This window comes from Nocardia sp. NPDC058519 (genome assembly GCF_042719755.1).
In the GTDB taxonomy this organism is placed as follows: Bacteria; Actinomycetota; Actinomycetes; order Mycobacteriales; family Mycobacteriaceae; genus Nocardia.
In genome coordinates this window covers 1-57671 of sequence record NZ_JBHXNK010000038.1, presented here as the reverse complement: position 1 = coordinate 57671, position 57671 = coordinate 1, and the positions used below count along the sequence as shown (strand labels likewise).

51 protein-coding genes (1 of these 51 running past the window's edge) are annotated in these 57671 nt (G+C 67.5%); 18 read left to right on the top strand and 33 right to left on the bottom strand.

All coding sequences use genetic code 11. The annotated features are described in order from the left end of the window. The 7 genes from ACFWPK_RS30310 to ACFWPK_RS30280 form a co-directional block, all read left to right on the top strand. On the top strand, nt 1-327 hold the 3' end of the coding sequence (locus ACFWPK_RS30310; protein ID WP_378921579.1) for a LytR/AlgR family response regulator transcription factor. Its footprint begins 471 nt before the window's first position; only the last 327 of its 798 coding nucleotides appear in the window; its start codon lies off the left edge, out of view; its stop codon occupies nt 325-327. Next, nucleotides 324-689 carry a hypothetical protein gene (locus tag ACFWPK_RS30305; protein ID WP_378921577.1) on the top strand — a complete coding sequence of 122 codons (366 nt, stop codon included), beginning with the start codon at nt 324-326 and terminating at the stop codon, nt 687-689. The genes ACFWPK_RS30310 and ACFWPK_RS30305 overlap by 4 nt, the downstream gene beginning before the upstream one ends. 3 nt (nt 690-692) lie before the next feature. Further along, nucleotides 693-2447, top strand: coding sequence for a cation acetate symporter (locus ACFWPK_RS30300; RefSeq protein WP_378921575.1), 1755 nt, complete (start codon nt 693-695; stop codon nt 2445-2447). A 151-nt stretch (nt 2448-2598) separates the two neighbouring features. After that, nucleotides 2599-2952: a DUF485 domain-containing protein gene (locus ACFWPK_RS30295; RefSeq protein ID WP_378921573.1), complete on the top strand. Its 354-nt coding sequence runs from the start codon at nt 2599-2601 to the stop codon at nt 2950-2952. Continuing rightward, nucleotides 2949-4586: a cation acetate symporter gene (locus tag ACFWPK_RS30290; protein ID WP_378921571.1), complete on the top strand. Its 1638-nt coding sequence runs from the start codon at nt 2949-2951 to the stop codon at nt 4584-4586. The genes ACFWPK_RS30295 and ACFWPK_RS30290 overlap by 4 nt, the downstream gene beginning before the upstream one ends. Before the next feature lie 76 nt (nt 4587-4662). Then, nucleotides 4663-6567 (top strand): acetate--CoA ligase, encoded by a 1905-nt coding sequence (gene acs, locus ACFWPK_RS30285; RefSeq protein ID WP_378921569.1) that lies wholly within the window; start codon nt 4663-4665, stop codon nt 6565-6567. Between the two features lie 47 nt (nt 6568-6614). Beyond that, a complete protein-coding gene (locus ACFWPK_RS30280) occupies nt 6615-7247 on the top strand; it encodes an LON peptidase substrate-binding domain-containing protein (protein WP_378921567.1) in 633 nt (210 codons plus the stop codon). Nucleotides 7248-7249: 2 nt separating this feature from the next. On the opposite strand, the gene ACFWPK_RS30275 is transcribed toward ACFWPK_RS30280, so the two are convergent. Then, nucleotides 7250-8233, bottom strand: a complete 984-nt coding sequence (locus ACFWPK_RS30275) for an NAD(P)-dependent alcohol dehydrogenase (RefSeq protein WP_378921566.1) — start codon at nt 8231-8233, stop codon at nt 7250-7252. 205 nt (nt 8234-8438) lie between these two features. Between ACFWPK_RS30275 and ACFWPK_RS30270 the strand changes: the two genes are divergently transcribed. Further along, nucleotides 8439-8861: a ubiquinol-cytochrome c reductase iron-sulfur subunit gene (locus ACFWPK_RS30270; RefSeq protein WP_378921564.1), complete on the top strand. Its 423-nt coding sequence runs from the start codon at nt 8439-8441 to the stop codon at nt 8859-8861. 60 nt (nt 8862-8921) lie between these two features. Here ACFWPK_RS30270 and ACFWPK_RS30265 read toward each other — a convergent pair whose 3' ends face one another. Beyond that, complete coding sequence (locus ACFWPK_RS30265; protein ID WP_378921562.1) at nt 8922-9392, bottom strand: VOC family protein; 471 nt, start codon at nt 9390-9392, stop codon at nt 8922-8924. Between the two features lie 193 nt (nt 9393-9585). Here ACFWPK_RS30265 and ACFWPK_RS30260 point away from each other — a divergent pair, with 193 nt between their 5' ends. Next, complete coding sequence (locus ACFWPK_RS30260; protein WP_378921560.1) at nt 9586-10434, top strand: TIGR03619 family F420-dependent LLM class oxidoreductase; 849 nt, start codon at nt 9586-9588, stop codon at nt 10432-10434. A gap of 13 nt (nt 10435-10447) precedes the next feature. Here the strand turns inward: ACFWPK_RS30260 and ACFWPK_RS30255 are convergent, their stop codons facing one another. Together ACFWPK_RS30255 and ACFWPK_RS30250 are read right to left on the bottom strand one after the other, a co-directional pair. Next, nucleotides 10448-11164, bottom strand: coding sequence for a hypothetical protein (locus ACFWPK_RS30255; RefSeq protein ID WP_378921558.1), 717 nt, complete (start codon nt 11162-11164; stop codon nt 10448-10450). Then, on the bottom strand, nt 11161-12114 hold the full coding sequence (locus ACFWPK_RS30250) for a hypothetical protein (RefSeq protein ID WP_378921556.1): 954 nt from the start codon (nt 12112-12114) through the stop codon (nt 11161-11163). The genes ACFWPK_RS30255 and ACFWPK_RS30250 overlap by 4 nt, the downstream gene beginning before the upstream one ends. A gap of 85 nt (nt 12115-12199) precedes the next feature. On the opposite strand from ACFWPK_RS30250, the gene lspA reads away from it, so the two are divergent. From lspA to ACFWPK_RS30235, 3 genes are all read left to right on the top strand, one after another. Further along, a complete protein-coding gene (gene lspA / locus ACFWPK_RS30245; RefSeq protein ID WP_378921554.1) occupies nt 12200-12817 on the top strand; it encodes a signal peptidase II in 618 nt (205 codons plus the stop codon). After that, nucleotides 12814-13740, top strand: a complete 927-nt coding sequence (locus tag ACFWPK_RS30240; protein ID WP_378921552.1) for an RluA family pseudouridine synthase — start codon at nt 12814-12816, stop codon at nt 13738-13740. Before lspA ends, ACFWPK_RS30240 begins: the two co-directional genes overlap by 4 nt. A gap of 124 nt (nt 13741-13864) precedes the next feature. After that, nucleotides 13865-14560 carry a hypothetical protein gene (locus ACFWPK_RS30235; protein WP_378921551.1) on the top strand — a complete coding sequence of 232 codons (696 nt, stop codon included), beginning with the start codon at nt 13865-13867 and terminating at the stop codon, nt 14558-14560. A 62-nt stretch (nt 14561-14622) separates the two neighbouring features. On the opposite strand, the gene ACFWPK_RS30230 is transcribed toward ACFWPK_RS30235, so the two are convergent. Together ACFWPK_RS30230 and ACFWPK_RS30225 are read right to left on the bottom strand one after the other, a co-directional pair. After that, nucleotides 14623-14796, bottom strand: a complete 174-nt coding sequence (locus tag ACFWPK_RS30230) for a hypothetical protein (RefSeq protein ID WP_378921549.1) — start codon at nt 14794-14796, stop codon at nt 14623-14625. Nucleotides 14797-14914: 118 nt separating this feature from the next. Next, a complete protein-coding gene (locus ACFWPK_RS30225) occupies nt 14915-17338 on the bottom strand; it encodes a cation-translocating P-type ATPase (RefSeq protein ID WP_378921547.1) in 2424 nt (807 codons plus the stop codon). A gap of 34 nt (nt 17339-17372) precedes the next feature. Between ACFWPK_RS30225 and rarD the strand changes: the two genes are divergently transcribed. Next, nucleotides 17373-18290, top strand: coding sequence for an EamA family transporter RarD (rarD, locus tag ACFWPK_RS30220; protein WP_378921545.1), 918 nt, complete (start codon nt 17373-17375; stop codon nt 18288-18290). A gap of 97 nt (nt 18291-18387) precedes the next feature. Then, a complete protein-coding gene (locus ACFWPK_RS30215; RefSeq protein ID WP_378921543.1) occupies nt 18388-19317 on the top strand; it encodes an ADP-ribosylglycohydrolase family protein in 930 nt (309 codons plus the stop codon). Between the two features lie 46 nt (nt 19318-19363). On the opposite strand, the gene ACFWPK_RS30210 is transcribed toward ACFWPK_RS30215, so the two are convergent. The 3 genes from ACFWPK_RS30210 to ACFWPK_RS30200 form a co-directional block, all read right to left on the bottom strand. After that, entirely contained in the window at nt 19364-22606 is a 3243-nt protein-coding gene (locus ACFWPK_RS30210; protein WP_378921541.1) for an arabinosyltransferase domain-containing protein, read from the bottom strand. Nucleotides 22607-22711: 105 nt separating this feature from the next. Next, nucleotides 22712-23209, bottom strand: a complete 498-nt coding sequence (locus ACFWPK_RS30205) for a hypothetical protein (protein WP_378921539.1) — start codon at nt 23207-23209, stop codon at nt 22712-22714. 59 nt (nt 23210-23268) lie between these two features. Further along, on the bottom strand, nt 23269-24567 hold the full coding sequence (locus tag ACFWPK_RS30200) for a DNA polymerase IV (RefSeq protein ID WP_378921585.1): 1299 nt from the start codon (nt 24565-24567) through the stop codon (nt 23269-23271). Nucleotides 24568-24745: 178 nt separating this feature from the next. Between ACFWPK_RS30200 and ACFWPK_RS30195 the strand changes: the two genes are divergently transcribed. Continuing rightward, nucleotides 24746-25621 carry a UTP--glucose-1-phosphate uridylyltransferase gene (locus tag ACFWPK_RS30195; RefSeq protein WP_378921537.1) on the top strand — a complete coding sequence of 292 codons (876 nt, stop codon included), beginning with the start codon at nt 24746-24748 and terminating at the stop codon, nt 25619-25621. 66 nt (nt 25622-25687) lie between these two features. On the opposite strand, the gene ACFWPK_RS30190 is transcribed toward ACFWPK_RS30195, so the two are convergent. Further along, the gene (locus ACFWPK_RS30190; protein ID WP_378921535.1) at nt 25688-25987 is read right to left on the bottom strand and encodes an amphi-Trp domain-containing protein; all 300 of its coding nucleotides are present in this window, start codon (nt 25985-25987) and stop codon (nt 25688-25690) included. Between the two features lie 187 nt (nt 25988-26174). On the opposite strand from ACFWPK_RS30190, the gene ACFWPK_RS30185 reads away from it, so the two are divergent. Beyond that, the gene (locus ACFWPK_RS30185) at nt 26175-27752 is read left to right on the top strand and encodes an MFS transporter (RefSeq protein ID WP_378921533.1); all 1578 of its coding nucleotides are present in this window, start codon (nt 26175-26177) and stop codon (nt 27750-27752) included. A gap of 1 nt (nt 27753) precedes the next feature. Here ACFWPK_RS30185 and ACFWPK_RS30180 read toward each other — a convergent pair whose 3' ends face one another. Both ACFWPK_RS30180 and ACFWPK_RS30175 read right to left on the bottom strand, forming a co-directional pair. After that, nucleotides 27754-29172 (bottom strand): DUF2252 domain-containing protein, encoded by a 1419-nt coding sequence (locus tag ACFWPK_RS30180; RefSeq protein WP_378921531.1) that lies wholly within the window; start codon nt 29170-29172, stop codon nt 27754-27756. After that, nucleotides 29172-29618, bottom strand: a complete 447-nt coding sequence (locus ACFWPK_RS30175; RefSeq protein WP_378921530.1) for an acetyltransferase — start codon at nt 29616-29618, stop codon at nt 29172-29174. The genes ACFWPK_RS30180 and ACFWPK_RS30175 overlap by 1 nt, the downstream gene beginning before the upstream one ends. 371 nt (nt 29619-29989) lie before the next feature. Between ACFWPK_RS30175 and ACFWPK_RS30170 the strand changes: the two genes are divergently transcribed. Then, entirely contained in the window at nt 29990-30811 is an 822-nt protein-coding gene (locus tag ACFWPK_RS30170; RefSeq protein WP_378921528.1) for a class II glutamine amidotransferase, read from the top strand. A gap of 8 nt (nt 30812-30819) precedes the next feature. On the opposite strand, the gene ACFWPK_RS30165 is transcribed toward ACFWPK_RS30170, so the two are convergent. After that, the gene (locus ACFWPK_RS30165; protein WP_378921526.1) at nt 30820-31353 is read right to left on the bottom strand and encodes a TetR/AcrR family transcriptional regulator; all 534 of its coding nucleotides are present in this window, start codon (nt 31351-31353) and stop codon (nt 30820-30822) included. A 111-nt stretch (nt 31354-31464) separates the two neighbouring features. Between ACFWPK_RS30165 and ACFWPK_RS30160 the strand changes: the two genes are divergently transcribed. Next, a complete protein-coding gene (locus ACFWPK_RS30160; protein ID WP_378921524.1) occupies nt 31465-31878 on the top strand; it encodes an organic hydroperoxide resistance protein in 414 nt (137 codons plus the stop codon). Nucleotides 31879-31939: 61 nt separating this feature from the next. Here ACFWPK_RS30160 and ileS read toward each other — a convergent pair whose 3' ends face one another. The 20 genes from ileS to mraZ all read right to left on the bottom strand — a co-directional run bounded on the left by ileS (nt 31940) and on the right by mraZ (nt 57228). Next, nucleotides 31940-35071, bottom strand: coding sequence for an isoleucine--tRNA ligase (gene ileS / locus ACFWPK_RS30155; protein ID WP_378921522.1), 3132 nt, complete (start codon nt 35069-35071; stop codon nt 31940-31942). Nucleotides 35072-35353: 282 nt separating this feature from the next. Beyond that, nucleotides 35354-35554: a hypothetical protein gene (locus ACFWPK_RS30150; RefSeq protein WP_378921520.1), complete on the bottom strand. Its 201-nt coding sequence runs from the start codon at nt 35552-35554 to the stop codon at nt 35354-35356. Between the two features lie 89 nt (nt 35555-35643). Beyond that, complete coding sequence (locus ACFWPK_RS30145) at nt 35644-36501, bottom strand: DivIVA domain-containing protein (protein WP_378921518.1); 858 nt, start codon at nt 36499-36501, stop codon at nt 35644-35646. A 60-nt stretch (nt 36502-36561) separates the two neighbouring features. Further along, complete coding sequence (locus ACFWPK_RS30140) at nt 36562-36864, bottom strand: YggT family protein (protein WP_056816435.1); 303 nt, start codon at nt 36862-36864, stop codon at nt 36562-36564. 89 nt (nt 36865-36953) lie between these two features. Beyond that, a complete protein-coding gene (locus ACFWPK_RS30135; RefSeq protein WP_378921516.1) occupies nt 36954-37709 on the bottom strand; it encodes a cell division protein SepF in 756 nt (251 codons plus the stop codon). A 107-nt stretch (nt 37710-37816) separates the two neighbouring features. After that, complete coding sequence (locus ACFWPK_RS30130; protein WP_378921514.1) at nt 37817-38542, bottom strand: YggS family pyridoxal phosphate-dependent enzyme; 726 nt, start codon at nt 38540-38542, stop codon at nt 37817-37819. Then, on the bottom strand, nt 38539-39270 hold the full coding sequence (pgeF, locus tag ACFWPK_RS30125) for a peptidoglycan editing factor PgeF (RefSeq protein ID WP_378921512.1): 732 nt from the start codon (nt 39268-39270) through the stop codon (nt 38539-38541). The genes ACFWPK_RS30130 and pgeF overlap by 4 nt, the downstream gene beginning before the upstream one ends. Before the next feature lie 173 nt (nt 39271-39443). Further along, nucleotides 39444-40703, bottom strand: coding sequence for a cell division protein FtsZ (gene ftsZ / locus ACFWPK_RS30120; protein ID WP_378921510.1), 1260 nt, complete (start codon nt 40701-40703; stop codon nt 39444-39446). A gap of 160 nt (nt 40704-40863) precedes the next feature. Then, entirely contained in the window at nt 40864-41541 is a 678-nt protein-coding gene (locus tag ACFWPK_RS30115; RefSeq protein WP_378921508.1) for a cell division protein FtsQ/DivIB, read from the bottom strand. Between the two features lie 8 nt (nt 41542-41549). Next, complete coding sequence (murC, locus tag ACFWPK_RS30110; protein WP_378921506.1) at nt 41550-43064, bottom strand: UDP-N-acetylmuramate--L-alanine ligase; 1515 nt, start codon at nt 43062-43064, stop codon at nt 41550-41552. Beyond that, nucleotides 43061-44176: an undecaprenyldiphospho-muramoylpentapeptide beta-N-acetylglucosaminyltransferase gene (murG, locus tag ACFWPK_RS30105; protein WP_378921504.1), complete on the bottom strand. Its 1116-nt coding sequence runs from the start codon at nt 44174-44176 to the stop codon at nt 43061-43063. Before murG ends, murC begins: the two co-directional genes overlap by 4 nt. Before the next feature lie 55 nt (nt 44177-44231). After that, complete coding sequence (gene ftsW / locus ACFWPK_RS30100) at nt 44232-45605, bottom strand: putative lipid II flippase FtsW (RefSeq protein WP_378921584.1); 1374 nt, start codon at nt 45603-45605, stop codon at nt 44232-44234. Nucleotides 45606-45767: 162 nt separating this feature from the next. Continuing rightward, a complete protein-coding gene (murD, locus tag ACFWPK_RS30095; protein WP_378921582.1) occupies nt 45768-47204 on the bottom strand; it encodes a UDP-N-acetylmuramoyl-L-alanine--D-glutamate ligase in 1437 nt (478 codons plus the stop codon). 50 nt (nt 47205-47254) lie between these two features. Further along, nucleotides 47255-48331, bottom strand: a complete 1077-nt coding sequence (gene mraY / locus ACFWPK_RS30090) for a phospho-N-acetylmuramoyl-pentapeptide-transferase (RefSeq protein WP_378921502.1) — start codon at nt 48329-48331, stop codon at nt 47255-47257. Continuing rightward, entirely contained in the window at nt 48328-49824 is a 1497-nt protein-coding gene (murF, locus tag ACFWPK_RS30085) for a UDP-N-acetylmuramoyl-tripeptide--D-alanyl-D-alanine ligase (RefSeq protein ID WP_378921500.1), read from the bottom strand. Before murF ends, mraY begins: the two co-directional genes overlap by 4 nt. After that, the gene (locus tag ACFWPK_RS30080; RefSeq protein WP_378921498.1) at nt 49821-51425 is read right to left on the bottom strand and encodes a UDP-N-acetylmuramoyl-L-alanyl-D-glutamate--2,6-diaminopimelate ligase; all 1605 of its coding nucleotides are present in this window, start codon (nt 51423-51425) and stop codon (nt 49821-49823) included. The genes murF and ACFWPK_RS30080 overlap by 4 nt, the downstream gene beginning before the upstream one ends. Nucleotides 51426-52790: 1365 nt before the next feature. Beyond that, a complete protein-coding gene (locus ACFWPK_RS30075; RefSeq protein ID WP_378921496.1) occupies nt 52791-54680 on the bottom strand; it encodes a peptidoglycan D,D-transpeptidase FtsI family protein in 1890 nt (629 codons plus the stop codon). Continuing rightward, nucleotides 54677-55606, bottom strand: a complete 930-nt coding sequence (locus ACFWPK_RS30070) for a hypothetical protein (protein ID WP_378921494.1) — start codon at nt 55604-55606, stop codon at nt 54677-54679. Before ACFWPK_RS30070 ends, ACFWPK_RS30075 begins: the two co-directional genes overlap by 4 nt. Further along, nucleotides 55603-56601 (bottom strand): 16S rRNA (cytosine(1402)-N(4))-methyltransferase RsmH, encoded by a 999-nt coding sequence (rsmH, locus tag ACFWPK_RS30065; protein WP_378921492.1) that lies wholly within the window; start codon nt 56599-56601, stop codon nt 55603-55605. Before rsmH ends, ACFWPK_RS30070 begins: the two co-directional genes overlap by 4 nt. Nucleotides 56602-56796: 195 nt before the next feature. Further along, nucleotides 56797-57228 (bottom strand): division/cell wall cluster transcriptional repressor MraZ, encoded by a 432-nt coding sequence (mraZ, locus tag ACFWPK_RS30060; RefSeq protein ID WP_056816815.1) that lies wholly within the window; start codon nt 57226-57228, stop codon nt 56797-56799. Nucleotides 57229-57671 lie beyond the last annotated feature (443 nt).

The window sequence follows — 57671 nt, the reverse complement described above, 5'->3', positions numbered from 1 at the left end:
TTGGTGAATCGGGCGGATGTGGCGTGGGTCGAGGCCGATGGGGACTACGCGCGGTTGCATACCGGGAGCGGGTCGCATCTGGTGCGGATTCCGTTGTCGGCGCTGGAATCACGGTGGGCGGACGCCGGTTTTCTGCGGGTGCATCGGTCCTATCTGGTGGCGTTGCGATTGGTGACCGGGTTGCGGAGTGCGGGGAACGCGACGGTGGTGTGTTTGCGGGCCGAGGGGGCGGCGGGCGCGGTGGAGTTGCCGGTGAGCAGGCGGCAGGTGCGTGAACTCAAGCAGCGGCTCGTGCACGGGCCTCGGCAGAACTGGTCGCAACGATGACGGGTCCGCAGCGACCCCCGCGCGAACGGGTGGTGCTGGCGCAGCGGCGGGGTGCCCGTCAGGTGCGCACTCGCACGGAGATGGTCGAGCAGACCGATCTGGGTGCGGCGTTGATCGGTGGGTTGATCCGGGCGCAGCTGGGCCTGGCATTGCGCCTGGGATTGGTGGTGGCGGTCGGGTTCGGCGCACTACCGGTGCTGTTCCGCGTCGACGCGATCGCCGAGGCCACCGTTGTCGGCATTCGCTTGCCGTGGCTGGTTCTCGGCCTCCTGGCGTTCCCGACTCTGTACGCGGTGGGCTGGTTGTATGTTCGCCTCGCCCAACGCAACGAAGACGATTTCCTGGAACTGGCCGGGGACTGACACATGAGCCCCGACAATCCGGCACTGACGGTCGCCGCACTGCTGCTGGCGGCCCTTGCCACTGTCGGCATCGGCGTTTACGGAGTGCGCCTGTCCCGCACGACTTCCGACTTCCTGGTCGCCTCACGCACCGTGGGTTCGCGATGGAACGCGGCGGCGATCTCCGGTGAATATCTGTCCGCGGCTTCCTTTCTCGGCGTCGCCGGATTGATCGCCAAATACGGCGCCGACGCCCTCTGGTACCCGGTGGGATTCACCGCGGGCTATCTGGGCCTGCTGATGTTCGTGGCCGCGCCGCTGCGCCGATCCGGTGCGTACACCGTGCCGGACTTCGCCGAATTCCGGCTCGGGTCGATTCGGTTGCGGCGCATGGCCGCCGGTCTCGTCGTGCTGGTCTGCGCGGTGTATCTGATCCCGCAGTTCCAGGGCGCCGGACTCACTCTGCACATTCTGCTCGGGGTGCCCGCCTGGGTGGGCGCGGTCGCGGTGGGCGCGATCGTCCTGGTGAATGTGATCGGCGGCGGAATGCGGTCGGTGACCTTGGTACAGGCCTTCCAATACTGGCTGAAATTGACGGCCGTGGCGGTGCCGGCACTGGTGCTCGGCATGCACTTCCTCGCCGATGAACGACCGGTCGCAACGCCCGTGCCACCGACCGTCGACGAGCGCACCACCGTCGACATCTCCACCGATGTCGTAGTGCACCTGGATGTTTCGCAGCGGGTCACGATCACCGGGACGCTCGACGGGCAACCCATCGCAGGTCCGGTCGTGCTGACACCGGGCGATCACACCCTCGCCGAAGGTAGCGAGTTGATCCTCGCGTCGGGTTCGGCCGTTCCGGTGGTGGCCGGAGCACCGGCCGACGGCGCGAGCTGGGTGGCGGCCGGCGGCGGCTTCGGCGGACAACATCCGCAGTACCAGGTGTTCTCGCTGATCGTGGCGACCTTCCTCGGCACCATGGGACTGCCACACGTGCTCGTCCGCTTCTACACCAACCGCGACGGCCCGTCCGCTCGCCGGACCGCGCTGACGGTGATCGGGCTGGTCGGCGTGTTCTATCTGTTCCCGATCCTGCTCGGCGTCTTCGCCCGCCTCTACGTGCCACAGCTGCTGATCACCGGCGCCTCCGACGCGGCGGTCGTGCTGCTGCCCGGCGCGGTACTCGGCGGACTCGGCGGACAGTTGCTGGCCGCGTTGGCGGCGGCCGGGGCGATCGCGGCGTTCCTGTCCACCTCGTCGGGGCTGCTGGTCAGCCTGGCGGGCGTGCTCAGTACCGATGTGCTGCGCGGGCGCATCCGGGACTTCCGGCTGGCCGCTCTGGTCGCGGGCCTTGTCCCGCTGACGCTCGCGGTGACCGTGGCGTCCCTCGATCTGTCGCGCACCGTCGCCCTCGCCTTCTCGGTCGCCGCGTCGACTCTGTGCCCGCTGCTCGTCCTCGGTATCTGGTGGCGCGGACTCACCGCGACCGGCGCGGCCGCCGGCATGCTCACCGGCGGCATCACCGCGGGTGGAGCGACCGTGCTGGCGGTGCTCGGTGGCGTCTCCCCCGACCTGGCGAACGGCTGGGCCGCCGCGATCGTCGACTATCCGGGAGCGGTCAGCGTGCCACTGGCCTTCGCGGTGACCATCCTGGTAAGCCTGGCCACCACGGGCCAGGATCCCCGGACGGTAGCCGGAGTCTTCCTGCGCATGCACGCCCCCGAACGGCTCGGGATGAGCGCCGACCGCGACCCCGAAACCACCGCCCACCGGTGATCTTGCGACGACCGTTCGTCGCACCACACCGACCGCTCACCGCACGGTCGGCCACCTTCACCGAGTGACCCACGACACACCATCATGCGGGCACGTCCGGCCCCTTACCGTCATCTCCACGCACGACCCCCTTCACGCTAGGACGACCGGCATGACCCAAACCGACACCGAGGCGCCAGATCCGCGCACGCCGAGTGCCGACGAATGGCTCGCGGTACAAGCGAGTCCGCAGTTCCAAGATCTGCGAAACCGGCTGCGCCGCTTCATCTTCCCGATGACCGCGCTGTTTCTGGTGTGGTACCTGAGCTATGTGCTGCTCGGCGCGTACGCGCACGACTTCATGGCGCGGCCGGTCTTCGGCAACATCAATGTGGGCCTGCTGCTGGGCCTCGGGCAGTTCGCCTCCACGTTCCTCATCACCGGGCTCTACGTCCGTTTCGCCAACCGTGAGCTGGATCCGCGCGCCGCGGCCATTCGCGAAGAACTCGAGGGGGGCCGGGCATGAGCGTCACCCTTGCCGCGTCCGAGACGGTGGGCAACCCCATCGCCAATATCGCTATCTTCCTGCTGTTCGTCGCGGTCACCATGGTCGTGGTGATCCGGGCCAGCCGCAACAATGCCAGTGCCGCGGACTATTTCACCGGTGGGCGCGGCTTCTCCGGCCCGCAGAACGGCGTCGCGATCGCCGGTGACTACCTGTCGGCCGCGAGCTTCCTCGGCATCGCGGGCGCGATCGCCGTCTATGGCTACGACGGGTTCCTGTATTCGATCGGGTTCCTCGTCGCCTGGCTCGTCGCGCTGCTGCTGGTGGCCGAAATGCTGCGCAACACCGGCAAATTCACCATGGCCGACGTGCTCAGCTTCCGGCTGAAGGAAGGCCCGGTGCGCACCGCGGCCGCGCTGACCACCCTCACCGTCTCGCTGTTCTATCTGCTCGCGCAGATGGCGGGGGCCGGTGGCCTGGTCGCGCTGCTGCTCGATATCTCCAGTCGCGCGGGACAATCGGTCGTCATCGCGGCAGTCGGCGTGCTGATGATCGTGTACGTGCTGGTCGGCGGCATGAAGGGCACCACCTGGGTACAGATCATCAAGGCGGTGCTGCTGATCGCGGGCGCCGCGCTGATGACGGTGATGGTGCTGGCCAAGTTCGGCTTCAATTTCTCCGACATCCTCGGTGCCGCACAGGAATCGGTGAGCGATTCCACCAGCAAGGCGGTCGCCGCCCGCGATGTGCTCGCGCCCGGCGCGCAATACGGCGGCAGCGAGATGTCCAAGCTGAACTTCCTGTCGCTCGGCCTTGCCCTGGTACTCGGCACCGCGGGTCTGCCGCACGTGCTGATGCGCTTCTACACGGTCCCGACCGCGAAAGAGGCTCGGCGCTCGGTGGTCTGGGCGATCGGCCTGATCGGCGCCTTCTACCTGTTCACCCTGGTGCTCGGTTACGGCGCGGCGGCCATCGTCGGCCCGGACAAGATCCTCGCCGCGGCGGGTGGCCAGAACTCGGCGGCGCCGCTGCTGGCGTTCGAACTCGGCGGGGTGATCCTGCTCGGGGTGATCTCGGCGGTCGCGTTCGCGACGATCCTCGCGGTCGTGGCCGGACTCACCATCACCGCGTCGGCCTCGTTCGCCCACGACATCTACGCCAGCGTGCTCAAGAAGGGCGAGGTCGACGAGGTCAAGCAGGTGCGGGTCTCGCGGATCACCGCGGTGGTGATCGGTGTGCTCGCGATCGGTCTCGGCATCCTCGCCAACGGCCAGAACATCGCGTTCCTGGTGGCGCTGGCGTTCGCGGTGGCGGCGGCGGCGAACCTGCCGACGATCCTGTACTCGCTGTTCTGGAAGCGCTTCAACACCACCGGCGCGCTGTGGTCGATGTACGGCGGTCTGATCTCGACCATCGTGCTCATCGTGTTCTCGCCCGCGGTGTCGGGCAGCAAGACCGCGATGATCAGTGGTGCCGATTTCGACTACTTCCCGCTGTCCAACCCGGGCATCGTGTCCATTCCGCTGGCGTTCGCGCTCGGCGTGCTCGGCACCTTCCTCGGTGGCCGTGGCGAGCAGGTCGATCAAGCCAAGGCCGCGGAGATGGAAGTCCGGTCCATGACCGGCGTCGGTGCGGAGAAGGCGATCTCGCACTGACGCCAACCCTGCCCGTGCCGGTGGTTCGCCCCACCGGCACGGGCTGTACCCCCACGCTTTCGAAGGAGAATTTCTTGTGACCAGTTACCCGCCTGCCCCGGAGTTCGCAGCGTCGGCCAATGCCGATGCCTCGCTGTACGAGCGGGCGCGCGCCGATCGCGACGGTTTCTGGGCCGAGCAGGCCAACCGGCTGCACTGGCACAAGCCCTTCACCGAGGTACTCGACTGGACCGACGCGCCGGTCGCGCGCTGGTTCGGCGACGGCGAGCTCAACGTCGCCTACAACTGCCTCGACCGCCACGTCATCGACGGGCACGGCGACCAGGTCGCCATCCACTGGGAGGGCGAACCGGGCGACTCCCGCGCGATCACCTACGCCGAGCTGCTCGACGAAGTGTGCAGGGCGGCGAACACTTTCACCGCGCTGGGTCTCGAGGCCGGTGATCGGGTCGCGATCTACATGCCGATGGTGCCCGAAGCCATCGTGACGATGCTGGCGTGCGCGCGACTCGGGCTCACCCACTCGGTGGTCTTCGCCGGGTTCTCCCCCACCGCCTTGCGGCAGCGGGTCGACGACGCCGAAGCCAAATTGATCGTGACCACCGACGGACAGTGGCGACGCGGCAAGCCCGCCGCGCTGAAGTACGCCGTCGACGAGGCGCTGGGCTCGGACCCGTCGACCGTCGAGCATGTGCTGGTGGTGCGCCGGGTCGGCCTGGACGTGCCGTGGACCGAGGTTCGCGACCTGTGGTGGGACGAAACCGTCGCCGTCGCTTCACCTTCCCACGAAGCGCAAGCCTTCCCCGCCGAACACCCGCTGTTCATCCTCTACACCTCCGGCACCACCGGAAAACCCAAGGGAATCCTCCACACCACCGGCGGATACCTCACCCAGACCGCCTACACCCACCACAACGTCTTCGACCACAAAGCCGGACAAGACGTCTACTGGTGCACCGCCGACATCGGCTGGGTCACCGGACACAGCTACATCGTCTACGGACCACTCGCCAACCGCGCCACCCAGGTCGTCTACGAAGGCACCCCCAACTCCCCCGACGAACACCGCCACTTCCAGATCATCGAAAAATACGGCGTCACCATCTACTACACCGCGCCCACGCTGATCCGCACGTTCATGAAATGGGGCCGCGAGATCCCCGACGCCCACGACCTGAGCACCCTACGACTGCTCGGCTCCGTCGGCGAACCCATCAACCCCGAAGCATGGCGCTGGTACCGGGAAGTGATCGGCGCCAACAAGACTCCGATCGTCGATACCTGGTGGCAGACCGAGACCGGCGCCATCATGATCTCGCCCCTGCCGGGCGTCACCGCGACCAAACCCGGCGCCGCGATGGGCCCGCTACCGGGGATCTCCGCCGAGGTCGTCGACGACGAGGGCACGCCGCTCGGTCTCGACGAATCCGGTCTGCTCGTCCTGGATCAGCCGTGGCCGTCGATGCTGCGCGGCATCTGGAACGACATGGACCGCTACCGCGAAACCTATTGGCAGCGTTTCGCTTCCGAAGGCTGGTACTTCGCCGGGGACGGCGCCAAGCTCGACGCCGACGGCGATCTGTGGATCCTGGGGCGCGTCGACGACGTGATGAATGTGTCCGGTCACCGCATCTCCACCGCCGAGGTGGAATCCGCGCTGGTCGGGCACCCGGCCGTCGCCGAGGCCGCCGTGGTCGGTGCGGCCGACGAGACCACCGGTCAAGGGATCGTCGCCTTCGTCATCCTCACCGGTTCGGCCGGTGTGGCCGAGGCGCTCGTCGCCGAGCTCGAGGCGGCGGTCTCGCTGGAGATCAGCCCGATCGCGCGGCCGCGCGAGATCCACATCGTGCCGGAGCTGCCCAAAACGCGCAGCGGCAAGATCATGCGCCGATTGCTGCGCGATGTCGCCGAAGGGCGCGAACTCGGCGACACCTCGACACTGGTCGACCCGACGGTGTTCGAATCGATCGCCACCGCGTGAGCGCGCCGGATGGGCCGGGACTTCGCGACACCGGGCATGCTGGGACGGTGGAGATACCTATGTTCCCGCTGGGCGCGGTGCTGCTACCCGGTGAGTCGCTGTCGTTGCAGATCTTCGAGCCGCGGTACGTGGCGCTGGTCGAGGACTGCACGGACGGGCGGCGGGAGCCGGAATTCGGCGTCGTGCTGATCGCGCGCGGGCACGAGGTGGGCGGTGGTGAGGTGCGCACGGAGGTGGGCACCGTCGCCCGGATCACCGAGGTCATCGAGCTGCCCGGTGCGCGATACCGCTTGCGTTGCAAGGGTACCGACCGCATCCGCATCGACAAGTGGCTCGTCGACGCCCCGTACCCCCAGGCCGAAGCCGCGCACTGGCCCGACGGCCCCGGCGCCGACGACAGCGCGCTGCTGGCGGGTCTGCGTGAACGCGCGGACCGCCTGCACACCCTGACGGCCCAGTTCGCGCGCCGCAACGGCATCCGCCGCCCGCCGCCCTCGGCCTCGCTGGAGGACCTGTCCGACGATCCGACCACCCGCTCCTACGAGCTCGCCGCTCGCCTGCCGATCGGCCCGACCGACCGCCAGTCGGCCCTGTCCGCCCCGGATCCGCACAGTCGGCTCGCGGCGCTGTCCACCTCCGTCGACGACGCGATCGCGATGATGGAGTTCCGCCTGCTGTGAGGTCAGCCCGCCGACGCGATGGTGATCACGATCTTCGCGCGAGCGTGCTCGGTCTCCATGTACTCGATGGCGGCCGGCGTTTCGGCCAGCGGATAGGTCCGGTCGACGGCCGGGCGGAGCAGACCCGACTCGATCAGTTCGCGGAGCTCGGTGAGTGACTGCGACGTCTGTTCCGCCATGGGAACACGGATAGCCGGTTTCACGAACGGTCGAGCCAGCTGACCGCGCGCGAGCAGGCCGACCGGACCGAACCAGCTGCCGCCGTCGAAGTCGCCGCCACCGGACAGGACCAGTGTGCCGGTGGATTCGACCAGGCGGAGCAGTGCACGCAGGGTCCGGGTTCCGGCCAGGTCGAGGACGGTGTCGTAGCGGCCGGTCACGGTGTCGCGGGTGTAGTCGAAGACCTGCTCCGCGCCGAGCGACCGCGCCGCCTCCACATTGCGGGTGCTACACACCGCGGTGACCCGCGCGCCCCGAGCTCGGGCGATCTGGACCGCGAAGGTGCCGACCCCACCGGACGCGCCGATGATCAGCACCCGCTCACCGTCGCCGACATGACGCAGGCAGGTCAGGGCGGTATTGGCGGCCAACGGCACCGCCGCCGCTTCCTCGAAGCTCAGATTCGCCGGTTTCCGGTCGAGCAACTTCCGCGGCACCGCGAGGTACTCCGCGAACGAACCGCTGACCGCCTCGCCGAATACCTCCTCGCCCACGGCCAGGTCCGAGACACCGTCGCCCACTGCCTCGACCGTCCCCGAGAAGTCCCCGCCCTGCACCGGGTTCGCCGGTCCCCGGCGACCGAACACCGACCGGTCCATCCATCGCGCGATCTTCGGGTCTCCCCGCATCACATGCCAATCCCGCGCATTCACCGACGCGGCGCGCACCCGAACCAGCACCTCCCCCGCGCCCGCCGACGGCCGCTCGACCTCGGCCACCGCCAACATCGCCGATGAACCGTATACCTGCTGCGTAATCGCCCTCACACCGAGAACGCTAGGCGCCCCGACCACCCGCCCACATCAGGGAATCCCCTGATGTGGGCGGAGATTTCACGCCATGTCCGGAACTGACCCGCGTGACTTCGGAATCGGTCGAACCGGGAGGGGGTGTGGGCCGTTGACAGGGAAGGAGCCGGTCGGCGTGCGTCGCGGACCGGGCGGCCGCACCAACTGAATCGGAGAACGACCGATGACCATCAACGACTACTCGCCGAACCGCCGCACCGTCTTCGTGGGTGCGGGCGTACTGGCCGCCGCGGCGACGCTGACCGCGTGCGGTACCTACGAGAAGAACGAGGCGGCGCCCGCCAGGGCCGCCGAACCAGGGGCACCCGCCGGTGCGCTGATCAAGGCGGCCGATGTTCCGGTGGGCGGCGGGGTGATCGTCGGCGACACCGTTGTCACCCAGCCGACCGCGGGCACTTTCGTCGGGCTGTCATCGACCTGCACGCACGCTGGGTGCAAGGTCGCCACGGTGGCGAACGGCACCATCAACTGCCCGTGCCACGGCAGCCGATTCGGGCTCGACGGAGCCGTGCGCGGCGGCCCCGCGAACCAGCCGCTGCCAGCCAAACCCGTTCGCGTCGAGGGGGACTCGATCGTTGCCGGGTAACCCGACCGCGCACCACACCCGCACCGCGGCAAAGCGGGCGGTGCGGGTGTGGCGATGCGATCAGCCGGCGGCGTCCATCATCTCGGACATGCGCCGTTCCATCTCTTCCGGCGAGACGTCTTCGATGTGGGTGGCCACGGTCCAGCGGTGACCCCACGGGTCTTCGAAGGCGCCGCTGCGGTCGCCGTAGAACTGGTCGGTCATGGGGGTGATCGCGGTGGCGCCCGCGGTGAGCGCCGCGGCGAAGGCGGCGTCGGCGTCGGCGACGTAGACCATCAGGTTCACCGGGGACCCGCCGACGGACTTCGGGTCGCTGAAGCCGATCTCGGGCACCGGGTCGCCGACCATCAGTACCGAGTCGCCGACCAGCAACTCGCTGTGGACGATGGTGCCGCCGGGGCCGTCCATCTTCATGCGCACGGTCGCGCCGAAGATCGCGGTGTAGAAGTCGATCGCCGCGCCGGCTCCCGCGCACGCCAGCCCGGGACAGATCCGCGGATAGCCGTCGGGGAAGGGGGAAACATCAGACATCGGATACCTCCGTGTCGAGAGTGATGCTCGGACGACCACCAGCGTATTCCCCTCGCCTGATCGGGGAAAGGCTGCCGGACTCTTCGGCAGGTCGGTGAGATCAGGACTAGTAGAACTCGTTTTACTCCTGTAGAACTTGTTGCAGGTTATAGAACCTGTTTCAGTTTTGCTGTCGAAGTCGGAGGGCCGGGACGTGCGCTACGGGGTTGTCTTGTTCACCAGTGACCGGGGCATCACGCCCGCCGATGCGGCGAAGGCCGCCGAGGACGCCGGATTCGACGCGTTCTACGTCCCCGAGCACACCCATATTCCGGTGGTGCGGGCCGCAGCCCATCCCCAGACCGGGGATTCCTCGCTGCCCGACGACCGGTACCTGCGCACGCTCGACCCGTGGGTCGCGCTGGCCACCGCCGCCGCGGTCACCGAGCGGATCACCTTGTCGACGGCGGTGGCGCTGCCCGCCGAGCACCACCCGATCACCCTCGCCAAGACCATCGCCTCCCTCGATCACCTGTCCGGCGGGCGGGTGGAACTGGGTGTCGGATTCGGCTGGAACACCGATGAACTCGCCCATCACGGCGTTCCCGCGAACAAGCGGCGCACGGTATTGCGCGAGAACCTCGACGCGATGCGGGCACTGTGGTCGCAGGAGGAAGCCGAATTCGCCGGTGACTTCGTGAAATTCGGACCGAGCTGGTCCTGGCCGAAGCCGGTGCGCGCCGGGGTCCCGGTGTTGCTCGGAGCGGGCGGTACCGAGAAGTCGTTCGGCTGGCTGGCGGCCAATGCGGACGGCTGGATCACCACCCCGACCGAAGGCGACCTCGGCGCCAAAGTCGAACTCCTGCACCGGGTCTGGAAGGACGCGGGCCGCGACGGCACCCCTCGGGTGATCGCGCTGGCGGGTCGTCACGATGCCGAGCAACTCGCTCGCTGGGCCGACCTCGGCGTCACCGAGGTGGTCTTCGGTCTTCCTGATAAGAGTGCCGAGGACGTCCGTGGTTATCTCGGCCACCTCGGCGGGAAACTCGCTGTCGCGGCGTGAATCCGAACGGGTGTCAGCCGCGGAGTTTGCGCACCTGAGCCGCGGTGAGATCGGCGAGCACGCCGGGGTCGACGACCTCCGGCGCGGTGACGACCACCTGAACCAGCGTGTTCCCCACCTGGACAAGTGATGTCGCCGAGGTGAGCGTGAGCCCCTCACTCGTGGCGGTCAGGGTGAACGCCGAGCCCGCGTCGCCCGCGGGCGGCTGCGCGAGCGCGCTGGTTCGATACTCGATCCGCACCCCGGCGTCGTCACCCGAGTAGCTGGTACAGCGCCGGGGCTGGGCCTGGAGCGCGTCGAACGCCGGGGCCAGCGCCGCGTCCGGATAGCTCGCGGCATCGATGTCGATGGTGGCGAAGCTGGGCCCGGCGAACTGTACCGACGCGGCGGCGGCCGACCCCGGCCACTGCTGCGCGATCGGCAAGAGCAGACGCCCACAGTCCGGCGGATCCGTCAGCGCCGCGGGCGGCACCGCGGGCTCGCCGGACTCATCGCGCGGCGGCACCACCGCGAATTCACCGGGCAGATCCGTCGCGGCGAGCAGACCGGCCGACAACTGCGCCGCATCACGAACAACGGCGCCGGTTCCGGGTGCGGCCGTGACCGCCGCGGAGAACGGACCCGATCCCGGCGAGGCCACCGTGTCGTCGGATCCGCAGCCAACGATCCCGGCCAACCCGACGCACGCCGAAACAGCCGCGCCGACGCGCAGCGAAACCACCCGCATCATTCCGTCCAGGTCACCCGTGTCGACTGCGTCTGCACCAACGTGCTCACACTGCGCGCGTCCCGATAGGTCTGCTGTCCACCGATCTCGATGGAGCCCGAAACCGGCAGCGGCATACCGAGATCGATGGTGATCGAGCCGACGCCTTCCATCACGTAACCGTCGATGTCGAGCTCACCCGCGTCGTTGGGCAACTCCCACACATTGTCGGTGGGCGTCTGATTCACCTGCAGATCGATGGTGAGCCGGTCGCCCTCCCGGCTGGTGAGCGTGGCCGTGGTGATCTGGTCCAGGGTGACCCCGCCGGTGATCTTCTGGTGCACCGTCCACACCGCACCGATCCCGACGGGCTGGTCCGGGAACGCGATCGACTGATACACAGCCTGGTAGAAGGCCTGCTCGAGCGCGGCCCGTGCCGTATTCGGGGTGTCCGGTGACGGTGCCATGCGCAGTTCGGTGATCGCGCCGAGGTCGCTCATCCCCAGACCGGCGTGTGAACCGTCGGCGGAGGTGAACGCCTTGTTGAGCGCGGGGTCGGGGGTGGTGACCGCGCCGACGGTGAGGTCGACGCCGTCGGTGCCCGTGCGCGCGACCATCGGGATGGTCAGCGCGGCGGGCGAGAAGTCGCGGACAGGCTGATCGTTGACCTGCTGCTGGATCCGGTAGTCGGTGCGCAGCGTCACTTCCTGGGTGGTGCCCGCGGCATAGCGCGGTCGCAATAGATCTCGCGGCTCTTCGCCGGGCGAGACCATCGTGGTGACCGCGGCCGAGATCGGCACGGTGACTTCCTTGCCGATGCCGAGCGGCTCGGTGCCGTCGACCTCCGCGGCAGGGGCCGAGCGGTCGGCGCACCCGGCGCCGAAGGTCGCGAACCCGAGCACGAGCGCCACCAGTAACACCCCGGGGCGCGCGATGCGGGGTAAGCGAGATCTAGACAACACCGTCACAGCCATCAGGGTACGACCGCTTCCTGAGTAACACCTGGGACTCCCCGGCACCGCGGCGAAGGCCAGATCACCACTAGGGAATGATGGACGCGTGAGTGAAGACCGGCCAACCGACAACGCTGCCGTCCCCGAGACCGGCGACGACTCAGCGGCACCGGCGGCCCCTGCCGCACCCGAGACGGCCGAGACGGCGAAACCCGCTGGTCGCCGCCGTTTGACGACGCTGCTGATCATCGCCGTCGTCCTGTTCGGGCTCGACCTGCTGACCAAGTGCCTCGCGGTCGCCCTCATCGACCCGGGCGAATCGGTGCCGATCATCGGCGATTTCGCGCGGTTCACCCTGGTGCGCAACCCGGGCGCGGCGTTCTCGATGGCGACCGGCATGACCTGGCTGCTCACCCTGATCGCCGCCGCGGTGGTGATCGGTGTGATCCGGATCGGGCGCACCCTGCGTTCGCTGTGGTGGGCCATCGGCCTCGGCATGGTGCTCGGCGGGGCGCTGGGCAACCTGGTGGACCGGATCTTCCGATACCCAGGCCCGCTGCAGGGCCATGTGGTCGACTTCGTCGCCATCGGCTGGTGGCCGGTCTTCAACGTCGCCGACTCGGCCATCGTGTGCGGGGCGATCCTGCTGGTCGCGCTCACCGTGTTCGGTTTCGAACCGGACGGCACCCGCAGCGGTCGCAAACACACCGAGGAGACCGTATGAGAGAAACCAGAACCATGCCCGTCCCCGATGGACTCGACGGGATGCGGGTGGACGCGGGACTCGCCCGCCTGCTCGGCCTCTCGCGGACCGCGGTCGTGGCGCTGACCGAGGACGGCTCGGTACAGATCGACGGGGTCGCCGCGGGCAAGTCCGACCGGCTCACCGCGGGCGCGTGGCTGGAAGTGATCTTCCCCGAACCCAAGCGGGCACTGACGGTCGAGGCCACTCCCGTCGACGGGATGAACATCCTCTACGCCGACGACGACATCGTCGCCGTGGACAAGCCGATCGGCGTCGCCGCGCACTCCGGTGTCGGCTGGACCGGACCGACCGTGGTCGGCGGCCTGGCGGCGATGGGTTATCGCATCTCCACCTCGGGCGCGCACGAACGGCAGGGCATCGTGCACCGGCTCGACGTCGGCACCTCCGGTGTGATGGTGGTGGCACAATCCGAACACGCTTACACGATGCTCAAGCGCGCCTTCAAGGAACGCACGGTCGACAAGCAATACCATGCACTCGTGCAGGGACACCCGGATCCGAGCAGCGGCACCATCGACGCGCCGATCGGGCGCGCGCGGGGCAATGCCTGGAAGTTCGCGGTGACCGGCGACGGCAGGCCCAGCGTCACCCATTACGACACCCTTGAGGCGTTCCAGGCGGCCAGCCTGCTCGACGTCCACCTCGAGACCGGCCGCACGCACCAGATCCGGGTGCACTTCTCGGCGGTCCGCCACCCCTGCGCGGGTGACCTCACCTACGGCGCCGACCCGACGCTGGCCAAACGCCTCGGCCTGGAACGGCAGTGGCTGCACGCGCGCCAGCTCGGCTTCCACCATCCCGCCGACGGTCGCTGGCTCGAGATCACCAGCGAGTACCCCGACGATCTGGCGGGCGCCCTGGACGTATTACGCAATGCCTGACGACCCGCGGTCGTCCGAACCGGCGCCGGATACGGCGCCGGACGACCGCGGGGAACCGCCCGCCGAGCAGGCGGGAGCAGCGATGGACGACAGCGCGAGCACATCCTCGGAGAATCTCGGGAACATGCCGGCGGAGCCGGCATCGCAGGCCGACGACGATGGCGGATTCTCCCGACGCAATGCCGCCTTCTACGCGATCGCGGCCATCGGCGCGGTGATCCTGCTGGTTGTCGCCTACCGCGAACCGGCGCCCACGTCGGCGGTGGCGACCGATCGGCTGGGGCCCGCACCCGGCGAGCAGGTTCAGCAATACCTCGGCGACGCACGGGCTTCCCTCGGCGGTGCCGACACCGACCCGCACTGGGCGCTGGTGTCTTTCGCCGAATACCTGACACCCCAACAGATTCCGGCCGCGGCCGCTGGGTTGCGGGTTTCCGGGGTGATCCAGCACGTGCCCGTCGAGCGGGTGCAGACACCGGTGATCACGGTCGCCACCCCGGGCGGCGACGAGGCAGCGGTGAATTCCGGCGACGCGGCCGCGGGCCTGGTCGCGGCACAACAGTTCCGCGATCAGCGCAGCGCCGAGATCGCCCATCTCACCGAGACCCGCCTGCGCGCGGGCTGCGCGTGCACGGCGGGCATCATCGTGCGCGGCACGCTCCCCCAATTACGTGACCTGGCAACACAATCGGGAGTCAGGGCGGTGCAGGCGCTGCCCGCCGACGCCGTCGCGGGCCGGTTCGCGGTGAGCCCGTTGCTGCCGGGCAGCACCGATACCGTCACCCCGAACCCCGATGACGGCCCGGTGCCGACCGAGTAGTACGCCGGTCGAGGCCACGACTGTCCTTGAATCGCAACGGTGTTCGCCGATGCTGGAGCCGCCTACGGACGATCGGTGGCGCGGCGCGTATCGGCCAGTTCCCACAGCGTGCGCGCCCGGTCCACATCGCCGGCGTGGTCGTAGGCACCCGCCATCAGTTCGAGCGCACCGGCATCGAGCCGGTCGAGCTGCACGATGAGGCCGGAAAACAGATCGTCGAGTTCGTCGGGGGTCACCGGGTGGTCCCGAGACGATGCGACAGCGTTACCTCCATAACCGGCAAAGGTACTCCAACACCGAATGTCCATCCGGCACAAGGGTTCTCGAATCGATTACGTTCGGGTCAGTGATTCCTCACGCGCCCTGCGCACCGACCGGGGGAAAGAACTTGCCCGCGCCGCCGGAACGCCGTGCCTGCACCCACCACGCCAGCTCGACCAGCACGATGCCGATCACACCGCACACCACCGCGGCCAGCGTCAGGCGCGGGTTGGAGGGGTCGAGTTTGAAGAACTCGCGGGTGAACGGGATCGTGAACAGCGCGACGTAGGCCAGCACCGATACCGCGATCAGCACCACCTTCCACCACACATACGGCCGCGCCACCAGCACGAGCACCCACACCGCGATCATGATCAGCGTGATCAGCGCGGTGGTGCCCGCCTGCACCTTCTGGGTCTCGGAGGCTTCCGGTCCCGCGTAGGCGATGAGGTAGGACACGAAGGTCGCGACGCCGATCACCACGCCGGAGGGCACCGCGAGGCGCATCACCCGGCCGACGAAGCCGGTGCGGGCGCGCTCGTTGTTGGGCGCGAGCGAGAGCACGAACGCGGGGATGCCGATGGTGAACCAGGCCGCGATGGTGACGTGGCGCGGCAGGAACGGGTAGCCGATGGGGTCGTAGCCGAAGATCTGCGAACCGACGCCCGCCAGGCCGACGAGGAAGGCCAGCAGCACCGAGTACACGGTCTTGGTGAGGAACAGGTTCGAGACGCGTTCGATATTGCCGATTACCCGGCGCCCCTCGCCCACCACATACGGCAGGGTCGCGAACTTGTTGTCCAGCAACACGATCTGCGCCACCGCGCGGGTCGCGGGGCTACCGGCGCCCATCGCGACACCGATATCGGCATCCTTGAGCGCCAGCACGTCGTTGACGCCGTCACCGGTCATGGCGACGGTGTGCCCGCGCGACTGCAAGGCGCCGACCATGGCGCGCTTCTGATCGGGACGGACACGGCCGAAGGTGGTTTCGTGATCGAGGACGTCGGCGAGCGCGGCCGGATCGTCGGGCAGGGTGCGCGCGTCGACGGCGTGGTCACCGCCGGGCAGGTCCAGCGACGTGGCGACGGCACCTACGGACACGGCGTTGTCGCCGGAGATCACCTTGATCGAGACCTGCTGGCTCGCAAAGTATTCCAGGGTCTCCTTGGCGTCGGGACGCACCTTCTGCTCGAGCACCACCAGCGCGGCGGGCTCGACCCGGCCTGGCGCGTCGTCGGCGTCGACCGGACGGTCGCTGCGGGCCAGCAGCAGTACACGCAGACCCGACGAGCCGAGCTGTTCGGCGTGGGCGGCATCGGCGGAGGTGGGATCGAGCAGCACATCGGCGGCGCCGAGCAGCCAATCACCGTGGGCGCCATAGGAAACGCCGCTCCACTTCTTCGCCGAGGAGAACGGTGCGACGGCGGTCTGCGACCAGCCGGGCGAGTCGGGCAGCGCTTCGGCGATGGCCTGGACACTGGCATTGGGGCGCGGGTCGTCGCTCGCGAGCGCCGCCAGTGCGGCCTGCACCTGCGCCTCGTCGAACGCGCCGAGCGGTTCGACCTGCGCCAGACGCATGCCGTTCTCGGTGAGGGTGCCGGTCTTGTCGGCGCACACCACGTCGACGCGGGCCAGGCCCTCGATCGCGGGCAGTTCCTGTACCAGGCACTGACGTTGACCCAGGCGCACCACACCGACCGCGAAGGCGATCGAGGTCATCAGCACCAGACCCTCGGGGACCATCGGCACCAGTGCGGCGACCATCCCGGTCACCGCGGGACGCCACGATTCCCCGCTCGAGACCAGCTGGTTGTAGATGCTGAGCAGACCGGCCGGGATGAGCAGGTAGGTGATGAATTTCAGGATCTTGTCGATGCCCGAACGCAATTCGGAGTGCACCAGCGTGAACTTGCTGGCCTCCTCGGCCAGTTTCGCGGCGTAGGCGTCCTTGCCGACCTTGGTCGCGCGGTAGGCGCCCGAACCCGACACCACGAAGCTGCCCGACATCACCGGCGCGCCGATGCCCTTGTCGATCGGGTCGGCCTCACCGGTCAGCAGCGACTCGTCGATCTCGAGCGCGGCGGCCTCTTCGACCTCGCCGTCGACCACGATCTGATCGCCGGGGCCGAGCTCGATCAGATCGTCGAGCACCACCTCGCCGGGCGCGACCTGATGGGCGACGCCGTCGCGGCGCACCGTCGGTTTGGCCTGGCTGACGATCGCCAGCTCGTCCAGGGTTCGCTTCGCCCTGACCTCCTGGATGATGCCGACCGCACTGTTGGCCACGATGAGCAGACCGAACATGCCGTCGATGATCGAACCGGTCGAGAGCACCAGCAGGAACAGCACGCCGAGAATGGCATTGATACGGGTGAAGACATTCGCGCGGACGATCTCGCCGACCGAACGACTCGCCCTGGCCGGGACATCGTTGGTGCGCCCGTCACGGCGGCGCTCATCGACCTGTGCTGCGGTGAGCCCGGCGGCGGCGGGCTCCTGCACGGATATGGACATGCTCGCCAGATTAGCCGGTCGTATCATGGGATGAATGCAGCGCAGCTCATCCCCGCCCGGTGTCGTTTTCGGTGCGGGGGCCTATCTCATCTGGGGCTCGTTCGCCGCCTTCTTCGGGCTGCTGTCGTTCGCCTCGCCTGCCGAAGTGGTGGCGCAGCGGATCGTCTGGACGCTGGTCGTGGTGCTGCTCGTGCTCACCCTGACCGGGCGGCTGGGCGGGTTGCGCGGGATCGATGCCAGGACCTGGCGAATGGCCGCGGCCGCCTCGGCGGCATTGTCGCTGAACTGGGGTGTGTACGTCTTCGGCGTCACCACCGGGCACATCGTGGAATGCGCGCTCGGCTACTTCATCAACCCGCTGGTCACCGTCGCCATCGGGGTGCTGCTGTTCCGGGAACGGCTCACCAGGGCGCAGTGGGTGGCGCTGGGGCTCGGTGCGCTGGCGGTGGTGGTGCTGACCGTCGATTACGGAAGGCCGCCGGTGATCGCGTTGATCCTGGCCTGCTCGTTCGCCGCCTACGGGCTGGTGAAGAAGGTGATCCGGCTCGACGCGCTCCCCGGCATCGCGGCCGAGGGCATAGTGGCCGTGCCGTTCGCGCTGGCGTTCCTGATCGTCCTGATGGCCACCGGTCGTAGTGAGATGACCTCCGGCCCCGCCCATTTCGGTCTCATGCTCGCCACCGGGCCGGTCACCCTGCTGCCGCTGCTGCTGTTCGCGGTGGCGGCCAAGCGGGTCCCGCTCTCGACCATGGGCATCCTCCAGTACCTCACCCCGGCCCTGCAGATGGCCTGGGGCGTGGCGGTCATGCACGAACCCATGCCTGCCTCACGCTGGGCCGGATTCGCCCTGATCTGGGCGGCGCTGGCGGTGTTCACCACCGACGCCCTGCTGCGGGGGCGGCGCAACCGGCAGCTCTCGGTGGCCGAGGCGACGGACGCGACCGCGCATTAGCTCGATTCGGTGTCACCCCGGCGCGACTCGCCGGTGGATCGCATGCCGACCGGTAGGCTCGCTAGTCGGACAATCGGCTGGTGGGCACCCGAGAGAGGTGGGTTCTGTGCACGATGCGGGGTTCTCGGATCGGGTAGCGGGCGTGCTGGTGGGTACCGCGGCCGGTGATGCGCTGGGGGCAGGCTACGAGTTCACTCATCCCGGGCCGGACACGGTGATCGACATGGTCGGCGGCGGGGTGTTCAGCTGGGCGCCGGGTGAGTGGACCGACGATACGTCGATGGCCGTAGCCGTAGCGGTAGCCGCTGCCAACGGGCCAGGGATCGATCTCGACGCGGTCGCGGCGGGGTTCGTCTCCTGGTACGACTCGAAGCCACCCGACATCGGGAATCAGACTCGAACCGTGTTGTCCGCCAGGCCTTCCTCCGCGCTGGACATGCAGGCCGTGGCGATGTCGCTGACCGGACGAACCGGCGGCAACGGGTCGCTGATGCGGACCGCGCCGGTCGCGTTGGCGTATCTCGACGACGCCGCGGAGTGTGTGGCGGCGGCGGGCCGGGTCGGGCTGCTCACGCACTACGACGAGAACGCCGTCGAGGCGTGCAAGATGTGGACCTACGCGATCCGGCACGCCGTGCTGAACGCCGATTTCGACGGCGTTCGCGAATATGTCAGCGGCTCACCACAATCCGCGTTCTGGACCGAACGGCTCGACGAAGCGGAGAAGGGCACGCCCGCCGACTTCCCGAACAACGGCTGGGTGGTGCACGCCCTGCAGACCGCGTGGTGGGCGATCACCACCACCGATCCTGCTACGCCCGAACAGCTTCCACTCGCCTTGGAGGCGTGCGTGCGCGCGGGCAACGACACCGACACCACCGCGGCCATCGCGGGCGGACTGCTCGGCGCCCGCTGGGGCGCCTCGGCCGTCCCCGCCCGCTGGCGCGCCATCCTCCACGGCTACCCCGGCCTCACCGGCGCCGACCTCCCCGACCTGGCCCTACGCATCGCCACCAACTCCCGCTAGCCGGTCCGACGGCAGCCGGACCGGCGCGCTGACACTCGACCGGTGACTACCAGGCGGTGATGATGGGGCCGGGGGTCCATGTGCCCCAGCGGTTGCCGGAGTCGATATCCACCTTCGCGGGAGTGGCGGTGGCGTCGAGGGGGAGGTATTGCTCGAGGGAGCCCCAGTCCCTGTCCCAGTCGTTGTTCAGGTAGGTCGGCAGGGTGCGGGCGGTGAACAGGAGCTGGGTCCAGCCGAGTGGGCCGCCGCCGTCGTGGCCCTGCCACAGGTTGGTGATGGTGGCCGTGTTGCGGTCAGGCAGGATGCGATATTCGGGGAGGTCTGCAACACCGTTGTAGGTGGGCATTTGGTTCTGGCACGGGAAGTGCAGTCCCACAGCCCAGTCCAACAGAACGGGACTGGTACGACCCACGAGAGAGCTCAGAGTGATGGTCTGCGGCATACGCGGCGGCGTGACGGCCAACCATTGGTCTGAGCCGAGATCTTTGTCCACAGCGACCAGACGGATGACGTCGGTGTCGGCTGGCAGCTGGTTCAGCGGAACGCGCAAGTTGCGCCACATGGGAGCTGGACCGATGTCGATCGGGACTACCTGGCCGGAGACAGTTACGGAGCCATTCGCCGCAGCAGTGCCGTACTCGACAGCAAGTTCTTGACCGGGACGCACGACACCGTCAGCGTCGACCGACCGGATCCGGCCGGCCGCCGAGAGCGCGAGCAGCGGGCCGCGCGGACCGTCTGGCAACCGGAACCAACCGGTGGTCAGCGACGCCGGTTCCTGCGTGCCAGGGCGGTAGCTACCCATAACGGGGGTCGACTCAGGATCGAGCCCGAACGGGAGCTGCAGCGATCCCTGCCGGGACTCCGAGCCGGCCGAGGTCGAAGCATCGCGCAATTTGTCCGGGTCGTCAGAAACCGAATTTGCCTGACCCGTGGTCGATTCCACCTCGTCGGAGACTAGAACCGGTGCGACACCGCCAACCTGGAAACCTGCCGACTCGGTTCCCGCCATGGCGGTGGCGAGATCGCCAGCCAGAGGCGAGAGCATGGAGGCATTCGGATCGGTTTCAACGAGGACCTCGTCAGCCATGGCGCACCCACCAGCAAAGGCCGCCGAAAAGTTGGAGCTCGCCAGCGAGTACGCCGGATACTGGGCGACGGTGGCCTTGGCGAACGATGCAAGTTCGAAAAGCACCATCATCGCGGCCGCGATTGCGAGGACAGGTAGCCCTGCAAGTCGCCCAGTCACTGGCCCAGGCTTCGGATTCGGATGGATATGGAACCACGCAGCGACGGCGAGCGCTAGCACGGTCAGCCCGACGAACGCGGTTGAGATACCGAATCCGGCGACGGTCGGCGGCTTGTCCCAAAACGGGATTCCCCACGCGGAGACGTACCAGTAGCCATTGGCACCCACGAAGGTCACGGCGAGTGCGAAGAACAGAGCGGCCGCGAACAGCGCGCGGTTACGCAAAGGCCGCAGCACGTTCGCGCTCACCGCAACCGCCGTCACCGCGGCAACACAGGCGGCCAAACTGGCGAAAACGCCGAACTGGTGGGTCCACTTGGTGGGCGAAAACATCATCAAGACCATGGCGGCGGCAGTGATTCCGAGGATGCGCCGCGTTGGACCGACTGCGGTACCGGGGATATGACCGCCGCGACGCAGCATGATGGCGATGCAGACAACCAGGCCGAGAAGCATCGCGAACACACCGAAGCGTCGGGTCAGCCAGCCGTCTGCATTGAGCTGCAGCAGGAATTGGTAGCGCAGGAATTCGAAGAACCAGGACTCTCCCGGCCCGATCACGCTGTGCACGGCGAACATCTCCCGCACTCCGGCGAAGGTCCGGTCTGCGAAGACGACCGTGAGTACCACCGTGCCTGCGGCCAGGATAGGCAGCAACTGCGCCAGGTATCCCACCGATTTCGCCCGCTTCACGATCACCGCGGTGACCACACGTGCACCGGCCACCAGCGCGCCGAGGCAGATCAGGCCCGACGGTGCGCCGGTGAGGGTGAACGCGGCCACGATCACCGCGACGGCGAAGGGCAGCAACCGCCGGGTCGCGATCGCTCGTTCGACCGAGACCCAGGTGACCAGAACACCCAGCGCGACAACGAATTCCGCGCGCAGACCGTTGTTGTAGGGCAGCCAGAAGGCCAGGAAGACGAAGGCAGCGGTCCAGGTGGCGACGCGTTCGCGGCGCAATGCCACGCCGAGGCGGGGCAGCACTTCGCGGCTGATCAGCCACCAGGTGAGCACGCCCGCGCCGAGAGCGGGCAGCCGGACCAGCGGGCTGACCGCGGAGATGTGGGTGAGCCAGCCGATGATATCGGTGTAGGGGGTGTAGAACGGGCCCTCGTCGACGCTGAACCAGCGGTAGTAGTTGGACATGTTGCCCGAACTGCGCGCACCCCTCGCCATACCGAGGATGTAGCCGTCGTCGGAGGTGTTGGCGCCGATGAAATGCCAGACCAGCAGGACCGAGAACACCAGCCAGTCGACGGGGCGCAGCCGCCACCAGCGTTGTGGCAGGAATCGGCGCGCGGAGCGGCCGTCGAGGGCATCGAGGCGGTGCAGGGCGAACAGCGACAGTGCCGTCGCGAGCAGACACAGCACGATCGCGGCCAGTTTGAGCCAGGTCGGGGACGACGTGTAGCGGGCGTCGACGTCGACGCGTACCGCGAGGTCCGCGGGGGCCGCGCCGGTCAGCTCACTGAACACGCCGACGACCTGGGGACGCAGATCAGCGGCCACCACGGCGCCGGACGCGGTGAGACCTGTTGTGGTGACCGAGGATTGCTGGGGAGTGATCGCGATAGTCAGCGCGCAGGAGCGGTCGACGACCTCGGCCAGCGGTGCCGTCCACACCAGGGTCGAACGCGAGACCACATCCACGCGGCCGGGGCGTTCGGCGGTATCGGCGACCACCTTGACGACGAAACCGTACTTCTCCATGTCGGCCGACCGACGCGGCACGGTGGAGACCGCGACACCGCCGGTCGCGGCCAGGGAACTCAGCGCGGCGCACGGCACCGTCGCCGACAGGGCGGCGGGCGCGTAGGCGATGAGCGGCGATTCGACCGCGGCGGGCGATCCCTGCTGCGGCCAGGACACCGTCGCGGCGTCGACCCGGACGGGCAGGAACGGGATCACCGCGGCACTGAGAATGCCGATCAGTCCCGCGACGATCGCGACGATGCGCGCCCATCCCGCGCGATCACGTCGCGTCGGCTCCGAAACGCCCTTGGGCGGATGCCCCTGCCGCACGATCGTCTCTACCACGGGGCCCGATAGTAGCCGCGCCACCGACAGCAGGCGAAACACCGTCGCGACTCGCACGCAAAAGCCCCGTCCGGAAACATCCGAACGGGGCGAGAGCGTGCGAGATCAGGGGCAGGCGACCGAGGTCTGACCCAGGTTGGTCATCATGCCGCAGGCCCACGACTTCTGGACCTTCCACTTGCCGTCCTCGGCCACGAACGGCACGTCGACGACATTGGTCTGGCCGTTGACGGTGAAGTTGGCCTTCGCGTTGACACTGTCACCGAAGGAGGTCACCTCGGTGACCTGCACCTGGACGTTGGCGTCCGAGGCGGCCTGGGCCAAGCGGTTCGGCAGCTCGGGATCGGCCTCGCCGCCCTGCACGAAGTCCAGCTTCTGATCGTTGGGGACCGACGGATCCAGCGCGGTGGTGAGCTGCTCGTTGAGCTGCTCCACGGTCGGCACGGGGGGCAGGTTCGCGGCCGCCGAAGTCTCAGCCTTGGCGCTGGTGGTGGTTTTGGCGGCGGGCTTGTCACCCTTGTCGTCGCTGCACGCGCTCAGGCCGAGGGCGGCGACCACGGCCAGTCCGGCGATCGCTACACGTCCGGTCGTACGAAGCTTCAACTGCTCGTCCTTTGCGTTCGAGGTGGGAGTTGTTCCATCGCGGTAGCCGAGGCTACTCCTCATGCGAGGCTGGCCAGCGGATCGGCCCGTGTCAGCCCCGTGTCGTCGGCTGGAAAGGTACGCGCCGGGCCGGGACCTGTCGAGCTGGTCTCGAAACGCACGGTCACCACGCCGTAACCCGCGCCCTGCACCCAGCCGTGCCCGAAGTCCGGATGACTCACGTCCATACCCGGAAACCATAGTCCCGCAGGAAGATTCGGCTGTTCCTCCGGGGGTGGTGCGGCGTCGGTGACGGTGCCGAGGTCGGCGGGCACCGCCTGATCCAGTTCGGGGAACAGCGATTCCTGGCGCACCAGCGACAGCCCGCCGTAACCGACACCGACAAGGCGGATCGGGCCGAGCTCGGCGGGATCGATCGCGGAGCGTTGCGCGGCCGCGGCCAGGGTGGTCAGGTCGGCGGTGGCGTAGGGCAGCGTGAACGACCTGGTCACGATGCCCATATCCGACTTCTTGAGCTTGAGGACCACCGTGCGGGCGGCGCGCCCGTCGCGCTCGAGCCTGCGATGGGCCGACGCGGCCATCGCGGTGACGGCGGCGCGCAGGTCGGCCATGGTGACGATGTCGCGCTCGTAGGTGTTCTCGGCGCTGATCTGCTTGGCCTCGGCGCGTTCGGTGACCGGGCGGTCGTCGATCCCGCGCGCGAGCCGGTGCAGCGCGGCGCCCATGCTGCCCCCGAGGGTCGATACCGCCTCCGACTCCGGCAGGGCGGCGAACGCGCCGACCGTCTCGATGCCGAGGCTGCGCAGCCTGGCCTCGGCCACCGGACCGATCCCCCACAGTTTGCGCACCGGCAGCGCGGCGAGCAGCTCGCCCTGTTCCGATGGTGAAATGACCCGCATCCCATCGGGTTTGGCGAGACCGGAGCCGATCTTGGCGAGTTGTTTCCCGGTCGCCGCGCCGATCGAGGCAGTGAGCCCGGTCTGCGCTCGAACGAGAGCGCGCAGCATCGCGCAATAGTCCTCGACCTCGGCGACGCTCGCGCCCGCCAGCTCGGCCGGTTCGGCGAAGGCCTCGTCGAACGACAGCGTCTCCAGCACCGGAACACGGCTGCGCAACGCGTCGAACACCTGCGCGCTCAGCACCGAGTACAGCGCGCCACGCGGCGGCACGACCACCGCCGACACGCCGATCAGGCGCCGGGCCTGATGCATCGGCATGGCCGAGCGCGCGCCGTAGACCCGAGCCTCGTAGCTGGCCCCCGCGACGACACCGCGCTGAGTCGCCCCACCGACGAGGACCGGGCGCCCACGCAGCGTGGGTCTGGTCAATTGTTCGACCGAGGCGAAAAAGGCATCCATATCGATATGCAGCACCCAGCGACGGGCGGTGACCGCCGCATCGGACCTGGCCGGAGCCCCGGCGGCAGGGGTGTGGGTGCTCACGAGGCGCAATCTACGCCGAACCACCGACAATTCCTCGAGCCCGTTGCCAGCCGTCGCACACCGATGACACAGCCGAATATGTGATGATCGGAGGATGAAGATCCGCAAGGCTGTCATTCCGGCGGCGGGAATCGGCTCCCGGCTGCTTCCGCTGACCAAGGCGACGCCGAAGGAGATGCTGCCGGTCGGGGACAAACCGGTCATCGAGCACACGGTGCGCGAACTGGTCGCGTCCGGGATCACCGACATCACCATCGTCGTGAGCAGCGGCAAGTCGCTGATCCAGGATCACTTCCGGCCGAATCCGGCGCTGGTCGCCCAGCTTCGCGCCGACGGCAAATCCGCCTACGCCGACGCGGTGGAGGAGGTGGGCGAGCTCTCCCGCGAGGGACACATCACCTACCTCGACCAGCACGGCCCGTACGGCAACGGCACACCGGTGCTCAACGCGGCGCGCCACCTCGGCGACGAACCGATGCTGGTGCTGTGGCCCGACGACGTGTTCGTCGCCGAGGTACCGCGTGCCCAGCAGCTGATCACCGCCTACGAGTCCACCGGCTGCCCGGTGCTGGCGCTGCTGCCGATGTCGCCGGGTGAATCGCAGCGCTACGGCGTGCCGGTGGTGCGCGAGGACCTCGACAACGGACTGCTTCGCATCTCCGGCCTGATGGAGAAGCCAAAGCCCGAAGACGCGCCGTCGGCCTTCGCGGCGATCGGCGGGTATGTCGTGACGCCGGGCATCATCGACGAGCTGCGCATCCAGACCGAGAACTGGTACACCCACCAGACCGGCGAGGTGTATCTGACCGACGCGATCAACAATTACGCCGCCGAGCACGCGGTGTACGGCCAGGTCATCCAGGGCCGCTGGTACGACACCGGCAACCCGGCCGACTACCTGGTAGCCCAGTTCGCCTCGGCCCTCGCCCATCCCGAATACGGCCCGCTACTGCGTCAGCTGGTGGACTGAGCGCGGTAATCGGGGCCCGAAGGGCCGCGACCGCGGCGGTGAGTGCACCGACGCCGGCTGGTCGGATCAGGCCTTGTGAGGCCGCCCACGACGCACAGACTTGGCCGGAGCCGCGCGCTGTGTCGGCGTTTCCCGGGACGGATTGTCGTGCCAGCTTATCTCGATCTCGATTTCGGTCTTATCGCCGTCGACTTCGATCTCGAGTTCCCATTGGACGCGATTGGCGACGCTGATCTGGATCGAATCCCCGCTTTCTCCGAGTTGCACCTCGGAGCCGCCCGCGAGGGCGTGTCCGATCGCGATGATGTGCTCGGATATCTCCTTGCGGGAGAGTTCGGATTTCCTCTTGATCTCCAATTTCGGCACGACGACTCCTGACTGCGAATACCGGAGACTCATCGAAAATTGAGCGCTTGCATATGGTTTCAGATGACCACGATCCGTCGATCTCGATAAGCTAGGATTATATCGCAAACTTTCACGTTACCGGGATGGCATCCCAGCCATCCCGGCATCAGGAGCACGTCACGACTGTCGGGACGGTGGGGCTTCGATGAGCGATAGATCGATGAACTCGGCTGGGCAGGTGGGTGGCACGCAACGCCTGCTGGCGGCACTGCTGGCGATGGCGATGTTCGTACTCGTCGTCGATACATCGCTGATGAACGTGTCGATCTCGGCGGTGGTTCGCGATCTGGACACGACCGTCAGTGGAGTCCAAGCCGCTATCGCCTTGGAAGCGCTGGTTTCGGCCGCGTTCATCCTGATCGGCGGGAAAGTAGGCGATCTGATCGGACGCAAGCGGGCATATGCGCTGGGTCTGCTCGGCTACGCGGTCGGGGCGTCGGCGATGGCGTTCGCGCAGAGCCTGACCGCGATCGTCGTGTTCTGGGCAGTACTCGGCGGGATCGGCGCGTCCCTGCTGTTGCCCGCCATGCAATCGTTGATCCACGGCAACTTCCAGGGAGCGGCACAGAAGAAGGTCTATGCCCTGGTCGGCGCGGCGGCCGCGATCGCGGCGGCGGTCGGCCCGCTGCTCGGGGGAATCATCACCACCTACCTGTCGTGGCGCGTCGGGTTCGTGCTGGAAGTCGTCGTTATCGCGATCGTGCTGTCCGGCATCGGAATCGTCCGCGATGTGCCCTACACCGGCCCCCGCGGCGTCGACCTGGTCGGAGCGGTGCTGTCGGTTCTCGGCATGGGCGGAATCGTGCTGGGAGTCCTGGTGTGGCAAGAGGGGGGCGAATCGGTCGGTGCGGTCCTGGCGGTCGGCGCGATCGCGCTGGCCTGCCTCGCCTATTGGCTTGTCCGGCGCCATCGCGCGGGTAAGCCGGTATTGCTCGACCCGGACTTGTTCCGATCCAAGATCTTCAGGCTGGGCATCTCAGGACAGCTGCTTCAGCAGATCGCCCTCGGCGGCACGATGATAGCCCTGCCGATCTATCTGCAGATGGTGCTCGAGTACAACGCGATGCAAGCCGGCCTGTCCATCGCACCCCTGTCGTTGAGCATGTTCGCCGTTGCGGTGCTCACGGGTAAATTCGCGGGTGATCGGCCTGCGAGCAACATCATCCGGTGGGGATTCGTGCTCCTCACTGTCGGGATAGTGGTACTCATTCCGATCGTGCCCCGCGCGGAATTCGGTTGGGGGCTCATAATTCCCCTGATCATCGCGGGCTCGGGGTTGGGTCTGCTGGTGTCTCAGCTCAACAACTACACACTGGCCCCGATCGAGGAGGAGCGGATCAGCGAAGCCGCCGGTGTCAATTCGGCGGCCGGGTCGTTCGGGTTGTCCTTCGGGCTCGCGTTTGCCGGTGCCATCATGCTGGCGACCTTGTCCATCACGTTCACGAGCAAGGCGGAATCGAGCACAGTGCTCCCGCAGGCACAGCAACAACAGGTGGCACAGGTGCTGGAGGACGACGCCGAGGTCATGAGCAATACCCAGCTCGATCAGCTTCTCGCTGACCAACCTCCGCAGATCCGTGACGAGGTCGTTCGCATCAACACCGAGGCTCGGCCCCTCGCTCTGCAAGTGGCACTGCTGGTTCCGTTCCTGGCCGGTCTCGTCGGGTTGTTCAACTCGTTCCGGATGAGGCGCATACCGGAAGTCGTGCCGAAGCCGTCCTGATTCAGGTCGCGATATCGGCGGTGATGCGACCCGCGGCGATGGCGTCGAGCATGGCCGCGTGGTCTCGAGTGTTCTGTTCGGCGTAGGTGTCGGCGAATTCCGCCATCACATGGTCGAATTCGGTGTCGTCTCCGAGGTAGGTGGCGATGGCGATCCGGTCGCCGCCCCGAGCGTGCGCGAAAGCCAGTGCCCGCGCGCATATCCGCCCGTACAGCTTCATCACCCGGGGTGTTTGGGATTCGACTTCCGCGGAGCCTTTGCCGTCACGCAGTTGGCGTATATAGAAGTCGTGGTCGATGCCATCGGCATCCGGACCGCGCTCCCACCCCAGGAAGATATCGCCGGCGGCTTGCATCAATCGCTGTCCCTCGACGACGCGTTCACCCTCGGTAGCGAATGCGGGCCCATCGAGGTAGGCCGACAACACCGACGGTTTCGCCTCCTTGACCTGGAGGAACAGCGGATCATCCGGGTCTGCGCCCTGCAACAGGATGATCCAGGTGCGGGTGCCGACGCTGCCGACTCCGACGACCTTGCGGGCCATCTGCACCACCTGGAACTGGTTGTAGAGCAGTCGGCGATCCCCTTGCAGGGTGTCCGCGTAACTATCGAGTCGCGCTTGGAGATCCAGATACATCGCTGTGATGTCTTTGCCGTCGTACATGTCCTCGATCGGGACGATCAGCGGTGGTGCGCTGATGATGCGTCTGGTGCCATCGACGTCGGTGGTCAGTTTCGAGAGCGCTTGGATACTGTCGCGTCGGCTTGCCTTCTCCAGCGCAGCGCGGGTGCGCCGCTTTCTGGCCTTGCTGAGGTGATCGCGGAGTTCGGTCAGGTCCGAGCCTGCCTCGATATGGGCGTACCAAACCGCCAGATTTCCGAGCTCCGCCTGCCGGACCATCGTTTCGCGGTATTCGGCGGCGCAGGCTCGGGTGATCTTCCTGCGCTTCTTGTCGCTGAATCCGTTTTCGTCCGCCGCGACAGCGAGACTCGCGACCAGACGTTTGACGTCCCACTCGAACGGGCCAGGATAGGTCTCGTCGAAGTCGTTGACATCGAAGGCCAACTTGCGTTCCGGCGTGGCGAATACGCCGAAGTTGCTCAGGTGCGCGTCCCCGCACAGTTGCGTCCGCAGGGCGGTGGTGGGCGAGTGGGACAGATCGTCTGCCATGATCGCCGCGGCGCCACGATAGAAGGTGAACGCGGTGGCGGCCATCCGTCCGTAGCGGAGCGGGACCAGTTCGGGGACCCGGTCGGCTGCCTGCTTCTCGAGGATGCCGACCGGGTCACGCCGAGCGGCGACCCGAAGCTCGGCGAGCGCGGCCAGCGGGGTCTTTCGACGGGCGGTGACGCCGCGATGTTGGCGTTCGGTCCGGTTCGGATGAGCCGCCGAAGCTACGCGCTTCGAAGTTTTCGACATCACAGCCGGTCATGTCGCCGAGCAGGCTTCCACGCGGTGACAGCCCAGATGACCACGACGCTCATCGCGATGATCACAATCGACCACGCGGGGTAGTAGGGCAGGGACAAGAAGTTCGCGATGATCACCAGTGCCGCGATGCCCACCGCCGCGTAGCGCGCCCACGCGGTGCCCGACATCAAACCGATCGAGCAGACGATGGCGATCACACCGAGGACGACATGGATCCATCCCCAGGTGGTCGCGTCGAACTCGTAGACGTAGCTGAATCCGGCGACATAGAACTCGTCTTCGGCGATCGCGGCGATTCCCTCGAGGATGGAGGCCGCCGCGGTGATGAACAGCATGATCGCCGCCAGCACGGAGATCCCCGCGGCGACGGCTTGCCGCTCAAAAGGCTCGTCCTCGGGGACAGGTCGATTTGCAGAAGGATTGCGCTCGGTCATAGTAAGCCCCTCGCCGCAGCGAAAACTCCGGACATCGCATAGTTACGCGACATCAGGGCAATCGCGTACTCAAGTATTGCGCGGCGGATTGCGCGGGAAGAATCTGCGCAGCGCCGACTGAGGTGTGCTCGCGATCGGAATCGATCGCCCACGATCCGTCGATCTTGACACGCAGCGAGTTTACCGGACACTTTCCTGCTGATACAGCGATGTTTCAGGTTCGCAATCCGAGCTCGTGGCCTCCCGCGACTCCGCCGAACAGCGTGCGGCTGGTAGCTCGCCAGGACCAGATCCCGCTATCTGTTTGCACGTGCCGATAGCTTCTTAACATTGGTGGTCCGGCCTGCTTGAATAGATGTATGTGCAGGTGGATGGCATACTCGGGTGAGCCAATTCTCGCTGAAGAACTGCTGTTCGAGCCGCGGCACTCGTTGATCGACCAGAGTCTGCATTCTCGACTCGGAGCCACGACGACCAATGGTGACGGATTCGGTATCGGCTGGTACGGGGAGGGTGACGAGCCCGCGCTATTCAAGAGTATCGAACCGGCGTGGAATGATCGAAATTTGCGTGAGGTTGCGGGTCAGATCCGGACGTCGTTGTTCTTCGCCCATATCCGCGCGTCGACCGGGACACCGGTGCAGCGCAGTAATTGCCACCCGTTCCGGCACGGGCGGTGGCTGTGGATGCACAACGGAGCTCTGCGGGGGTTCCGCGAGGTTCGCCGGGACCTGGTCACCGCGATCGATCCGGGATTGTTTGCCGACCTCGAAGGGTCGACGGATTCGGAAACTTTGTTCTATCTGGCATTGACCTTCGGTCTCACCGACGATCCTCTCGGCGCCGTCGCTCGCGCGGTCGGATTTGTCGAAGATGTCGGTCGCACGCACCGGGTGGAGAATCCGGTCCAGATGACCGTCGCGACGACCGATGGGCAATCCCTGTGGATATTTCGTTACTCGAGTGAACGACAGTCGAGATCGCTGTTCTTCTCGACGAGAATCGCCGAACTGCGGGCTTTGCATCCCGAGGTCAGCGTGTTGCACCGCCTCGGCGACCAGACCCGATTCGTGGTGTCCGAACCACTGCGTGACCTTCCCGGCGCATGGAACGAGGTACCCGAATCCTGTGCCGGAATCGTGCGTGCCGGGGCGGATGAACTACTGAATTTCCAGCCCGTTTCGCCGACCTGAGTCCGTGATCAGGCGATGAGATTCAGTGCGGCTCTTATGCCGGCGCGTACCGTCTCGCTGTCGCCGACCCCGCCACTGATGGTGACACCGTCGCGGGTGAGGAGTAGGGCGCGGGCCGCGTCGTCGGGAGCGCTGTGGCCGCCCTCGCGGAGGTGTTCGGCCATCAGTTCGCGGAACCAGGTGCGGTAGTCGTCGACGACGCGGCGCACCGGATGTTCCGGGTTGGGGAATTCGACGGCGGCGTTGAGGAAGGGGCAGCCGCGGAAGCCGGGGCCGCAGCTGATGTCGCTGAGCGTGTCGAAGATGGTGGTGATGGTGGCGAAGCCTTCGCCCGGCACCGATTCCAGCGCGTCGCGCTGGCGCGCGTATTCGCGCTGCAAATAGGCGACTACCAGGTCTTCTTTGGTCTTGAAGTGCCGGTAGAACGTGGCCTTGGCGATGCCGGCCTCGGCGATGATCCGGTCGATGCCCACCATGTGGACACCCTCGGCGTAGAACAACCGGGTTGCCGTGTCGAGTAGACGTTCACGAGCCGCACTCATCGCCTGACCTGCGCCCTTTCCTGGAATCAACGCGTCCCCTTGACGATACCAGACAGGTCTGTCTACTCTGATGTTCACAAGCGAACAGACAAGTCTGTCTAGGAGGACACCATGGCACCTATCTACACTGCGGTCGCAACCTCGGTCGGCCGCGAAGGCCGTTCCTACAGCGATGACGGCGTGCTCGATCTGACGCTCGCCCACCCCAAGGCGATGGGCGGCGACGGCGCGGGCACCAACCCGGAGCAGCTCTTCGCGGCGGGTTATTCGGCCTGCTTCGCCAGTGCGCTGCAGCTGGTCGCCAAGCGGATGAAGATCGACGCCGACGACGCGTCGGTGACCGCCGAGGTCGGTTTGAACCCCCTCGAGGGCGGTCGGTTCGGACTCTCGGTCGTGCTGCGCGTGGAACTTCCCGAGCACCTGCACAACGAGCAGGGGCAGCAACTCATCGAGACCACCCACCAGGTGTGCCCGTACTCCAACGCCACCCGGGGCAACATCCCGGTGGAACTGATTGTCGAGTAGGTCCACCGAACAAGAAAGGTCCGGGCTCTGAACGCCCGGACCTTTCTCAGCTGCAAAGAACTCAGACCTTGGCGACCGAAACCTTGACGCCGCCGGTGATCTCGGCGGCATCGGCACCCGCGTCACCGAAAGTCAGTGCGGTGGCGAGGATTTCCCCGGCGATCAGGTCACGGTGGGTCGCGGCCCACTCCGCCCGCTCGGCGGGCACATCCAGGACCACACTGATCCGGTCGGACACGTCCAGGCCCTGCGACTTGCGGGTTTCCTGCAGGTCGCGGATCAGGTCACGGGCCCAGCCCTCGGCCTCCAGCTCCTCGGTGACCACCGAGTTCAGCACCACCAGGCCGGCATTGCCGGGCAGGGCGGCGGTGGACTCGGGCTCGGCGGCCACCAGGCGTTGGGTGTACTCCTCGGGCAGCAGGGTGATCCCGGCGGCGGTGACGACACCGTCGGCGGATTCGCTCCACTCCCCCGCCTTCACGGCCTTGATCACCGTCTGGACCTGCTTGCCGATGCGCGGACCGGCGGCACGCGCGTTGACGACCAGCTCGAACCGGCCGTGCGCGGAGACGTCGGTGGTCAGGTCGACCTTCTTGACGTTGACCTCGTCGGCGATCAGCTCGGTGAACGGCGTGAGCCGCTCGGCATCCGCCGCGGCGATGGTGACCTCGGCCAGCGGCAGCCGCACCCGCAGGTTCTGCGCCTTGCGCAGACTCAGCACGGTGGAGCACACGACCCGCACCTCGTCCATCGCGGCGACGAGTTCGGGATCGTGCGGCAGCTCGGTCTCCGAGGGCCAGTCGGTGAGGTGCACCGAACGCTCGCCGGTGAGCCCACGCCAGATGACCTCGGTGATCAGCGGCAGCAGCGGCGCGGCCAAGCGGGTAACCACTTCCAGCACCGTGTGCAGGGTGTCGACCGCGTCGCGGTCCTCGGACCAGAACCGCGAACGCGACCGGCGCACATACCAATTGGTGAGCGCGTCGGCGAACCCACGCAGCTCGTCGGCGGCACCGGCGATGTCGTAGGTCTCCAGCGCCTCGGTGACCACGTCGCGGGTCACCGCGAGCTTGGCCAGGATGTAGCGGTCGAGCACGTTCGGCGAATCCGTGCGCCATACGCCGGGCTTCGAGGCGTAGAGCTGCAGGAACGTCCACGCGTTCCACAGCGGCCGCATCGCATGGCTCACGCCTTCGCGGATGCCGCGCTCGGTGACGATGAGGTTGCCACCACGCAGGATGGGCGAGCTCATCAGGAACCAGCGCATGGCGTCGGAGCCGTCGCGGTCGAAGACCTCGTTGACGTCGGGGTAGTTGCCCTTCGACTTCGACATCTTCAGGCCGTCGTCACCGAGCACGATGCCGTGCGCGGCAACGGTTTTGAACGACGGTGAGTCGAACAGCGCGGTCGAGAGCACGTGCAGCGTGTAGAACCAGCCGCGGGTCTGCCCGTTGTACTCGACGATGAAATCGCCGGGGAAGTGGCTGTCGAACCACTCCTTGTTCTCGAACGGGTAGTGCACCTGGGCGTAGGGCATCGAGCCCGACTCGAACCAGCAGTCGAGCACCTCGGGAACCCGGCGCATGGTCGAGTTCCCGGTCTGGTCATCGGGATTGGGCCGGGTCAGGTCGTCGATATACGGGCGGTGCAGGTCGGTGGGCCGCACGCCGAAGTCGGCTTCCAGCTCGTCGAGCGATCCGTAGACGTCCACGCGCGGGTAGGCCGGGTCGTCGGAGACCCACACCGGGATCGGGCTGCCCCAGTAGCGGTTCCGGCTGATGTTCCAGTCGCGCGCGCCTTCGAGCCACTTGCCGAACTGGCCGTCGCGGATGTGCTCGGGCACCCAGCTGATCTGCTGGTTGAGCTCGACCATCCGGTCGCGGAACTTGGTGACCGCGACGAACCACGACGGCACGGCCATGTAGATCAGCGGCTGACCGGAGCGCCAGCTGTGCGGGTAGGAGTGCTCGATCGTCTCGTGCCGCAACAGCTTTCCGGCGGCCTTGAGATCCTTGATGATCACCGGGTTGGCGTCGAAGACCATCATGCCCTCGTACGGCGGCACCATCGAGGTGAACTTGCCCGCCGGATCGAGTGGCTGGACGATCTCGATGCCGTTGGCCGTCGCGACATCCATGTCCTCTTCACCGAAAGCCGGTGCGAGGTGGACGATTCCGGTGCCGGAGTCGGTGGTGACGTAGTCGGCGGTGAGCACGCGGTGCGCGTTCGGGTGCCCGACGAAGAAGTCGAACGGCGGGGCGTAGGACAGGTCGGACAATGCGGCACCGTCGTACTCGCCGAGCACCGTCGGCTCCTCGCCGAGTTCGCGGCTGTAGTGCGAAACGCGTTCGGCGGCAAGCAGATAGCGCTTGTCGTCGGCGCCGCGCACGTGCACGTAGCGCACGTCGGGGTGCACCGCGATCGCGAGGTTGGACGGCAGGGTCCACGGCGTGGTGGTCCAGATCAGCGCGTTCGCGCCGTCCAGTGCGGCGAACGGGTGCTCGGCCGGAACGCTCAGTGGCATGTCGACGGTGACCGCGGGGTCCTGACGCATCTTGTACGCGTCGTCGAGGCGGGTCTCCTGGTTCGACAGCGGCGTCTGCTCGTACCAGCTGTAGGGCAGCACGCGGAAGCCCTGGTAGATCAGGCCCTTCTCGTGCAGCGACTTGAACGCCCACATGACCGACTCCATGAAGTCGAGGTCGAGGGTCTTGTAGTCGTTGTCGAAGTCGACCCAGCGGGCCTGGCGGGTGACGTAGTCGCGCCACTCACCGGTGTAGCGCAGCACCGACGACTTACAGGCGGCGTTGAACTCGGCCAGCCCCATCTCGTCGATCTGGGCCTTGTCGGTGATGCCGAGCTGCTTCTCGGCTTCGATCTCGGCGGGCAGGCCGTGGGTGTCCCAGCCGAAGCGGCGGTCGACCTTCTTGCCACGCATGGTCTGGAAGCGCGGGATCAGGTCCTTGACGTAGCCGGTCAGCAGGTGCCCGTAGTGCGGCAGGCCGTTGGCGAAGGGCGGGCCGTCGTAGAAGACGAACTCGTCACCGTCACGGTTGTCGATGCTGGCGCGGAAGGTGTCGTCGCGGGCCCAGTAGTCGAGCACCTGGGTTTCGAGCTCCGGGAACGTCGCGCCCGAACCCGCGCCGAAGTCGACTCGGGGGTATGCGCTACCGGTAGTTGTCTCGTCCGCCATCGCGGATTGCTCCTCGTGCCGCCGCGCCGTGGGCGCGAGATGTGGGCACGGGGACGATGTCGGCGCCGGTGCGCCGTACCGCGGTACCACCCCGTTTGCTCGCGCTCCCCCTCGCCGGGAGCGGCACGAGCCTCTCGTTGTGTGAGCTGTGACGGGCTCACCCGTTCGGTTCTACTGAGCGCTCACGCGCCGTTCTTCCGAAGGCTCCCCGGTGATGGCCGGATCGGTGCCATGTGTAGTTCGATTCTAACCGGGGGCGTCCAGTCGATATTCCGCGCCCGCTCAGTTCCGCCGGGCGTGTCGGCCGGGTGGGACCTGCTCGCTCTCGGGTTTCGGGGTGGCCAGTGCGCTCACGAGCAAACTCGCGGCACCGACAACACAGATCAGAATGCACCCCCACGCCCACACCACCGAACCGGTGGCGAGCGCCGCGACGAGCAGTCCGAAGCCGATCGCCGCGAGAACAAGCGTCAAGACGAGCATGGCGACTCCCAAGCCAACCGAGCAGCCCGACGATAACTGGGCATTCCCGAATCACGCGACGCGCTGCGCCGCGCGACTCGGGAACCAGTTTACTTGCCGCCCTTGGCGAAGGAAGCGGGAGCCAGACTGTTGGCCGAACCGTTGGTTTCGCCCGCGAACTCGCCGCCGTCGACCGGCACGGCCGACCCACGGTTCTCGAGCTCTTCCAGCTGCGATTCCAGGTAGGACTTCAGGCGCACGCGGTACTCGCGCTCGAAGGTCTTCAGCTGCTCGATACGGCTTTCCAGCACCGTGCGCTGCTGGGTGATCGTGGCCATGATCTCGGCGTGCTGACGCTCGGCGTCGGCGGTGAGCGCCTCCGCCTTGTCCTTGGCCTGCCGGATCTGGGTATCGGAACGGTTCTGCGCGTCGGCCAGCATCGCGTCGGACTTCTGACGCGCGTCGGCGATCATCGCTTCCGAACGGGTGCGGGCGTCGCCGACCAGTCGCTCGGAGTTTGCTCGCGCGTTCGAGAGCAGACCCTCGGCCTCGGTCTTGGCGTCGGTGGTGAGGCGGTCGGCCATCTCCTGCGCCAGGGTGAGCACCTTCGCGGCCTGCATGTTCGCGTCCGGGCCGTTGTTCTGCACCGGCGCCGCGACGGGCATCGGGGCGGGCGGCGCGACGGGCACGGGCTGCGGAATAGGTTCTGGCACTGGGGGAGGCGCCTGCTGCACGGGCGCCTTCGGCGCGCTGACCGGGGCGGGCCCGCGGTTCTTCTTGGCGTCGGCCAGCTCGGTGTCGAGTTCGGCGACCCGCTGACGCAGGTCGGCGTTCTCCTCGATCAGGCGCGAAAGCTCCTGTTCGACGAGATCCAGGAAGGCATCGACCTCGTCCTCGTTGTAGCCGCGCTTACCGATCGGCGGTTTGCTGAACGCGACGTTGTGCACATCGGCAGGAGTCAGCGGCATCGAAGGATCCCTTCACGCGTCTTTTGGAGAACTAGCAAGCGGTCTTCTCGATTCATTGTGTCACACGGAGGTCACGGGCTGACCGAGCCTACCCACGATCGACATCAGGATGAAGACGAGGAAGAGCAGGACCATTATCGAAAGATCGAGACGAATCCCCCCAAGATTCACAGGAGGTATCAACCGCCTCAGAAGTTTCACCGGGGGGTCGGTAACGGTGAAGATCACCTCCAGGACGATCACCACCACACCGGTCGGGCGCCAGTCGCGCGCGAAACTGCGAATGAACTCGACGATCACCCGACTGATGAGCAACAGCCAGAAGATGAAAAGCACGAGGTACAGAACCGCGAACAGGGCCACGGCTTCACTCTGCCGCAAAACCGGCAAGGTGCAAAATGGCCGCGCCGCGCAGTGCGCGGGCGGCCATCTCGGTATCGGGTGTGTGTTCCCTATTTCTGGTTGTAGAAGCCGTTTTCGGCGATGCGGCGGCGTTCTTCCGCTGATACGTCGACATCGGCCGGTGAGAGCAGGAACACCTTCGTCGCCACCTTGTCGAACGAGCCACGCAGCGCGAAAGCGAGTCCGGCCGCGAAATCGACCAGCCTTTTGGCATCGGCATTGCTCAGGTCGACCAGGTCCATGATGACGGGATTCCCTTCACGGAACCGTTCACCGATGATCCTGGCCTCGCTGTAGTCGCGCGGACGCAGCGTGGTGATCTTGGACAAGGGACCTCCGTCCTCGAAGATCCCAGGACGCCGTGCGGGCGCGGGCTCGGGGCGCATGCGCTCCTCCAGCCTGCGCTCCTCGGCGTCGGGATCGACCGCGAGCGCACCACGAGTGGAGCCGCGCATACCGGGTGCGACACCGCCTGCCCGGAAGGACCGGCCCGACGACGGCGCCGTTTCGATCCTGGTGGGGCGACGTGGCGTCTCGTAGCGATCGTCGGCGTAGGTGTCGGCGACATAGTCGTCACGACGCGCCTGGTAGGCCGACTTGTAGGCCGGCTGGGGGAAGTCGTCGGCCTCGTCCTCGAAACGGTCGGAGCCGTAACGGTCGTCGGCGTAACGGTCGTAGCTGCGCGGACGGGCGCGGCCCGCGCGCTCCTCGGCGCCGCGAGGGGCATGATCGTCGACGTAGTCGTCTTCGTACTCATCGAGCGGAACCATGCCGAAGTACGCCTTGAACTTATGCAGGGTACTCATCTGGTCGACCTTCCTTCGGCCCCGGTGGCGGCCGGGTGTTGAAGTTCTTGCTCAGCGCCTCTTCAGCCCAATCGTATGTGTCGAATGTGACTGATGAGGTTTCTTTGCTACGCCGAGGTTATCGGCCGGGCGCCCATCAAGGCGGTTCCGACACGCACACACGTCGAACCGTGTTCGACCGCAATCTCCAAATCACCCGACATACCTGCAGAAAGTTCGGTGGCTTCGGCGTGTTGCCCCAGCAGCGAAGTGTGCAATGTCGCAAGATTCGCAAACGACACATCACTGGGGGCGTCAAGGGGCGGAATCGCCATCAGACCGGCCAGATGCAGGCCGGGCGCCTTCGCTACCAGGTCGGCGAGGGCGAGCAGATCGGCCGGTGCGACACCCCCGCGTCCGGGGTCGGTGTCCAGGCTCACCTGCAACAGGACCCGCAGCGGCGCGATACGCTCGTCGGCTGCCAGTGCGTCCTGCGCGGCACGGTCGAGAGCGTTTGCCAGGCGTTCGCTGTCGACCGAGGCCACGGTGTGCGCCCACCGCGCTACCGCGCGTGCCTTGTTGCGTTGTAAACGGCCGATCATGTGCCATTCGACGTCGTCGTAGGCGAGCTGATCGACCTTCGCGGAGGCTTCCTGTTCGCGGGACTCGCCGAATTCGCGCCGGCCGAGGGCGTGCAGGATGGCGACGTCGGTGGCGGGGAAGAACTTCGTCACCGGGAGCAGGCTGACCGAACCCGCCGGGCGACCCGCGGATTCGACGGCGGCGTCGATGCGTGCCAGGAGACCGTCGAGACGGGCCGAGAGTTCCGCGGTGCGGACCGTGTCCGCCGTCATGCGGCGGGGTCCATCCAGATCACGCCCGCGATGCGGCCGGTGGGTGCGCCACGGCGGTGACTGAACAGGGTTTTGTCCTCGATGGTGCAGCGTGGGTCAACGGCGATTCCGCCGACGCCCGCCTCGGTGAGCTGTCGGCGGATGCCCGCCCGCAGGTCGAGACCGGGGGTCTTGCGGACCGTGGTGGTCGCGCTGCCGGGCAGGTGGGCTTCCACGTCGGCGCGCATGGCGGCGGGGACCTCGTACTGGCGACCCGAGGCGGCGGGGCCGAGGAAGGCACCGATGCGGTCGATGCGGGCGCCTGCCGAGACCATCGCGTCGAGAACTCGCGGCACTATGCCGATCCGGGCGCCGATGCGGCCCGCGTGGACGGCGGCGATGACGCCCGCCTCGTCATCCGAGAGCAGGATCGGCACGCAGTCGGCGGTGAGCACCACCAGCGCCAGTCCCGGCACGGTCGTGACCAGCGCGTCGGTCACCGGCACCGGTTCGGCGCGCGGCCCGTCGACGATCTCGACAGTGCGCCCGTGCACCTGCTCCATCCACACCAGCCGGTCGGGAGCGAGGCCGATGCCTTCTGCCAGCCGGATCCTGTTACGGCGCACAGCCTCCGGATCGTCACCGACGTGGTCACCCAGGTTGAACGAGTCGTAGGGCGCGGCGGAGAAGCCACCGGCGCGGGTGGTGGTCACCCGGCGAACGGTCACGGTAGGCGGTGCGGAAGTCATAGTTCGAGCGTAGTGCGGTCACAGGGTCGCGCGGTCACCGCGCGGGGTGACGTCGGCAACCCGGGTGCGAACCATCGCATGGCCCCGGACGGCCTCGTTTCGCACCACTTCCCGGCAACGCGACAGCGCCCGAACTCGAAGGGAGTTCGGGCGCTGTCGCACGGGCGAATGCTTTATCGGCGCATGAAGTCCGGGACGTTGATCTCGTCGTCATCGTCGCCTTCGCGAACTTCCGGGTTGTTGACGCGGTTCATGGCCGCCTCGGTGACCCGCTGACGCTCCGACTCCCGGTACCGCTCGGTATCGCGGTAGTTCGGCGCCGCGGCCCGGCTACTGGACACCCCGGCCGTAGCGGGCTCGATGGGACGCGAGGGCGCGTCGGACGTGCGTCCCTGGCCGATCTCGCCGGCGCGGCCGGAACCGATCGGGTTCGCCCCGGTCCGGCTCGTCGTGGCCGCGCTGGACTCGGAATTGCGCCGCGACGGGCCGCCACCGTCGAAACCCGCGGCGATGACGGTGACGCGCACCTCGTCGCCGAGCGAATCGTCGATGACCGTACCGAAGATGATGTTGGCCTCGATGTGGGCCGCCTCTTGCACCAGCGAGGCCGCCTCGTTGATCTCGAACAGCCCCAGATCGGAACCGCCCGCGATCGAGAGCAGCACGCCGTGCGCGCCGTCCATGGAGGCCTCGAGCAGCGGCGAGTTGATCGCTGTCTCGGCCGCCTTCACCGAACGACCCTCGCCACGCGCCGAGCCGATGCCCATGAGTGCCGATCCGGCACCCGACATCACGCTCTTGACGTCGGCGAAGTCGACGTTGATCAAACCGGGGGTGGTGATCAGGTCGGTAATACCCTGAACACCGTTGAGCAGCACCTCATCCGCGGAGCGGAAGGCGTCCATCAGACTCACCGCCGCGTCGCCCAGCTGCAGCAGCCGGTCGTTCGGAATGACGATGAGGGTGTCGCACGACTCGCGAAGCAGGTTGATCCCTACTTCGGCCTGGTTCCCGCGCCGTTTTCCTTCGAAGGAGAACGGCCGGGTGACGACCCCTATAGTCAGGGCCCCCAACTTGCGGGCGATGCTGGCGACGACGGGAGCGCCACCGGTACCGGTGCCACCACCCTCGCCTGCCGTGACGAAGACCATGTCGGCGCCCTTGAGCACCTCTTCGATCTCGTCCTTGTGGTCCTCGGCGGCCTTGCGACCGACTTCCGGATCGGCTCCGGCTCCGAGTCCGCGGGTGAGTTCGCGGCCGACATCGAGCTTGACGTCGGCATCGCTCATCAGCAGGGCTTGCGCGTCGGTATTGACCGCGATGAACTCGACTCCCTTGAGTCCCTGTTCGATCATTCGGTTGACGGCGTTCACGCCGCCGCCGCCGATACCGACGACCTTGATCACTGCAAGGTAGTTGTGCGGGGGCGTCATGGGCTCTCGCCTTCCTTCGATCTTAAACCCTCAACCTCAACCATAGGGTTGGCGTTATGTCAAGTATCCGACTGCTGCGGAACGCTATTCGCAGCCACTGCGATCCCGGCGCAGGCGCGCCGTGATGAGAGCCAGAATCTTGTGCCACAAAGAATGTCGCTCACTTTACCGTGACCAGATTCGGACTCGAAACGTCGAACACGGTCCCCTCACGGGTCAGTAGCGGCAACACGACGGCAGCTTTGCGCTCGCCGTCGCCCGTGCCGCCCCACACTACCTTCCTGCCATCGCGCAGGCTCAGCGAGACGTCCGAAATCGACCGTGCGACAACCTCACCCACCTGCACCGACAAGGCGGGCGGCAGGGTGACCAGCACATCCACCGCCGCCCTGGCCGCGGCGGGCCCGGTGAACGAGCCCTCGGTGAGCAGTTTCGGCACCCCGATGGGCAGTTCGGGCTCGATCGCGAATTCGACGCTCTCGGCGTCGATCAGGTGGGCGCCGTCCGGTGCCTCGAAGTACACCACCGGTGTTCGCTCCACGACGGTGACCAGCACTGTCGAGGGGAATTTACGCTGCACCCGGACCGAGCGAACCTTCGGGATCGCGGCCACGCGCTGGGCGATCGCGGTGGTATCGATCCGTAACATAGAGCGGCCGTTCGGAATTTCGAGCCGCTCGCGCACATCGGTTTCCGGCACCGCCGACAGGCCGTCGATGCGCACGGTGCGCACCGACAGCGCCGGGGTGAACCAGGCCACTGCCACCAGCAGGCTCACCACGACCACCCCGACCACCGTCCAGAGGCGGTAGCCGTGCCACCCGCGTGCGGCGGGCATCGGCAACCTCACCGGCCGCCCTGCTGCGGCCTGGCCCGCAGGCCGTCGAGGATCTGGCTGCCGAGCATGGTGACATCGCCTGCGCCCATGGTGATCACCACGTCACCGTCGCCCGCGAGCCCGGCGACCTGCTTGCCGACCTTGGACATATCCGGCTGGTAGTGCACGGGTTCGGTCACCGACTGGGCGACCAGCGCGCCGTTGACGCCGGGCAGCGGATCTTCACGGGCGCCGTAGACATCGAGTACGACCACCTCGTCGGCCAGGCTCAGCGCGGTGCCGAACTCCGTGGCGAAAGTGGCGGTGCGGCTGTACAGATGCGGCTGGAACACCACGATCACCCGGCCGCGCTGGAGGCGGGCGCCGTCGCGCGCCTCCTGGGCGACGAGCTGCGCGGCGGCCTCGAGCACGGCGCGGACCTCGGTGGGGTGGTGGGCGTAATCGTCGAAGACGCGCACACCGTTTTCCCGGCCGGTGAACTGGAACCGGCGATGCACGCCGCCGAATCCCTCCAGGCCCTGCACGATCTCGTCGATATCGGCGCCGGTGGCGCGGGCGGCCAGCAGCGCCGCCAGCGCGTTGAGCGCCATGTGCCTGCCCGGTACCGACAGTCGCAACGAACGCGCGGTGGTTTCGCCGTCGAGCAGGAACTCGACGATGCCGCCGACGTCACGCGGTTGCCAGTCGAGCAGCCGCGCGCCGACGGGCACGGGGGCATCGGTGAGATCGCCCGATCCGTAGCCGAGGACCGAGATCCCGCGCTCGGACATGCGCGGTGCGACCCGCTGGGCCAGCGCGAGCGAACCGGGATCGTCGAGGCACACCACCAGCAGACCGCCGGGGGCGAGCCGGTCGGCGAAGTCGTCGAAGACCTGGATGTAGGCCTCGTCGGTGCCGAAGTAGTCGAGGTGGTCGGATTCGATATTGGTGACCACGGCGACGTCGGGGTCGTATTGCAGCAGTGAGCCGTCGGACTCGTCGGCCTCGGCGACGAAGATGTCACCGCTGCCGTGGTGGGCGTTGGTGCCCGCCTCGTTGAGCTCACCGCCCACCGCGAACGACGGATCGGCGCCGCAGTGCTGCAGCGTGACGATCAGCATCGAGGTGGTCGAGGTCTTGCCGTGCGTGCCCGAGACCAGCAGGGTCTTGTGCCCGCGCATCAGCGCGGCGAGCACGGTCGGGCGCATCAGCACGGGGATGTCGCGCCGATTCGCTTCGACCAGTTCCGGATTGGTCTTCGGGATGGCCGCGTAGGTGGTGACGACGACCGTCGGGCCGCCGGGCAGCAGGTCGAGTGCGTCGGCGGCGTGGCCGATGCGCACCTCGGCGCCGCGGGCCCGCAGCGACAGCACACCGCGGCTCTCGCGGGCATCGGAACCGGAGACCTTGCCGCCGCGCGAGAGCAGGATGCGCGCGATACCGGACATGCCCGCACCGCCGATGCCGACCATGTGCACGCGTTCGAGTTCGGGTGGCAGGGCCGCGCCGGTGGACTCCCCGATCTCCTGTTCCCGCTCGCTCATCGGGCGACCTCGGTGACGATCCTGGCCACCGTGTCGGCAGCATCGCGATGGCCTGCGCCTGCGGCGGCGCGGCTCATCTGCGCGAGTCGAGCGGGGTCGAGCAGCAGCGGAATCACCTCATCGATCACGTATTTCGGGGTCAGCTCGGCGTCGGCCACAATTGTGCCACCACCTTGCGCGACCACCGGTCGGGCGTTGAATTCCTGTTCGCCGTTGCCGTGCGGCAGCGGCACGTAGAAGGCGGGCAGTCCGACCGCCGACACCTCGGCCACGGTCATCGCACCGGATCGGCACACCACCGCGTCGGCGGCGGCGTAGGCCAAGTCCATCCGCGACAGGTAGGGCACCGCCACATACGGCGCGGGCGCGTCGGCGGTGCTCACCTCGACGCTGTTCTTCGGGCCGTGCGCGTGCAGCACCGAGACGCCAGCGGCCGCGAGTTGCGGTGCGGCACCGGAAACGGCCTCGTTGAGGCTGCGCGCACCCTGCGAACCACCGAACACCAGCAGCACCGGTCCCTCGGCGGGCAGACCGAAATGCGCGCGAGCCTGTGCCCGCAGTGCGGGACGGTCGAGTTCGGTGATGGAGGCGCGGACCGGAATACCGACGACCTGCGCGCCCGCCAGTCCCGAGTCCGGAACGGCGGCGAGCACTTTGGCGGCGAGTTTCGCGCCGACCTTGTTGGCGATACCGGCCTTCGCGTTGGCCTCGTGCACGATCACCGGCACCTTGCGCTTGCGGCCGAACACCCCGCCGCGAGCGGCGAGGTACGCGGGCAGTGCGACGTAACCACCGAAGCCGATGATCACGTCGGCCTGCACGTCGTCGATCACCACCCTGGTCGCCTTGACCGAGGCGAGCACCCGGCCGGGCAGCCGCAGCAGGTCGGCGGAGGGCTTGCGCGGCAACGGCACCGGCGGGATCAGCTCGAGGGGGTACCCGCGTTCGGGCACCAGTTTCGTCTCGAGTCCACGCTCGGTACCCAAGGCGGTCACCCGGATCGAGTCGTCGAGTCTGCGCAGCGCGTCGGCGACAGCCAGCGCGGGTTCGATGTGGCCTGCGGTTCCTCCGCCTGCGACGATCACCGACAACCCGGATCGCGGGTTACTCACCTGGATCTACCTCGTTCTCTGTCGTATCGAATCGATCTCGCGAAGGCATGCGTGATCATGCTCCGCCGCCTCCGCCGGTCCGGCGTTTCACCGGGCGGTGTGGCATCGGGTAGGTCGGCTCCCATGCCCTTGTCGACCGTAGCGAACTCGTGCCGCGGCTTTCCGGCGCACGTCGCCTGCGATCGGCGGGCGGCTGGCGACGTGGGGCCTGACGTGGGCGTTCGGTTCGGGGACGCGGCGCGACTTTTCGGGGCGCGGGCGGGGTGTACACCTCGGGCACCGGCAGCCGAAGGAGCCTGCTGAGCCTGCCGTCCTGGCCTGCCTTCAGCGCCGATACCGCCTCCGGTTCGTGCCGGGCGGCGCTGGCGATGATGCCGAACATGAACAGCGTGATCGCCAGCGACGAACCACCGGCCGAGACCAACGGCAACTGCAGACCGGTCACCGGCAACAGCCCGACGACATAGCCGATATTGATCAGCGCCTGTGCGGTGATCCAGGTGGTGGCGGTGGCGGTGAGCAGGCGCAGGAACGGGTCCACCGAACGCAGCGCGATGCGAATGCCCGCGTAGACGAACAGGGCGAGCAGCGCCAGCACCAGCATGCAGCCGAGGAAGCCGAGCTCCTCGCCGATGATGGCGAAGATGAAGTCGTTGTGCGAGTTGGGCAGGTAGCTCCACTTCGCGCGGCTCTGCCCGAGGCCGCGGCCCCAGATGCCGCCGTCGGCGAGGGAGTACTTGGCCTGACGCGCTTGATAGTTGGCGCCCTGCGGGTCGTCACCGGGGTTGAAGAACGCGCGCACCCGGTCGGAGCGGTATCCGGCCGACAGCGCGAGCACCGACGCGGCGACGATGCCCGTCACCATGATGCCGACGAACAACCGCACCGGCAGCCCGCCGAACCACAGCAGCGCCATCAGCACGATGCCGAGCGCGATGGTGGTCGACAGGTTCGGTTCGAGCACCACCAGCAGGCACACCAGCAGTCCGGCGGGCACCAGCGGCACCAGGATGTCCTTGAGCGCCGCGCCGCGCCGCGAGGCGAGCAGGTGCGCGCCCCACACCACCAGGGTCACCTTGACCACTTCGGACGGCTGGATGGACAGCGGGCCGATATCGAACCAGCGCCGCGCGCCACCGTGCATCGAACCGATGCCGGGGATGAGCACCAGCACCAGCGCGAGCACCGAGATGCTGAAGATCGGGAACGACCACTGCCGCAACAGCCGCAGCGGCAGCCGCAACGCCACATAGAAGCCGATCGCCCCGAGCGCGGCGAACATGGCCTGCTGGATGAACAGCGCGTAGGCCGAACCACCACCGGCATAGGCCTCGACGCTCGACGCCGACAGCACCATCACCAGACCGAGCACGGTGAGCAGGGTCGCGATGGTGACGATCAGATGAAACGACGCCAGCGGCCGGGCCAACCACGCACCGAAGCGCTCCCCCGCCCAATTCGGCTGCCCCGAACCCCGCCGGGTGGTACCCGTGCTGCCCTGGCTACCGACCCGGCTGCTGTCCACGCTGCCCCGGCTCTTACCCACGCTGCCCCCTTTTGGGCTGTGACGGGTCGGCCGGGCGCGCCTTCGTCATAGCGCCCGCCCGATGTCACCATCTTCCAGTGCCGTCACCGCATCCACGAAACAGCGTCCGCGATGGGTGTAGTCGTCGTACATATCCAGGGAAGCAGCCGCGGGCGCGAGCAGAACGGTGTCTCCGGCACGAGCCAGGCCCGCCGCGGCGCGCACCGCGCGGCCCATGACCGCCTCGGCTCGCTGGGATCTCGACGACTCCATGTCTGCATCGTCTCCCGCGTCCAGCTCGATGACCGGGACTTCGGGTGCGTGTCGCGCCATCGCGGCGGCGATCACCGGCGCGTCGGCCCCGAACAGCACCGCGCCGACCAGCCGGTCACCGATCTCTTCGATCAGATCATCGACACCGGCGCCCTTGAGCAGACCGCCCGCCACCCACACCACGTGCGGGTGCGCCATGATCGCGGCGCGCGCGGCGTGCGGGTTGGTGGCCTTGGAGTCGTCGATGAAGTCGACACCGCCCAGTTCGCGGACGAACGCGGTGCGGTGCGGACCCACCTTGTGCTCGGCGAGGCCTTCCTTGACGAACTGCGGTGCCACATCGATGGCCCTGGTCAGCGCGGACGCGGCCAGCGCGTCGGCGATGCCTGCGGGGCCCTGCGGGCTGATGTCGCTGGTCTCGGCGAGGATCGCGGCCTTGGTGAAGGCGCGGTCGAGCAGCTTGCCGTCGACGACACCCAGCTCACCGTCGGCGGGGACGCCGATGCGGAAGCCGACCGTGCGGCGAGCCTTGGCCTTGCGGGCCAGTGCGCCCGCGACCGGATCGTCGAGGCCGACGACGCCGACCCGACCGGTCAGCGCACGCGCCTTCGCGGCGGCGTAGGCATCGAGGCCGCCGTGCCAATCCAGGTGATCCTCGGCGACATTGAGCACGACACCGGCCTCGGGTCGCACCGACGGCGCCCAGTGCAGCTGGAACGAGGACAGCTCGACGGCGAGGACCTGCGGCCCGGGGTTGCGGCGCAGTGCGTCCAGGATCGGCAGGCCGATATTGCCGCAGGCCACGCTGGAGATGCCGGCGGCACGCAGGATCGAGTGCGTCATCTGGGTGGTGGTGGTCTTGCCGTTGGTGCCGGTGATCACCAGCCACTTGCGGACCGGCCCGTAGATGCGGGCCTGATCGACCCACCAGGCGAATTCGACGTCGCCCCAGACGGGCACGCCCTCGGTGACCGCGGAGACCAGCACCGGCGAATCCGGCCGCCAGCCGGGACTGGTGATCACCAGCGCGAACCGGCTCAGGTCGGCGCTTTCGAGTTCGACGCTCGGGGCGATCTCGAGGCCGAGTTCGGCGGCCTCGGCGAGTGCCTTGGCACCGTTGTCGGTGACGACGGGGTGGGCGCCGATATCGCGCAGCGGTTCGATCAGCGAGCGCCCGGAGACGCCCCAACCGGCGACGAGAACGTCGCGGCCACGCAGGAATTCGAGCATCGGGCCCGGGGAACGCAGGGCGCGGGGAGAGTGTTCGACCATGTCTCTACTCACCCGACCTGTGACAGATATTCGCTGTAGAACAGGCCGAGGCCCACCGCGGCGGAGATGCCCGCCAAAATCCAGAACCGGATGATCACCGTGGTTTCGGCCCACTTACTCAACTCGAAGTGATGGTGGAACGGCGCCATCTTGAACAACCGATTGCGCGTGGTGCGGTACACCGCCACCTGCAGCATCACCGACGCCGCCTCGGCGACGAACAGCGCGCCGATCACGGCCATCAGCAGCTCGGTGCGGGTGGTGATCGACAGCCCGGCGATCAGGCCGCCGAGCGCCAGCGAACCGGTGTCGCCCATGAAGATCCGCGCGGGCGCAGCATTCCACCAGAGGAACCCGATGCACGCGGCGGCCGCCGCAGCGCAGACCAACGCCAGGTCAAGAGGGTCTCGCACGTCGTAGCACCCCGGACCTGGGTTGGTGGAGCATGACTTGTCGTACTGCCAGAATGTGATGATCACGTAGGCACCGAGGAGCATGCTCATCGATCCGGCGGCGAGCCCGTCGAGCCCGTCGGTCAGGTTCACCGCATTCGACCAGGCGACGACCAGGAACAGCACCCAGATCACAAAGATGACTGCACCCATCGACACCGTGCTCCAGTCGCGCACGTATGAGAGGTGCTTGCTGGCCGGAGTCAGCCCGTCGGGGCTGCGGAACTGCAGGGCCAGAACAGCGAAGATGACCGCCGCGGCGGTCTGCCCGATGTACTTGCCCGCGGCCGAGAGTCCGAGATTGCGCTGCTTGCGCAGCTTGATGAAGTCGTCGAGGAAACCGACGATGCCGAGCGCGGTGGTGAGCCCGAGCACGAGCAGACCCGACGCCGTCGGACCTTCCGCGTCGTAGCCGATACCGATCAGGTGCGAGCCGAGATAGCCCGCCCACATGCCGATCAGGATCGCGACACCACCCATGGTCGGGGTGCCACGCTTGGCCTGGTGACTGGCCGGGCCGTCGACCCGGATCTCCTGGCCGAAGCCCTGTTTGGCGAAGACCCTGATCAGTAACGGCGTCAACAGGATCGACACCGCCAGTGCGATCCCCGCCGCGAACAGAATTTGCCTCATCGAGCTGTATTACCTTCCGCTGCCCCGGTCAGGTGCTCGGCGACGGCCCACAGGCCCACCGCCTTCGACGCCTTGACCAGTACCACATCGCCTGCGGCGATCTCGTCGTCGAGCAGCGCGATCGCCGCGTCGATATCGGGAACGAGGATCGATTCCTCGCCCCATGAGCCTTCCATCACCGCTCCCTGGTGCATACCGTGGGAGGGTCGTCCGGTGCCGACCACGATCAACCGGTCGACATCGAGGCGCACGGCCAGGCGTCCGATCGCGTCGTGTTCGATCACCGAGGTGTCACCGAGTTCGCCCATTTCGCCGAGCACCGCCCAGCTGCGCCGGGGTTCGGAGCTCGACTTCGCGAGGGTGACCAGCGCTTTGAGCGCCGCGCGCACCGAGTCGGGGTTGGCGTTGTAGGAGTCGTTGATAACGGTGACGCCCGCGGGGGTGGTCGTCACATCCATCCGGCGCACGGATGCCGCGGTGGCACCGGACAGCGCCTGGGCGACGGTCGCCAGATCGGCACCACATTCGAGGGCGACGGCCGCGGCGGCCAGGGCGTTGCCGACCTGGTGCTCGCCGTGCACCGCGAGCTGGATCGGGATCGACTCGCCCGCGACGTGCAGGGTGAAGTGGGCGCGGGCCTGGTCGTCGGTGATCACGTCGGTGGCGCGGATGTCGGCGTCGCCGGACAGGCCGACCTTCACCACGCGCGCCTTGGTGCGCGATGCCATGGCCGAGACGTTCGGATCGTCGGCGTTGAGCACGGCCAGCCCTTCGGCGGGCAGTGCTTCGACGAGCTCGCCCTTGGCTTGCGCGATCGCCTCGCGGCTACCGAATTCCCCGAGGTGGGCGGTGCCCACATTGAGTACGACGCCGATCCGGGGCGGCGCGATGCGGGCCGCGGCGGCGATGTGGCCGACACCGCGAGCCGACAGTTCGAGCGCGAGAAACTTGGTGTCCAGACCGGCGCGCAGGGCAGTCCACGGGTGGCCGAGTTCGCTGTTGAACGAGCCGGGCGGCGCGATGACCGGACCCAGCGGCGCCAGCACGGCGGCCAGCAGATCCTTGGTCGAGGTCTTGCCGGAGGACCCGGTGACGCCGACGACGGTGAGACCGGTGCGCTCGGCCAGCCTCTCGGTGCTGACCCGCGCCAGCTCGGCCAGCGCGGCCAGCACGGCCGCGCCGGAGCCGACGCTGTCATCGTGGCTGAGCGCCACCGACGTCCCCGGAACTGCGCCGAGGCTGGGTGCCACGACAATGGCGGGCACGCCGACCGGGCGGGCAGCGAGAACCGCGACCGCTCCGGCGGCGACCGCCTTCGCGGCGTAGTCGTGCCCGTCGGAGTTCGCGCCGGGCAGGGCGAGGAACAGATCGCCGGAACCGATTCGGCGCGAATCGAATTCGACCGAACCGGTCACCAGTGCCTGGGGGTCGGGTACGTCGTGCAGCTCGCCGCCGACGACGTCCGCGATCTCCCGCAGTGTCATCTCGATCATGAAACCGTCAAGTCCTCCGAGTCCGTGTGCGGACTGTGTCGTATCCGCAGGGCATCCAGCGCCGCCGCGACCACCTCGCGGTCGTCGAAGGGATGCTTGACGCCCTTGATCTCCTGCCCCGCCTCGTGGCCCTTACCCGCGACGAGCACTACGTCGCCGGAACGCGCCCAGTCGAGTGCGGCGGCGATGGCCGCCGCGCGGTCACCGATCTCGCGGATCTCGCCGCGGTCGGTGGCCGGGAGTTCGTGCGCACCGGCCACCACGGCGGACCTGATGGCCGCCGGGTCCTCGGTGCGTGGGTTGTCGTCGGTGACGATCAGCAGATCGGCGTGGGCGGCCGCGGCGCCCATGAGCGGGCGTTTGGCCACGTCACGGTCGCCACCGGCGCCGAGCACGACGGCCAGCCTGCCTGCTCCGGCGTCGGTGAGGTGGCCACGCAGGGTCGTCACGACCGATTCGATGGCGGCGGGCTTGTGCGCGTAGTCGACGACGGCGAGGAAATCCTGGCCGCGCTCGACGCGCTGCATCCGGCCTGGCACGTCGACGACGGCGAGCGCCGGGGCCGCGACGGCGGGATCGACGCCGGCCGCAGCGCAGGTGGCGACGGCCAGGAGCGCGTTGGCGACGTTGTAGCGGCCGGGCAGGCGCAGGCCGACCGTCAGTTCGCCGTCGGGTCCGGCGGCGGTGAATTCCTGTTCGCCGCCGGTGGTTTTGATGTCGCCGCTGACCTGCCATGTGGCCGCGCCGGTCGTCGACACGGTGATCGGATCGACCAGGTCACCGGCGAGGCGGGTGCCCCATTCGTCGTCGACGCAGATCACGGCGGTGCGCGCGGCGACCGGCGAATCCGCGTCGAACAGCCGCCGTTTCGCGGCGAAGTAGTCCTCGAAGTCGGCGTGGAAGTCGAGGTGGTCCTGCGACAGGTTGGTGAACGCGCCGACCGCGAACCGCACACCGTCGACCCGGCCCAGCGCGAGCGCGTGGCTCGACACCTCCATCACGACCGCGTCGACGCCCTGTTCCACCATCGCGGCGAACATCGCGTGCAGCTGCGGCGCCTCGGGGGTGGTGAGCGCGCTCGGCACCCGCTGCCCGCCGATCCGGGTCTCGATGGTGCCGATCAGCCCGGTGGACAGTCCGGCCGCGGCCAGACCGGCTTCCACCAGATACGAGGTTGTGGTCTTGCCCGAGGTGCCGGTGATGCCGACGATGCGCAGCCGATCGCTGGGGCGGCCGTAGATCTCGGCGGAGAGTTCGCCGAGTACCGCGCGGGGCTGCTCGCGCACCAGCACGGGTACCGCGACGTCACCGATCAGCTCGGCGCCCGCGGCATCGGTGAACACGGCCACCGCGCCGTTCGCGATCGCGTCGGCGGCGAATCGGGCGCCGTGCGAGTTCGCGCCGGGTAGCGCGGCGAACAGGTCACCGGCGCGCACCGCGTTGGATCGTTGCTCGATGCCGGTGACGCTCACCTCTGATACGGACACGACGACCGTGGCACCTGCGAGGTCCAGCACGGCCTGCAGCGGCGTCAACGGCGGCGTGTTCGGCCGGAGCGCCTGCGGGTTGGACTTCGCGGACACGGGGCTCCCTCTGGTCATTCGAGCGGGTCGGATGAGTCGATCAGTCAGGTTACCGATAGCGGTTGAAGCGCGCGCTCCCGCCCACGACACACCACGCCCACGATGTAGCTTCTGGCATCTGCCGTCTCACCTCGAAGGCAACCCCGCCCCGCGCTCGGCCATCGATGTGAGCCCGCACTAATTCGTCCGCGTAGCAGCACGCGTCCCGAACTGCAAATGGTTGAAAACTCCCTGGCCCACAGCTAGACTAACAACCGCTCCCACTTGGGGGGAGTGCAATGGTTCACTTGGAGGGGAAAATGAACAGGACGTTGATCGTCGCGTTTACAGCGCTGGCTTTTACATTGCTGACAGTCGGATCCAGTAATGCCTTGCCGTCAAATGGCGCCTGGGAGAAGCAAGGCCCGTTTCGTTCCATGGCGGCATGCAATAACGCCCTTGCTGAAGCCAGAGCGAACGCAGGAGGGGGAAGATACATCGAGTTCCAAGACTGCGTCCCCGTACGTTGGGATTACTACTACATGGCTCGCTACCGCCCCGCTTAGGACCGGTTCCTAGAGTCATGACCGGGCAGGGGCCTCACAATCCAAGGGTGGCTCCTGCCCTGGTCAACCACCATAAAGCTCCCGAAAAATCGATAGATACGACGTCAGCGAACTTGGCTTGAAATTCAACCCCGGGCTGGTCATGCATTCATAGCACACTGAATTCAGAAATGTCATTTCTTGCATCGCGGCTCGCACGATAGAGAGATTTCCGCCAAACAATATAGACTCCGGGACATGAAACCATGAACGACGATGTGTTTACGCTAAATAATAGCGTCGAAGTCGAGCTTCATGATAATAGAATCGAAACTCTAAAGATATTGCCTACAGTCATATAGCAGCGTCTGGATTGCGCCTACTCGATTACAGTAGTCAGTCGTAACGCAGCAGCGATCTTCCACTTCGGCGTGGACCCGAATTTACGTTGGCATATAGCCGAAGTCGACAGTCCCCGATTTGATCGAATTTTCGGTATTGCCCCCCATCGATCTTATTCGCAATAATATCCCATTTCGCTACTGAACAATTTGCCCCTGCCAGCGACGATCAGTCGGGGTGGGGGTTGCGGCATACTGGACCATCGAGCGAGTAGCGGCGCGGCGCTCACTTCCGGCACCTCCGGCCGGAAGTCCGTGGTAGTTGACTGTCACCGGACCTGGCACCACCATTCAGGACCACGAACCGATGGTGATGACTCAGAAGGCATTTCGCAGCCGTCAAAGCGCAGCACTTCAGGGTAGCCGTCGGCCCGCCAAGGTCCGATCACCATCCGAAGCCGCTGCGGGCAAGCCGCAGTACGGCCCGAGGCCAACGCGAGATGTGCCGACGGACGGACTCAGGACGAGGCCTCCAGCACCAATCGCTTGGGCTCGGGCGAGGGCGGCACCCGATCGCGCTGCAAGGCCCAGGAGGCGATGCTGTGGAACAGGGGCGCGGCCGACCCGCCGCCGGTGCCGTCGGAGCTGCGCACCGGCGCGTCGAGCATCATGCCGATCACGTAGCGGGGGTTGTCGGCGGGGGCCATCCCGGCGAACGTGCTGTAGAACGACGAGGTCGAATAGCACCGGCACGCGGGGTCGACCTTCTGCGCGGTGCCGGTCTTGCCCGCCACCTGGTATCCCTCGATCGAGGCGGGTGCGCCGGTGCCCATCTGCACACCCATCGGGTCCTTCTGCACGGTCGCCTGGAACATCTCGCGCAGGGTGTGCGCGGTCTGCGGGCTCACCACGCGCACGCCGTCGGGCTGCAGTTCCTCGGTGCGGGTGCCGTTCGGGGCCACCTTGGCCTTGACGATGCGCGGCGGGATCCGCAGGCCGTCGTTGGCGATGGCCTGATACATCGCGGTCATCTGCAGCGTTGTCATCGAAAGGCCCTGGCCGATGGGCAGATTCGCGAAGGAACCACCGGACCACTGGTCACGGGCCGGTACCTGGCCGCTGCTCTCGCCGGGCAGGCCGACGCCGGTGCGCTGGCCGAGCCCGAACCGGTTGATCATGTCGGCGAACCGGTCCTCACCCACGCGCTGGGCGAGCATGAGAGTGCCGACGTTGGAAGACTTTCCGAAGATGCCGGTCGTCGTGTACGGCGCGACGTCGTGTTGCCACGCGTCGTTCACGGTGACACCCGACATGCGGATCGAGCCGGGCACCTGCAGCACCTCGTCGGGAGTGGTCACGCCGTATTCGATGGCGGCCGCCGCGGTGACGATCTTGTTGACCGAGCCGGGTTCGAACGGTTCGGTGACCGACGGGTTGCCCATCTTGCCCGAGGCCCAATGATTCGGGCCGAGTGCGGGATTGAAGGTGCCGTCGTTGGCCATCGCGAGCACCTGGCCGGTCTTGGCGTCGAGCACCACCGCCGAGGCCGAGGACGCGCCGGAGACCTGTTTGGCCTGTTGCACCTGCTGCTGCACGTAGTACTGCAGGTCCGCGTCGAGCGTCAGCTCGACGCCGTAGCCGTTCACCGCGGGCTGCAGGTCACGGTAGCTGCCGGGGATCACCGCGCCGTCGGAACCCTGGTCGTAGGTGCGCGAACCGTCGGTACCCGAGAGCACCGAGTCCAGTGCCGATTCCAGCCCCATCTGACCGTGTTTGTCGCCGCCGATCGCGCCGATGACATTGGATGCCAGTGAGCCACCGGGATACTCGCGCAGGTCCTGTCGCTCGGCGCCGACCTCCGGGAATTTGGCGGTGATCTCGGCCGCCACGCGCGGATCGACATTCTTGACCAGGTAGTGGAACAGTTTGTCGCTGCGCAGCTTGTCCAGCAGTTCCTGCTCGGTGGGCAGTCCGGGGGCCGCGCCGACCTTCTCGTGGATGAACTTCGCGATATCCTCGAGCCGCTGCTCCGGGTCCGGTGCGCTCGGCTTGAGCTTCTTCGCTTCCGCCAGCTGCTTGCGCACCGTAACCGGCTGGAAAGTCAGGGCTTTCACGGTGAGCGTGAACGCGAGCTGGTTGCCGTGCCGGTCGGTGATCGGACCACGTACCGCGGCCTCGGTGTCCTTCTTGGTGCGCTGCGACGCCGACTGGGCCTGCAACGCCGGGGCGGCGAGGCTCTGGATGTAGAGCAGCTGCAACGCGACCACCGCCAGGGTGGCCAGCAGGGTGACCCGGCCGACGCCGAGGCGAAGGCGGATCGGCCGGTCCGGCGAGAGCGAGCCGGAGCGGCGGGCCCTCGACGAGACCGGCCCGCGCCGCTGCTGCGACGCGGGCCCGCTCTGCTTCATCGAGGACCATCTTGCGATTCGACCACCTGCGGCTGTTCGCTCGGCGATCCGGCCGCCGGCGCTCGTAGTCCGGGACCCGGCGCGACGGCACCCGGAGCGGGTAACGGCGCATCCGCGGCGATCGCCGGGTCGGCGACGACACCCGGTGCGGGCGGTGGCGTGTCGGCGGAGGCCAGCGGTTCACCCTGACCTGCGACGTCGATCCGATCGGGCACGGTAACCGGAGCGATCGGTGCCGGGGCAGGGGCCGGGGTTTGGGGCGAATTCACGGCAGGGGCCGTCGTGGTGACGGGAGCCGCGAGCACGTTCGCCGGAGCACCGTTGGGCGCGGCGGGGCTCGCCGCGGCCGCACCCGGCTGGACCGGCACCACACGCTCGCCCTGCGCCTGGGCATGCCCCGGTGCCGGACTGTTCGGCGTGGTGGTCGGCGGGCCGTTCAGCGGCGGCACCGGCGCACCCTGCGCGGGAGTCGGGTTGCCGATCACGGTGACCTCGCCGTCGACACCGATCACCAGCCGGGCCGGGTCCTTCGCGGGGATCATGCCGAGTTCGCGTGCGCGTGCGGCCAGTTCGGGGGCGGAATCGGCGGCGGCGACCTCGCGCTGCAGCGCGGCCCGCTCGTCGGCGAGCTTGCGGTTGACCGTCCTGGCGTCACCGAGCTGGTAGCTGTCCTCGGCGGCGCGGGTGGTGAGCAACAGGGTCAGGGCGAGGCCGCAGCCGAGCAGTCCGATGATCGCGGTGACGAACGGGATCCGCCCCGCCATCGTCGAGGACGGTTCGGGCAGTTCGATGCCGTCGAGCAGCTGCTCCCTGGTGCGCTTGCGGGCATAGGCCCGCTGTGCCGCACCGGACTTCACTCGTTCGGCCGCCTCGACGCGCCGGGCCGTCTTGCTCGGCACCGCGACTGTGCTCGTCCGCACGCTCATCGTGTCCCCTCCTGTGTCCTCCCTGACCTCTCCGCGATTCGTTCGGCCGCGCGCATCCGCACCGGCGCGGATCGCGGATTGACCTCGATCTCGGACTCGGTCGCTTTTTCCGCTCCACGGGTCAGCATCCGGAATTCCGGTCCCATGCCGGGCAGTTCGACCGGCAGGTCCATCGGCGACCGGGATACGATCCGTGGCGCGAGTTCGTGTTTGACCAGCCGGTCTTCGAGCGACTGGTACGACATGACGCAGATCCGTCCGCCCACACGCAGTGAATCCAGTGCCGCGGGTAATGCCGCCCGCAGCGAGTCGAGCTCACCGTTGACCTCCACCCGCAGCGCCTGGAACGAGCGCTTGGCCGGATGTCCGCCGGTGCGGCGCGCCGCGGCCGGAATGGTCGCGTAGAGCACCTCGACGAGTTCGGCGCTGGTGGTGAACGGCTTGACCGCCCGCCTGCGCAGCACCTCCGAGGCGATCTTGCCCGCGAACCGTTCGTCGCCATAGGTTTTCAGCACCCGGGCCAGATCGCCGTGGCTGTAGGTGTTGAGCACGTCGGCGGCGGTGATCCCGGTGGTGGGGTCCATCCGCATGTCCAGCGGCGCGTCGACGGAGTAGGCGAAGCCGCGCTCGGCCTCGTCGAGCTGCATCGACGACACCCCGAGGTCCATGAGGATCGCTGAGACGGAACCGGTTTCGTCCAGTCCCGCTTCGGCCAGCGCCGCCGGGATCCCGTCGTAGCGGGTGTGCACCAGCGTGATCCGGTCGGCGTAGGGCGCCAGGCGCTCGCCCGCCATCCGCAACGCGGTGGTGTCGCGGTCGAGACCGACCAGACGCGCTTGCGGGTAGGTACGCAGGAAATGCTCGGCGTGCCCGCCCAATCCGAGGGTCGCGTCGATGTAGACGGCGCCCGGTTCGCTCAGCGCGGGGCCGAGCAGATCGTCGGCGCGCTCGAGCAGAACCGGCACATGACGGGGGTTCTCGGCGTCATGGTTCACCTCGACCTCCCGGGATACTGCCTCGCGTCGCAGACGGGTCGCCTTGCCACACAGTGCTTTCGAATAAGTGCATGTCGAACGAGTTGGTGCTGTGAATGCTTCGAGGTCTCTGACCGGGGCAAGGCACCTGGCGTCGGGGAAGTACGTCAGGGTCCACGCCCGGGCAGAGGCCTCGCAGCACTCGCGTGCTCCGGGTCAGAAGATTCCGCCCAGCGACTCGTCTCCGGCTTGCGCGTAGTCCTCCTCGTGTTCTTCGAGGTAGGTCTCCCACGCCTGCTTATCCCATATTTCGAGGAAGTCGACCGAACCGATCACCACGCAATCCCGCGAGAGGTTCGCATAGCGCCGATGGTCCGGCGACAGCGTGATCCGGCCCTGTGCATCCGGACGTTGCTCGTCGGTGCCCGCCGCCAGCGCTCGAACGAAAGCCCTTGCCTGCGGGTTGCTTCGGGACGCCGACGCCGCTCGCCGCGCGAGCGCGGTGAACTCGTCTTTGGGATACACGGCCAGGCTGTGGTCTTGGCCTTTCGTGACCATCAACCCTCCCGCCAGATCGTCTCGAAACTTCGCAGGCAACGTCAGCCGCCCTTTGTCGTCCAGCCGGGGGGTGTAGGTACCGAGGAACATCCCGGCCACCTCCCTACTGGATTCACCTCGCCGTACGGCCTCTCCTGTAGTGCGCGACCCACATTACCCCACTTTCCCCCACTTTCAATCGAAACCCTGAGTGATCCTGCTCCCCGCCAACACAATTCCGCAGGTCATCCCAGCTATCACTGAGATTCGCGGTTATCCCGTGTTCGGGCAACCCGCGCGGGTCGGCAACCCCTCGTTCCGACAACGTTCAGCAAACATCGCAGGTGCGCCGTCGGGCGGGTGGCCTCGTGGGGGAAGTGTGGGGAGCGGTGGGGAAGGTGGGGGAACTTCCCTGGCCACGCGCTTCGGCGTCAGCGGGCCATAGACGCACGAAGGCGGCGCCACACCCGGTGGTGGGTGTGGCGCCGCCAACGTCGTGGGGTAGGTCTGAGGTTTTCCTGCTCGTACCGTCGTCGGGCTCGGGGGTCCCTGCG

Excerpts from the sequence above, each read along its gene's own strand:
- ACFWPK_RS30305 (WP_378921577.1), top strand. The coding sequence starts at position 324 with ATGACGGGTCCGCAGCGACCCCCGCGCGAACGGGTGGTGCTGGCGCAG.
- ACFWPK_RS30300 (WP_378921575.1), top strand. The coding sequence starts at position 693 with ATGAGCCCCGACAATCCGGCACTGACGGTCGCCGCACTGCTGCTGGCG.
- ACFWPK_RS30295 (WP_378921573.1), top strand. The coding sequence starts at position 2,599 with ATGACCCAAACCGACACCGAGGCGCCAGATCCGCGCACGCCGAGTGCC.
- ACFWPK_RS30290 (WP_378921571.1), top strand. The coding sequence starts at position 2,949 with ATGAGCGTCACCCTTGCCGCGTCCGAGACGGTGGGCAACCCCATCGCC.
- ACFWPK_RS30270 (WP_378921564.1), top strand. The coding sequence starts at position 8,439 with ATGACCATCAACGACTACTCGCCGAACCGCCGCACCGTCTTCGTGGGT.
- ACFWPK_RS30265 (WP_378921562.1), bottom strand. The coding sequence starts at position 9,392 with ATGTCTGATGTTTCCCCCTTCCCCGACGGCTATCCGCGGATCTGTCCC.
- ACFWPK_RS30255 (WP_378921558.1), bottom strand. The coding sequence starts at position 11,164 with ATGATGCGGGTGGTTTCGCTGCGCGTCGGCGCGGCTGTTTCGGCGTGC.
- ACFWPK_RS30250 (WP_378921556.1), bottom strand. The coding sequence starts at position 12,114 with ATGGCTGTGACGGTGTTGTCTAGATCTCGCTTACCCCGCATCGCGCGC.
- ACFWPK_RS30240 (WP_378921552.1), top strand. The coding sequence starts at position 12,814 with ATGAGAGAAACCAGAACCATGCCCGTCCCCGATGGACTCGACGGGATG.
- ACFWPK_RS30235 (WP_378921551.1), top strand. The coding sequence starts at position 13,865 with ATGCCGGCGGAGCCGGCATCGCAGGCCGACGACGATGGCGGATTCTCC.
- ACFWPK_RS30225 (WP_378921547.1), bottom strand. The coding sequence starts at position 17,338 with ATGTCCATATCCGTGCAGGAGCCCGCCGCCGCCGGGCTCACCGCAGCA.
- rarD (WP_378921545.1), top strand. The coding sequence starts at position 17,373 with ATGCAGCGCAGCTCATCCCCGCCCGGTGTCGTTTTCGGTGCGGGGGCC.
- ACFWPK_RS30200 (WP_378921585.1), bottom strand. The coding sequence starts at position 24,567 with ATGGATGCCTTTTTCGCCTCGGTCGAACAATTGACCAGACCCACGCTG.
- ACFWPK_RS30195 (WP_378921537.1), top strand. The coding sequence starts at position 24,746 with ATGAAGATCCGCAAGGCTGTCATTCCGGCGGCGGGAATCGGCTCCCGG.
- ACFWPK_RS30185 (WP_378921533.1), top strand. The coding sequence starts at position 26,175 with ATGAGCGATAGATCGATGAACTCGGCTGGGCAGGTGGGTGGCACGCAA.
- ACFWPK_RS30180 (WP_378921531.1), bottom strand. The coding sequence starts at position 29,172 with ATGTCGAAAACTTCGAAGCGCGTAGCTTCGGCGGCTCATCCGAACCGG.
- ACFWPK_RS30175 (WP_378921530.1), bottom strand. The coding sequence starts at position 29,618 with ATGACCGAGCGCAATCCTTCTGCAAATCGACCTGTCCCCGAGGACGAG.
- ACFWPK_RS30170 (WP_378921528.1), top strand. The coding sequence starts at position 29,990 with ATGGCATACTCGGGTGAGCCAATTCTCGCTGAAGAACTGCTGTTCGAG.
- ACFWPK_RS30165 (WP_378921526.1), bottom strand. The coding sequence starts at position 31,353 with ATGAGTGCGGCTCGTGAACGTCTACTCGACACGGCAACCCGGTTGTTC.
- ACFWPK_RS30160 (WP_378921524.1), top strand. The coding sequence starts at position 31,465 with ATGGCACCTATCTACACTGCGGTCGCAACCTCGGTCGGCCGCGAAGGC.
- ileS (WP_378921522.1), bottom strand. The coding sequence starts at position 35,071 with ATGGCGGACGAGACAACTACCGGTAGCGCATACCCCCGAGTCGACTTC.
- ACFWPK_RS30150 (WP_378921520.1), bottom strand. The coding sequence starts at position 35,554 with ATGCTCGTCTTGACGCTTGTTCTCGCGGCGATCGGCTTCGGACTGCTC.
- ACFWPK_RS30145 (WP_378921518.1), bottom strand. The coding sequence starts at position 36,501 with ATGCCGCTGACTCCTGCCGATGTGCACAACGTCGCGTTCAGCAAACCG.
- ACFWPK_RS30135 (WP_378921516.1), bottom strand. The coding sequence starts at position 37,709 with ATGAGTACCCTGCATAAGTTCAAGGCGTACTTCGGCATGGTTCCGCTC.
- ACFWPK_RS30130 (WP_378921514.1), bottom strand. The coding sequence starts at position 38,542 with ATGACGGCGGACACGGTCCGCACCGCGGAACTCTCGGCCCGTCTCGAC.
- pgeF (WP_378921512.1), bottom strand. The coding sequence starts at position 39,270 with ATGACTTCCGCACCGCCTACCGTGACCGTTCGCCGGGTGACCACCACC.
- ftsZ (WP_378921510.1), bottom strand. The coding sequence starts at position 40,703 with ATGACGCCCCCGCACAACTACCTTGCAGTGATCAAGGTCGTCGGTATC.
- ACFWPK_RS30115 (WP_378921508.1), bottom strand. The coding sequence starts at position 41,541 with ATGCCCGCCGCACGCGGGTGGCACGGCTACCGCCTCTGGACGGTGGTC.
- murC (WP_378921506.1), bottom strand. The coding sequence starts at position 43,064 with ATGAGCGAGCGGGAACAGGAGATCGGGGAGTCCACCGGCGCGGCCCTG.
- murD (WP_378921582.1), bottom strand. The coding sequence starts at position 47,204 with ATGCTCGAATTCCTGCGTGGCCGCGACGTTCTCGTCGCCGGTTGGGGC.
- mraY (WP_378921502.1), bottom strand. The coding sequence starts at position 48,331 with ATGAGGCAAATTCTGTTCGCGGCGGGGATCGCACTGGCGGTGTCGATC.
- murF (WP_378921500.1), bottom strand. The coding sequence starts at position 49,824 with ATGATCGAGATGACACTGCGGGAGATCGCGGACGTCGTCGGCGGCGAG.
- ACFWPK_RS30080 (WP_378921498.1), bottom strand. The coding sequence starts at position 51,425 with ATGACCAGAGGGAGCCCCGTGTCCGCGAAGTCCAACCCGCAGGCGCTC.
- ACFWPK_RS30075 (WP_378921496.1), bottom strand. The coding sequence starts at position 54,680 with ATGAAGCAGAGCGGGCCCGCGTCGCAGCAGCGGCGCGGGCCGGTCTCG.
- ACFWPK_RS30070 (WP_378921494.1), bottom strand. The coding sequence starts at position 55,606 with ATGAGCGTGCGGACGAGCACAGTCGCGGTGCCGAGCAAGACGGCCCGG.
- mraZ (WP_056816815.1), bottom strand. The coding sequence starts at position 57,228 with ATGTTCCTCGGTACCTACACCCCCCGGCTGGACGACAAAGGGCGGCTG.